Origin of the sequence: Ferrimonas sediminicola, from assembly GCF_005116715.1 — a bacterium.
In the GTDB taxonomy this organism is placed as follows: Bacteria; Pseudomonadota; Gammaproteobacteria; order Enterobacterales; family Shewanellaceae; genus Ferrimonas; species Ferrimonas sediminicola.
On record NZ_SWCI01000001.1, the window covers coordinates 225811 to 283481 of the forward strand.

Here is a 57671-nt window from a genome sequence, read left to right on the forward strand (position 1 = left end):
AAAACACCAAGAGCAAGACGGTCCGTTGCGTTCGACCGGCCCGACTCCAACTAGCCGGGGGTTACTCTAAAGTCGTGGGCGTCGGTGCTGGGTGAGGACAGTCACACTTCCTCGGGGCGAGAAAGGTTTTTCTTGAGCCGCCTAGGGAAACTTTTTTCACTTTTAGAGCAGTCAGTTAAGCTCGAGGTGGTCACAGTCGGTCCGCGGCGGGTGTGTCCTGGCTCCCGTATTGGGCATTTTACTGGCTGCTTGTCATCAGAGTGTGCGCCTGGCAATGGAGAGCCCGGAAGAGGTCAAGTATCATGCGTATTTGGTCTATCTATTTGGTTTAAAACAGGTTTGTGACCATCATTCACCGGTTTGACCGTTCAACAACATTCCCTACCTCGTAGTGGTACCCGGCTCGATGCCGGGGTAGCAGGTAAATCATGATGAAGCTGGAACTGAAACTCTTGCCGGCGCTGCTGTGCGCCGCTCTCCCCATGCTGGCCCAGGCCTCTGACACCCAGCCCTATGCTCCCTCCTACCTCACCGTGACCGGTGATAACTCCCCGCAACTGAAGGACTGGAGCGATCCCAAACGCTGCAAGGGGTGCCATCCCCGGCAGTGGCAGGGATGGCAGGGATCCATGCACTCCATCGCCTTCATTGACCCGGTGTTCCAGGCCGAATGGGCCCTGGGTGACCGGGAAACCGACGGTGCCACCAAGAACCTGTGCGGCGGCTGCCATACCCCGGTGGGCACTGTAACCCAGACAGTGGAGTTTCATCCCGAGACCGGCAAATATGGCGCCTTCACTACCCAGAAGATGGCCACCACCGGCGTCTCCTGCGATGTGTGCCACAGTGTTGAACAGACCAACCTGCGCCACACCTCCATGGGCGAACATGGCAACGCCTCCCTGGCCCTGGCCAATGACGGCGTGAAACGTGGTCCGCTGAAAGACGCCAAGCCCCGGGGCCACAAGGCCAAGTTCAACCAGCTGCATACCAGATCGGAGTTTTGCGCCAACTGCCACAACGTGTTCAATCCGGACCACGATTTTGCCCTGGAGCACACCTACCAGGAGTGGAAGGCGTCGCCCTACGCCGCCAACGGCGTTCAGTGTCAGGATTGCCACATGGTGCCGGTGGAGGCCGCCATCCGCGTGGCCGATGAGATGAAGCCGGTGGCCGAACTGGTGGACCACGGCCTGGGAGGCCAGGCGGCCCGTGGCGGCAAGGCGCGCGCCCTGGTGCATGACCATGGCTTTGTCGGCGGCAACGCGGTGCTGGCACCGCTGCTGGGAGTGAAAAACGGCGAGGAGCATGCCGCCGAGGCCAAGAAGCGCCTGAGGAGTGCCGCTTCGCTGGAGGCCAGGGTGGCGCAGCACGGCGACAGGGCCACCCTGCAGCTGACGGTGCACAACCGCCGCGCGGGTCACGCCCTGCCCACCAGCCTCACCTTCATCCGCCAGATCTGGCTGGAGGTGGTGGTGCACGACGACGCTGGCCACGAGCTGCTGCGCTCCGGCACCCTGACCGATGACAACCTGCTGCCGGAGGGGACCGTGGTGTTCCAGGATGTCTCGGTGGATGAGAAGGGCAACCCGGCGCACAAACCCTGGAGGGTGGCCCGTTTCGCCCAGGAGAACACCATTCCCGCCAAGGGTCACAAGACGGTGGAGTACGGCTTCGATCTGCCCAAGGGCGGCTACAGCGTCGAGGCCAAGCTGCACTACCGCTCCTTCGACCAGAGTGTGGCCGACTACCTGCTGAGCGACAAGGTGGTGGTGCCCTCGGTGGAGATGACCAGCTTGAGCCAGCACTTTCTCGCCGAGTAGGCGTTAACCGCCCCATCAATAACCAAACCGGCCCACTGGCCGGGTTGGTTGTCTCTGCTCGGTTTGGGGCTTACAGCAGTGGCAGCCCCCGCGCCTGGGAGAACTGGTGCCACGCCTCAGAATAGAACTTGTCAGTGAGCACCTGCTTACTTCCTGGTTCAGTCTCTATGGTCAGTTCACGGGCGAACAGCAGATGGTGGGGAGTCCCCAGCGCCGCCTCATCGGCGTCGGTCACCGCATCGGCCAGCCGCTTCAGGTAGTAGCTGCCGCCGCCGGAGTAGATCTTGTCGCCGACAATGGGGTGGCCCAGGTGGGCCAGGTGGGCGCGGATCTGGTGCTTGCGGCCGGTGACCAGTTGGCACTCCACCAGGGCGCAGTCGTCGCCCCGGGCCAGCACCCGGAATTGGGTGCGGCTCTGTTTGCCCTTGTCATCGTCTCCGCACACGTGCATCTGGCAGCGGATGGGGCTGTCGGCGCGGGTGCCCAGGCGGCACTCAAACTCCCGCTCATCCCAGCTGGGCAGGCCCCACAGCACCGCGTGATACACCTTGCGCACCATCAGCTGCTTCAGCCTGGGCTGCCAGCGGCTGGCGGCGGCCTTGTCCTTGCCCAGCAGCACGATGCCGCCGGTCTCCAGATCCAGCCGGTGCAGCAGGTGGGCCTCGGGCCAGTCGCTGTCGCGGCGAACCAGCGCCGCCAGGGTGTTGATGATGTTGCGGGTGGTACGGCTGACCGGCAGGCCGTGGGGCTTGTGCACCGCGATGATCTCCTCCCCCTGCCACAGCAGTTTCCAGCCGGTGTCCACCTGGCCCTCGAAGTAATCACCGATGCGATAGCTGAGCACCTGGCCCGGCTCCAGCTGCGGGTCGCCCTCGGCACGAACACCATCGATGGCCACCTCACCCTGGTCGACGAACGCCTGCCAGGTCTGCTCATTCAGATAGGGGAAGCGGGCGCGCAGGAACTGATACAGGTGCTGGCCGGCGTCACTGGGGCTGACGGTGTCGTTAAATTGGGTGGTCAAGGGGGCCTCCTGGATTTCGGGCAGTGTAGCGCAAAGGGCGGTGACCCAAAACAGCGGCCGGCGGCCAAGACGGCTTTGGCTGTGTCGGCTCGGGTGCCCGGAGCCCGGGGAGTGCCGCAGCAGTCACCCTGGGTGGCCTTGAGAGCGCGGCCCCCCAGGGGGGAGGTGGGGATCTGCTCAGGAGATCTTGAATTGACCTATCTGGCTGTCTAACTGCTGAGAGAGCAGCCCAACTTGGTTGCAGGCCACAGCCGAGGCCTCGGCATTGGTGGCGGTCGATTTGGCCTCGTCACTGATGTTGACGATGTTGCGGTTGATGTCTTCCGCCACCGAGCTCTGCTGCTCCACGGCGGTGGCGATCTGGGTCGCCATGCTGGAGATGGTGGCCACCGACCGGGTGATCTGGGCCAGGGCCTCGCCCGCCTGGGCCGCTTGCTTGGTGCTGCACAGAGCCTGATCGCGACTCATCTGCATGGCGGAGGCGGCGTCTTTGGCGCCATTTTGCAGCTGACTGATCATCTGCTGGATCTGGTCTGTGGATTCCTGGGTGCGTTTGGCCAGGGTACGGACCTCATCGGCGACCACGGCAAAGCCACGCCCCTGCTCTCCGGCCCGGGCCGCTTCGATGGCCGCGTTCAGGGCCAGCAAGTTGGTTTGGTCGGCGATGCCGCGAATCACATCCAAGATGGTGCCGATCTCCTCGACATTGCCCTCGAGCTTCCGCAGTGTCTCGGCCGCGTGTTCAACGCCGTTGGCCAGGTGGTTGATCGATTCCGTGGTCTGGTTGACTATGCTGTCGCCCTCGATGGCATGATCGTTGGAGTCCTGTGCCGCCTGAGCCGCCAGTTCGGCGTTATTCGCCACCTCCACCACGGTCGCCTGCATCTCGCTCATGGCGGCCGCCACCTGATCCGTTTCTGCCTGCAGCTGCTGCATTCCGGTGAGGGTCTGGTGGCTGGCATCCGTCAACTGAATGCGCGCCGATGCCAGTTCCAGGGTGCTCTGGTTGAACCCCTCGAACAGCGTGCGGATATTCCCGACAAACTGGTTGAAGCTGCGGCTGACCCTGGCGATCTCATCGTTTCCGGTGGCATCCAGGGTGACGGTCAGGTCTTTGGCGCCGGAGGCGATGTTCTGCATCGATTCCTGCAGCGTCGCCAGGGGAGTCAGTGTCCGTCGGTAGAGCAGGGCCATGACCCCAACAATGAATAGGCCGATGAGCAGGCTGCCCCACAGCAGTGTTTGTTCGGCACGGTGGGTCGCGGTCAGTGTGGCGGCCATTGCCGCCTCAACTTGCTCGTCCAGTGAGTGGGACAGCTGGTCGAGGTAGTCTGCCAGGGTCGCCGATGCGTTGTCGAAGCCCCCCGCCCCCTTCATCAGCCGATTTCCGGCTTCGGTCCCCTGGTTCACGTAGGCATCGGCCATCGTCATGCCGGTGTGGTGCAGGGCAGTAACCTGCTGCTGAAGGGCCTTGGCATCCGGCCCCAGCTCGGGGGCGATCTTCGCCAGCCGGTCCAGGCTTGCGATGGCGTCCTGTAAGCTCGCCTCGGCTTCGGTCTTGGCCTCGTTACTGCGAGTGGCACCGACGTCGGTGAGAAACTGCTGGATCTGAACCACGGAAAAACGGCTGTCCTTGAGGGCGAACACCGCATGGACCAGGCGCTCCTCATTGGAGATGCTTTTCCTGGCCTGAGCGAGTTGGTTCTGAGCGCTCCAAAACAGCACGATCAGCGCCACCAGGGTCAGGGCTATCGTCAGCTGGAGCATGTCTTTAATTGAGATGCGAATGTTCATAAATGTCCATATCTAATTGGCGGGCTGAACAAGTTACCGACTACAGCGAAAGGGCAGATTTTAATCAAGCTATTTGCCTGTGACTGTTCATTAATGTGAACAGAGTCATCATCTATGGAGTGCAGTCCAATATGTTTGGTTAGGACTCATCTGGCGAAAACAATAGAATCAGAGTAGCTATCGGCGTTGAACATGGTTAGTGATGGCTGTGTTTTCTGGTAGCTGGTCAATTACTCTTCCTGCTGCCTTCCTGTCTAATGCCCGTCAATGTGTGACGAACAAAAAAGGGCTCTATGCAACCATAGAGCCCAAACGGACAATAATGAGTGTGTCACTGTGTCAGGAGTCGGTGAGCACTCTGAAAAACAAATTACATCTCTTCAAACCAGGTCCGGTGACACTCAGAACACACGGGTTTCTTGGCCTGATGTTCTGCATGGCAAGCGAGACAACTGGCACCCTGGTTGTAGTGCACGCTCTTATGCGGATTGGCTTCGGGCATCTTTAACTGGGTCACATCAATTTCAATGTCGTTGATGCTGCCGTGGCACTCCTGGCAAGCGCTGTCATCAACAAACTTTTTGGCAGAGCCGGTGTGACAGGATTTACAGCCATCTTCGTAAAGGGCTTCATGGTTGGTCCGTCCCTTCATTCCCTTACTCATTTTGGTCAGGTCGCCTGCGGTGGCGGTTCCAGCCATCACCAAGGCAGCGGTGAGGATCAAAGCAATTTTCTTCATTGGGTTTTTCCTCTTATGCGTTATCGGCTTGAACGGCTTTGGGAATGATGAAGCCCATGGCCAAGCCCTCAAGGCAGGCACAAGAGCTTAGGCGGGCGTAACCATGAACACCGCCGGTAACCTCGCCAGCGGCGTAGAGCTTCTTCATGGGGGCCAGGGATTGGGAGTTAATGACACGCCCGTCCAGGTCGGTCTTGAGACCGCCCATGCAGTAGTGCACTTTGGGCCAAACACGGGATACCACGAAGGGGGGCTTCAACTCGACCGCAGTGTCCATCTTGCGGTTGAAGTCGGGGTCTTCCCTCTTGGCTACGTACTGGTTCCACTGCGTTACCGTGGCCTTAAGATCCTTGAGAGGCACGTTGAACTTTTTGGCCATCTCCTCGAGAGAGTCCACCTCCCAGGCCATTTCATCGCGCACTGCACGAGTCACGCGGCCATCTCCGAGGTGATCATTCTTGTTAAAGAATACCAGGGGGTAGGCTGGGGAGTTGTCCGAATGGCGGCAAGCCATGATGGCCTTGGAGCAGGTCAGGCGGTCGGCTCGTTCGTCCATGATACGCTTACCGGTGGTCGGGTTGACTGCGATCCCCTTATGCCAGCCGATGGAGAGTAGGGCATTGGACCAGCCAAAACCGCCTTCGTCCGGTGAGCCCCAGTGGCCAGTTTGGATCATGTTCATATGCACCGGCAGTGCGCCGTGAGCCATGGCGGCCAGAGTCGCCTCGCCGGTGGCGCCGAGGTGGTTGGTGCAATCCAAGGTGGGATCCAGAGAAGGATCAACAATGGCTCGCAGCTTCATATTACGGGTAAAGCCGCCGGAAGCCAGGACCACCCCTTTGCGAGCGCGGATATTGACCAGGTGACCGGTAGATTCGTCAGGGAAGCGATACCCTTTGCGCACTACCACGCCCAGGATCTCGTCGCCATCCATGATGAAATCCTCCACCTTGTGCTGCAGGCGGTAATCTACGCCTTCTCGCTTTCCGGCTTCGCACAGTTTGGTGACGATGCCACCGCCAGTGCCTGCTTCTACGCGAACGGCTCGGGCCTTGTTGTGACCGCCAACCTGGATGTTGAAATCTTTCTTGAATTGCACTCCAGCATCGATACACATGTTGTAGGCGGGGAGAGCGTGCTCGGCCAGCCGAGTCAGCATGGCTTCGTTGCCCATGCCCCGGGCCGCGATCATTTGATCTTTAACCAGTTCCGCCGGACTGTCGTCGTGGATTCCCTGGGCTAACTGCACTGGGTTCTTGGGGACGGCAAACCAGCCACCGTTGATGGCAGAGTTGCCACCGATGACCTGCATCTTTTCCAGCACGGTGACGTTGATGCCAGCGCGTGTGGCGTTAAGCGCCACGGACTGGCCAGCAAAGCCAGAGCCAATAACCAGCAAGTCCACCTGTTCATCCCATTTGATGGGCTTGGTTTCGCTGGCCTGGACAGGCAACCCAACGGCCAGTCCACCCGCCGCCAGGCTGGCGGTCATTTTTAGAAAGGAACGTCTATCAGACATGATGTGTCTCCCTTGAGGGTAATTAGAACTTGAAGATGGCACCGACGGCAAAGTTGTCGTCGCTGTTGGCGAAGCGGTTGCCGGAGAAGTTGGCGTAGTCAGCGGTATCTTCGGTGTACTCGGCGGCTTCAACGTAGAAGGTCAACTGCTCGCCGTAGTGATATTTCAGGCTGGCAATGACCAGCCCCAGATCGTCAAGATCGGTCTCAAAGGTTTTGTGCTGGTAGCTCACGCCGAAATCAACCTCGTTCATGGAGTACACCACAGCACCAGCGTAGGTGTTCTCTGCACCGTTGAAGCTGTTATCGGTGATCTCTACGGTGGCGGCGAGGGTGAGGTTTTCGATGGTGTAGTCTGCACCGGCAGCAAAGCGGTTGTACGCTTTTTCAGTCCCTTCCGGGCCGGCATTTTCATCGAAGCGAAGGTAGTTCAGTACCGCGTTGAAGCCGCCTTTCGAGTAGAGCAGTCGGCCCATAAGGGCGTCGTCACTGGCTTCGTTAACCTCGTTGTAGGTCACAATGGCGGCTTTCATCTGCCAGGTGCCGCTCTCCGTGGCCCACTTTGGGGAGACATAGCAAAATGTGTTATCGGTATACATGCCTTGTTCATACAGCATGCGGTTTTTTCCGGAAGGATCATTATTGTTGTTAGCGTGGATGTCGGTCCGAGCGTACACATTGGCATAGCTGCCGGATGCCCCTTTCCCAACGTAGAATCCACCGTACTTCGTGCTGAAGTACAGACTGGCATTGCGTACCTCGATGTCATCGAAGTTATCGCTGTATTGTGCCGATAGGGTGTAGTAAGTGGTGATATCCTTGACCGCGTACTTGCCTTTACCGCCCAGGTTTACGCTTTTGGCCTCAGCGTTAAAGGTGCTGCCTGCACCCGATTGCCAAATCCCTTGGCCCTGAATGTCGCCGAACAGGTTAAATGTAGGTGCTTCGCCGGCCATCGCAGCTGGTGATAAAGCGATTGACAGACATGCTGCCAATGTTGAACATCGAAACATTAAACGCTCCTAACTCTCTAGCGCATTAAGAAATTCATATTTACAATCCAGAAGTCATAGGGGTTGTTCTGGCTGATGAAATATTTGATATCTAAAAACAAGGTCGCGAGCTTCTGATGGAAAATATAAAGTTTCCCGCCCGACTTTACCTTGGTGTCAGCTTTTTCTGTCGCCAGGTAAAATTTAGTTCTTTTGGTTTTTTATAACCTTGATGAACGGAGAGAAAATTTTTATTTTCGCGTGGTTGATTTCATGTGAATGGCGGCAAAAAGGTGAGAGACATTTCCGGTCGTGAGACAAATGTGTGACGGTGATTCTCCTTTTGGTCTGTTATGTGTTGCATGCATTGTGATCGATATCTAGAAAACATTTGCATAATTGATTGGGGTTATTGCTCGATATAAACAATAATTTAAAGTTTTCGCCCTGTATCACACATTTAAAGATAATCGTTACTGAACGTGCATCATTCAAAGTAGAGTAAATGTACTTTGAGTGATGTATGGAAACATAAATTATGCAATGCCCGCACAACGCGAATCAGCTGGCGCGCAGCAACTCGATACTGGATGCGACCGAAAGACTCATGGAGTTGCAGGGGGTGGTCTCTTTTAAGTTGTCTGATGTGATAAAAGAATCTGGCTGTGCCAACGCCAGTTTCTATAAGCTGTTCGAAAGTAAGGAAGACTTGATTGTTTGCAGCTTTCTCCGCAATGCGACCTCCAATCATTTTCAGGATTTTCTCGATGAGAATCCAGAGCTCTCCTGCTTAGACAAGGTCCTTTTACCGATCATCTTTACTTTTGAGACTCTCTATTTCTCACCCACATTTCACGTGGTGAGACAGGTGGCTGTGAATCGAATGGTGTGGTCACTGGCCAGTTCAGAGAAAGGAAAGTTGCTCGAAGACAGGATCAACCTCTATTGGTACTGGATTCACACCTTCCTCAGTGAGGCGGTCAAGGAAGGAGAACTGAATGCTGACAAGGCCGAGCTCTTGGAGTTGACCCAGGGGATCACCTTCTACCTAAGTGGTTCTTTGAATGCGTTCCAATGCGAACTCGTTGACAACGAGTACCTGAAAGAAACTCGCCTGACTCTGTTTCGCCATCTGCAGATTCTTTTTGATCGCTACAGTTGGGCTACACCGCTCAAGCTCAGTCAATTTGAACGCATGGGCATGAAAGTGCATCTATTTTTTAGGTCAATGGAGCAGGGAAACAGCTGCTGTCAGCGCTGTTTGGCACAACAAAGGGTTGGATAGACGGGCGAAGGTGCCTGCTCATGAATCGATAGCGGCTCTCCTGCAGGCGTGAACCGTTCGGGCGCAGTGGCGACTGCTAACCGAGAAATCAACCCACCGCCCTTGAGAGTTCTGGAATTCGACCGCCACCTTCCAGAGGGAGCCGTGTTGCAAACTGGTGTGCGTTGAGATTGTTAGAAGTCCAGCCAAAGAGGAAACACAAGGGTTATAGTTACTTTTATGTTTGCTTAGCCACGTTAGGGGGCACCCATGTTCAAACCGAGATGGTCGTGTTCGGCACTACTCCTCTATGCCATGACGGTCTCAATTAGTGCCAATGATAAAGGTGGTATGGGCGTAGATACCCTGCCCGGTCCCCGAGAGAGTGCCTCGGTGCAGTATCTCGCTTGCACCGAAGAGATAGGCAGGCTGCTGGAGCAGATCAACGCTATCAGGGCCGAAGGGGCCAACTGTGTCGGCAGCTATATGGAGCCGGTATCGTCTCTGCGCCCCAACCCGTTGCTGGAACACGCCGCCTTCGAACATGCCTACAGCATGGCGACCCACAACTTCCTCAGCCATACCGGTCGCGATGGTCGCGACGTGGGCCAGCGGGTGAGTTCCTACGGCTACCATTGGCGACTGGTGGGGGAGAACATCGCCGCAGGCCAGCCCAGCGTCGACAAGGCGGTGGAGGAGTGGCTAGAGAGTGCCGAACACTGCCGGAACCTGATGTCGGCGGAGTACCGGGAGACCGGCTTTGCCTGCGTGGCCAACCCCAGGGCGGAATACAGGTACTACTGGGTGCAGGTGTTTGCCACCTCGATGGAATAGAGAGCTATGCCTTGCGGATTCGCTTCTTTCCCGGCTTGGCCGGGGCGACCGCATTCGGCAGCATCAGCCCGCGGTGACGACGCAGGTACTCGGCCGCGACGACGCCCGGAATCAACCCGGCTGCGGCCCACCAGGCTACCAGGTTCAATTCAAGCCGATCGGCAAAGATGCAGTACACGCTACCCAGTAGCGCGCACAGCAGGGCTGGCGCGACGGCCACTTCCAACCACAGCAGCAGAGAGAGCAGGCGCTCGACGGGGGTCATCCATTGTCCTTTTGGTCGAGGGGATGGGTGAGATGAACCAATTCTAGTTGGTGGGCCTTGGCGGTGGATATACCTCTAAAGTCCAAAACTGAGGGTGGTGTGGGCGGGATCTCACTTTGAAGTGATTAGGTTTCAGCGAAATTTATAGGCTTTTTCTGTATGAGAACCTAGTGAATTGAGAGTCACGATACGGATTTTTATTCGAGCTACATCTATTTCCATATAGGGTCTAATCATTACTTAAGTTTTAAATTAAAGTTGCAAAGTGATAAATGTTGATGCCTGGATTATTTATATAGGCCAGGGCAACTTTTCTAGAGCAAGGTTGGCCAATGGTTAAGTGATTGAGTTTTGGTGTTTTATGTGTTTGTCGCAATATTTCACTCTGTGAGCCCTCTGTTTGTTGTGTGAAGTTTTGTGAGTTAAGGATTTTTTGTTGTCATCTTGACTAAAATTGACTGGTCGTTCTTTTGAGAGTATGGGTTGGTCAAGGAAGATGTCTTTATTTAGAAAGAAGGCTGTGGATGCTCAGGGTTATAGGTTGAAAGGAGGCGTTTCTCTACTTCAGCCAGATTATATCCATATTCTAACTTTTCTGTTTTTCATAATGATTGTCCTTGTGGGGCTATTCATTGTTACAGCTACCTACGCTCGGAAAGAGACGGTAAAAGGTTATCTAAGACCCGATAAAGGGATGATAAGCGTCTACTCTGAAAGTACTGGCTCGATCAGACAACTTCATGTTTCCGAGGGGGATGTAGTCCGTAAGGGTGAAGCGCTTGTTACCATTGCACAAGTTCGTTCTTTAGCTTCAGGAGTAGAGTTGGAGGAGTCACTATTGAAAGAGATATCCTATCAATTGGAGTTAATCCATAAAGAAGCTGAAAAGAGAGAGCGCATGTTCGAGATTGAAACTGCAAACTTGGAACAGGAGCTTTCCTCTTTAGATATCTATGTTCATAATCTCATGCAACAAAGAGAAACATTAAGGCAAAGGCTTGTCCTGAAACTGAAGCTGTTTGAGCGTACAGAGTCTATTTTTGTTAATCAGTTTATTTCCCCTGCGGATTATCAAAGCCAGAGAGAGCAATTACTCTTAGTCCGATATGCTGCTGAACAGGCTGAGGCTGATGTCGTGAGTGCTGAACTAAGAAGGAAGCAAACGCAGATAAAGTTAGGTGATCTTCCTGAGCGCAGGCAACTGGAAGTGATGGATTTGGAGAGGCGTCGAGCTTCGTTGTTGCGTCAACAAAAAGAGATAGAGGGTCGCTTTAGCCATGTTATCCGCTCAACCTCTTCAGGACAAGTTACTGCAGTTAGGGTCTCCAGTGGGGAGTTTCTGGTCCCTGGAAAATCACTTTTGACAATATTGCCCGAGGGCGCGGAGCTTATAGCAGAACTTCTCTTGCCTAGTAGATCGATTGGATTTGTAAAACCTGGCAATGCAACCCGACTGAGATTTGATGCGTTTCCTTATCAGAGGTTTGGCTTCGTTGAATCCAATGTAAGCCAAGTCGACAAGGCGATATTGACGCCCAGAGATATACGCTTGCCAATAGCCGCTAAGGAACCTTTTTATCGTGTTCGAGTTGAACTTCCTAAGCAGAGCGTTCAGGCTTATGGTCAATCCATTCCTCTTCGAAGTGGCATGCAACTGGAAGCTGACATCATTCTGGAGCGTCGCACACTTCTCCAGTGGCTGCTTGATCCCATCTATAGCCTTAAGGGGAGAATTGGATAATGCAATTTTCGGGAGACAAAAACCAAGGCGTTCTGGACTTTTCTGGTATTCGTCGAGTCCCAGTAATTCTCCAAGCTGAGATTGCTGAGTGTGGGTTAGCCTGCTTGGCTATGATAGTCGGTTACTTTGGTCGGCAGGTCGACCTAGCGACAATGCGCAAAAAGTTTTCCGCAAATCTGAAAGGTATGAATCTTCAAGAAATGGCAGAGGTTGCGGATACGCTCGGGGTGGCCACTCGAGCTTTGAAGTGTTCGCTGGAAGAGGTGCATAAGCTAAAGCTCCCCTGCATAGTTCATTGGAATATGAATCATTTTGTTGTTCTCACCAAGGTGTCGAAGGAGAACTTGATCGTCATTGACCCCGCTAATGGTCGAAAGCAATACAGCAAAAGAGAATTTTCGAGTCACTTTACAGGCATCGCCCTTGAGTTTACCCCAACTTCGGCTTTTAAGCGGAAAGATGAACGTAAGAAAATGAAACTAAGCCAGCTTTGGAGCAAGTCAGTGGGCTTTAAACGTAGCTTGGTTTCCCTCTTTGCTTTGTCATTTATGATTCAAATACTCTCTCTGGTTTCACCTTACTACATACAGTGGGTTGTGGATGAGGTACTTCTCAGCAAGGATTTAGCCCTACTTAAAGTTCTGGCTATGGGGTTCGCCTTGGTTGTGCTCATTAACACTGTTGTATCTGCTGTCCGTAGTTGGCTGGTGGTCAGGCTTTCCTCTCAGTTCAATTTTCATCTAGGGATCAACCTGCTCAGGCATTTGCTGAAGTTGCCCATGAGTTTCTTTGAGGCAAGACATGTTGGAGATCTGATCTCAAGGTTTGGCTCTCTAGCACAGATACGAGAGCGATTGACGACTGGACTAGTGGAGACGGCAGTTGATGGAGTCATGAGTCTGACGGTGCTGGTGGTGATGCTCATCTATGATGTACGCCTGACAGCCATCGTTCTGGCTGCAATCTCTCTGTATGCAGCTTTAAGGTTGGGGCTATACCGTGCTTTACATCGGGCTACTGAAGACTCTATTCAGGCTTCTGCCCGAGAACAAAGTACCTTTATAGAAAGCATCAGAGTTATTCAAACCATCAAGCTGTTTAATCGGGAATCGCAACGACAAAGCCTCTGGCTAAACCAATATACCGAAGTGATCAATGCAGATATAAGGCTAGGAAAACTCAATATTAGCTTTGAGTCCGCCAATAGACTACTGTTTGGAATGGAGAATGTTGTTGTGGTTTATATTTCTTCACTGTTAGTTATGGGAGGGGCGCTGACAGTTGGAATGGTTCTTGCCTTTCTAGCCTACAAAGCACAGTTGATGCAAAGAGCATCCAGTTTTTTGGAGCAACTCATAATCTTTCGGATGTTGAGGTTGCACCTGGATCGTCTCGCCGACATTGCCTTGGAGAAGGAGGAGGAATTTCAAGAGAGTACAGCCAGATTGGAGTCGGTGGCAGGCTGTTTAAGCCTCTCTGGATTGAGCTTCTCCTACACTTCATCGAAATTTATGTTGTTCGATAACTTAAGTCTGAATATTAAAGCTGGCGAGCATATAGCCATTGTCGGCCCTTCAGGAAGCGGTAAGAGTACCCTGATGAAGCTGATGCTGGGTTTGATGCGTCCAACTTCAGGTAAGATATTGATAGACGGGGTTGATATTACTGCCCTCGGGAGCAAGTGTTATCGCTCCCATATTGCTGCGGTAATGCAGGAAGACACATTACTGAGTGGTACCGTTGCAGACAACATTACCTTGTTTGATCCTGAGCCCAATCTACTTTGGATGCAGAAGTGTGCTCAGATTGCCTCGATAGATAATGAAGTACAGCAACTGTCCATGGGATACAACAGCCTAGTAGGAGATATGGGGAACCAGTTCTCTGGGGGCCAAGTTCAGAGGCTTCTACTCGCTAGAGCACTTTACAAGAAGCCTAAGGTGCTATTTCTTGACGAAGCGACAAGCCACCTAGATTTAGCGAATGAAGCCAGAATATGCGGGCAGCTTGGAAAGCTGACCATCACGAGAATCGTGATTGCGCATCGGCCTGAAACAGTGAAGAGCGCTGAGCGTGTATTCAAGCTCGAGTCAGGTAGGATTACTGAAGTCAGTATTGATCAGATACAGGATGAACAGCAACAGATTTAGGCTCAGCTACTGGGCTTAAAGCAGAGGCAACCGGCCTCTGAACTGGCGCTTGAGCAGCAACCGAACTAGGCTGGCTGTCAAGCTTATCAAAACATGGATGTAGATAAGGAGCATATAATGCAATCATTGACATCTAAGGAAATGCAGCAAGTAACAGGTGGGGAGTTTAGTGATTGGGTTGCTGCGGCAGCTGTAGCGGTAGTTAGTACATTTTCTGGAGGAGCTTCAGTTGTGGCTGGCTTGGCGGTAAAGGAAGTTCTGTCTGATACAGAAGCTACTGGCAGAATTTTGTACAACAACCCATGTACACCAAAATTCTAAAAGACTACTTGGCCCATTAGTGTCACTGATGGGCCTTTAAAGGAGGGCAATTATGATCGAAGCGATTATATTCCTCATACCCTTGGTATTCCTCTATCCCATCGTTTTAAAGAATGACCGTGGGGTTTTTTTTTGGTGTGGGTTTCTGTTGGCATCATTGATTCTGGGTGAGTTTGGAGATTGGCTTATCGATCATGAGCCTATGGCGAGTTATTTTGGCTCTTTCATCATGGGGATCAGCCTCAGCTGTTCTGTAGGGTTGGGGATGTCAATATACAGGTGGCAAAGTCGTCAGTATTGATGAGGTCATGTCAAATGAGGACGAGGAACATTTTAATCACCGTTATATAGTGGTATTTCAAGGGGGCTTTAGTCTGGGCTTTTGGAAGGTGTAGAGGTGGGCCCCAGAGTGTTACTTACATGACCAACTGGTTCCTCTTCAACCCTCGATACACATTCCGGCACAGCTTCGCCAAGCGGGAGATCTCCCCCAGCTTGGGCGTTTCGCCGTGCTCCAGCCGCGCTTCCCAGTCGCACAGTTCGGTGTCCACCAGCTCCAGCAGCTTCTTGGGGCAGCCGATGCACTTGCCGCCGCACAGCTCAGCCTCGGGTACGCCGAAGGGGAAGGCGTCCCGTACCTGTTCAATCAGCTGGGCCATGGCGGTGCGGCAGTCGGGTTTCACTGGGGCGGTGATGCTCTGCAACGGAAAAGGCCCAGTCTGGTGGACTGGGCCTTTATCGTCAATGCGTGGTTGGCGCTCAAGCCAGCTTGGGCAGCATCGGCTTGAGGAAGCGGGCGGTGTGGGACGCTTGGTGAACCGCCACCTGCTCCGGGGTGCCGTGCACCAGAATCTCGCCGCCACCGGAGCCGCCTTCTGGCCCCAGATCCACAATCCAGTCGGCAGTCTTGATCACGTCCAGGTTGTGCTCAATCACCACCACGGTGTTGCCGTGGTCCCGCAGCCGGTGCAGGACGTCCAGCAGCAGCTGGATGTCCTGGAAGTGCAGGCCGGTGGTGGGCTCATCCAGGATGTACAGGGTCTTGCCGGTGTCGCGCTTGGACAGCTCCCGCGCCAGCTTCACCCGCTGCGCCTCGCCGCCGGAGAGGGTGGTGGCGGACTGGCCCAGGCGAATGTAGGAGAGGCCCACGTCCATCAGGGTCTGCAGCTTGCGGGCGATGGCGGGCACCGGGTCGAAGAACTCGCGGGCCTCCTCCACGGTCATCTCCAGCACCTGGTGGATATTCTTGCCCTTGTAGTGCACCTCCAGGGTCTCGCGGTTGTAGCGCTTGCCCTTGCACTGGTCACAGGGGACGTACACGTCCGGCAGGAAGTGCATCTCCACCTTGATCACCCCGTCCCCCTGGCACGCCTCGCAGCGGCCGCCGCGCACGTTGAAGGAGAAGCGTCCCGGCTTGTAGCCACGGGCGCGGGCCTCGTGGGTGCCGGAGAACAGCTCGCGGATGGGGGTGAAGATGCCGGTGTAGGTGGCCGGGTTGGAGCGTGGGGTGCGGCCGATGGGGCTCTGGTCGATGTCCACCACCTTGTCGCAGTGGTCCAGCCCTTTGATGGCGGTGTAGAGGGCGGGCTCCTCGACGCTGGCGCCGTTCAGCTCCCGGTGGGCAATCTTGTAGAAGGTGTCGTTGATCAGGGTTGACTTGCCGGAGCCGGAGACGCCGGTGACGCAGGTCATCAGGCCGCAGGGGATGGTCAGGTCCACGCTCTTGAGGTTGTTGCCGCGGGCCCCGCTCAGCTCGATCACCTTCTTGGGGTCGTAGGGGGTGCGTTCTTCGGGCACGGCGATCTGTTTCTTGCCTGACAGGTACTGGCCGGTGAGTGAGTGTTCACTGGCGCAGATCGCCTGGTAGTCGCCCTGGGCCACCACCTGGCCACCGTGGACCCCGGCCCCCGGGCCGATATCGACGATGTGATCGGCGGTGCGGATGGCGTCCTCGTCGTGCTCTACCACGATCACCGTGTTGCCCAGGTCCCGCAGGTGGGTGAGGGTGGCCAGCAGCCGCTCGTTGTCTCGCTGGTGCAGGCCGATGGAGGGCTCGTCCAACACGTACATCACCCCCACCAGGCCGGCGCCAATCTGGCTGGCCAGGCGGATGCGCTGGGCCTCGCCTCCGGAGAGGGTCTCGGCGGAGCGGGACAGGGTCAGGTAGTTGAGGCCCACGTTCACCAGGAAGCCCAGGCGGTCGTTGATCTCCTTCAGCACCTTCTCGGCAATCTGCGCCCGCTGCCCCTGTAGCTCGATGCCGGCGAACCACTCCAGCGCCTGGCCGATGGACCACTCCGACAGGATCGGCAGATTGATGTCCTCGATGAACACGTTGCGCGCCTCCTCCCTCAGGCGGGAGCCGTCACAGCTGCGGCACTTGGTGGTGCTGATGTACTTGGTCAGCTCCTCGCGCACCGCGTTGGACTCGGTCTCCTTGTAGCGCCGGTTCATGTTGTTGAGGATCCCCTCGAAAGGGTGGTTGCGGGTCACCACGTCACCACGGTCGTTGACGTACTTGAAGGCGATGCTGGTGCGGCCGGAGCCATTAAGAATGACATCCCGCGCCTTCTTGGGCAGGTCCTCGAACGGTTCGTCAAGGTCGAACTTATAGTGCTCCGCCAGGGACTTGAGCATCTGGTAGTAGTAGAAGTTGCGCTTGTCCCAGCCACGAATGGCGCCTTCGGCCAGAGAGGCGGTGGGGTTAGTGACCACTCGCTGCTCGTCGAAGAACTGCTGCACCCCCAGGCCGTCGCAGCTGGTGCAGGCCCCGGCGGGGTTGTTGAAGGAGAAGATCCTCGGTTCCAGCTCGGCCATGGCGTAGCCGCAGATGGGGCAGGCGAAGTTGGCGGAGAACACCAGCGGCTCGGCGTCGGCCTCCTCCATGGAGGCCACCTTGACCACCCCGCCGGACAGCTCCAGGGCGGTCTCGAACGATTCCGCCAGGCGCTGGGCCAGGTCCGGGCGCACCTTGAAGCGGTCGATCACCACCTCGATGTCGTGCTTGACGTGCAGCTCCAGCGGCGGCGGATCGGACAGGTCGCACACCTCGCCATCGATGCGGGCGCGGATGTAGCCCTGGGCCGCCAGTCCCTCCAGCAGCTTGGTGTGCTCCCCCTTACGCCCCTGCACCACGGGGGCCAGCAGCATCTGCTTGCTGCCCTCGGGCAGGCTCAGCACCTTGTCCACCATCTGGCTGACGGTCTGGGCCGCCAGGGGCTGACCGTGGGTGGGGCAGCGCGGCTCGCCGACGCGGGCGAACAGCAGACGCAGGTAGTCGTAGACCTCGGTGATGGTGCCCACGGTGGAGCGCGGGTTGTGGGAGGTGGATTTCTGCTCGATGGAGATCGCCGGCGACAGCCCCTCGATGTGGTCCACGTCCGGCTTCTCCATCAGCGACAGGAACTGACGGGCATAGGCTGACAGCGATTCCACGTAGCGCCGCTGGCCCTCGGCGTAGAGGGTGTCGAACGCCAGAGACGACTTGCCGGACCCGGACAGGCCGGTGATCACAATCAGCTGGTCTCGGGGTAGGGTCAGGGAGATGTTTTTCAGGTTGTGAGTGCGGGCGCCGCGAACGTCAATCTGATCCATGATGCTGCCGGTTGGAAAAAAGAATTTGAGCAGTATCTCATATTCTGTATCGCCGCGGCACTTCAAGGAAATCGATGGTCTTAATCTGCATTGTAAAGGTGTGTTTTACGGAAGCGAGCGACAATCTGTGCCGAATCGACTCTGTGAAGGTGGCGAACCTCTGGTAAACTGTCGCCCCTCGAGCGCCCCCAACCAGTTGAGGAAGTAGACAGTGAGTAATGGGTTAAACCCAACGGAACGCAGAGCGGCCTTCACCCTGGCCAGTGTGTATGGGCTGCGGATGTTTGGTCTGTTCCTGATCATGCCGGTACTGGCGATCTACGGCCAACACCTGGAAGGCTTCTCCCCCATGTGGGTGGGGCTGGCCATCGGTGGCTACGGTCTGACCCAGGCGTTGTTGCAGATCCCGGCCGGGATGCTGTCTGACAAGATCGGCCGTAAGCCGGTGATCACCGTCGGTCTGATCCTGTTTATCTTCGGCAGCCTGGTGGCCGCCATGGCTGAGTCGATTCAGATGGTGACCCTGGGCCGTGCCCTGCAGGGGATGGGCGCGGTGGCCTCGGCGGTGCTGGCGCTGGCTTCGGATCTGACCCGGGAGGAGCAGCGCCCCAAGGTGATGGCGGTGATCGGCTCCTTCATCGGTCTCTCCTTCGCGGTGAGCCTGGTGGCGGGCCCGGCCCTGGCCGACTCCATGGGACTCTCCGGTCTGTTCTACCTGACCGCGGTGCTGGCCTCCGCCGCCCTGCTGGTGGTGCATGGGCTGGTGCCCAACGCGGTGCGCCAGGCGCCTACCGGTGACGTGGTGGCGGTGCCCAAACGCTTCATCAAGATGCTGAAGAACGGCCAACTGCTGCGGCTGGACATCAGCATCTTCGCCCTGCACTTCATCATGTGCGCTCTGTTCGTGGCCCTGCCCATCGTCGTGGTGGACAGCGGTCTGGAGGCCACCTCCCACTGGATGCTCTACCTGCCTGCGCTGCTGCTCTCCTTCGTGCTGATGGCGCCGATGATCATCTACTCGGTGCGCAAGCAGGACAGCCGCCGGCCGTTCCTGATGGCGATGCTGCTGCTGGCCGGCGCCATGCTGATCATGGCCGCCGCCCACCACAACCTGTGGATCCTGGGGGCGGCCACCCTGGTGTTCTTCACCGGTTTCAACTACCTGGAGGCATCCCTGCCGACCCTGATTTCCCGCCTGAGCCCGGCAGGTGACAAGGGGTCTGCCATGGGAGTCTACTCCACCAGCCAGTTTATGGGCGCCTTCTTCGGCGGTTCCATCGGCGGCGGCATGTACACCATCTTCGGCGCGGAGGGCGTGTTCCTGGTGTGTGCCGGCTTGACCCTGTTGTGGTTCATCCCGATGCTCGGCCTGAAAAATCCCAAGTCCGTCAAGAGCATCACCATGGATGCTCAGATCGACAACGACGCCCATGCCCAGGCGCTGGCCAGCCAGTTGCTGACGCTGGCCGGGGTGGCCGAAGTGACCCTGATCCTGGATCAGCAGGCGGCCTACCTGAAGGTGGAGCCCGAGTTCGATATCGAGCAGGCGCGCCAGGTGCTGGCGGGCTGAACCCGTGAATCCGGAGAAGAATATGGTCAGAGGTTTGCTCCTGGCACTGCTGTGCTGGACGAGCACAGTGGCGGCGGCGCCGAAGGTGGATCACCTGAGCGTAAACCGGGTGCACTCCGGCCCGGGTGAGCCACTGGCACTGACCATGAATGTCGTCGGGGATCCATTCGTGGTTGAGCAGTTGCGCTTCTTCCTGGTGCAGCAGGGGCGGCAGCTGCCCCTGGCGCGGCAGATGGAGGGGGACTTCCTGATCCATCTGCGCTCCGAGGTGCCCGCGCGGGAGGCGCGCATCCAGCTGGCGGTTACCAGGCTGTTCCAGGACCAGCCGGACAAGCAGATCCACTTCAATATCGACCTGAAGCCCGGGAGAGGCAGTAAGCCTCAGGCATCGCGACAAGCGGCCACCGCCGCCGAGGTGAATCCCCAGCCGGCCCAACTCAGCCCGTCGCCGCCGAAACTGTGCCCCCTGAACGGCCGCACCTTGTGGAGCATGGCCCGGGAGACGGCGCCGTCTCTGGGGGTGGGGCACTACGGGGCGTTGGTGGCGCTGGTGCAGGCGAATCCCAAGTGTTTTCCCGGTGGCGATCCCAACCGACTGATCTGCAAAGAGCTCCGCTGTCCCGGCTCGCAAGCGCTGCGGCAGTGGCAGGATGAATCCTCGGCCAAAGTGCGCTTTAAGGCGCTGATGAAAGCCGCTGCGAATTGATGATCCCGGCACGGGCCTGTGTTACCCTTTGCCGATTAGAGAAAGTTCAACATTGGAGACAACGATGGCCAGCCGTGGCGTCAATAAAGTGATTCTCGTTGGTAACCTGGGACAGGATCCCGAGGTTCGTTACATGCCAAACGGTAATGCCGTGGCTAACATCACCGTAGCAACCAGTGAAACCTGGAAAGACCAGCAGGGTCAGCAGCAGGAGCGCACTGAGTGGCACCGGGTGGTGATGTTCCGTCGTTTGGCCGAAATCGCCGGTGAATACCTGCGTAAAGGCTCCAAGGTTTACCTGGAAGGCAAACTGCAGACCCGCAAGTGGCAGGACAACAACGGTCAGGACCGCTACACCACCGAAGTGGTTGCGGACGAGATGCAGATGCTGGATTCCCGTGGCGGCCAGCAGGGCGGCGGTTTCCAGGGCGGCCAGCAAGGCGGCGGCTTCCAGGGCGGCCAGCAAGGCGGTGGTTTCCAGGGTGGCCAGCAAGGTGGCGGTTTCCAGGGCAGCCAGCAGAGCGGCGGCTTCCAGGGTGGCCAGCAGGGCGGTGGTTTCCAGGGTGGTCAGCAGCAGTCTGCTCCCCGTCAGGCGGCGCCTCAGCAGAAGCCGGCGGCCCCTCAGCAGAAGCCTGCCGCACCTCAGCAGCAGTCTCAGCAGCAGAGCTACACCCCGGATCTGGACGACGGTTGGGACGACGATATCCCGTTTTAGACAGTACGTTTCAGAGCTTTTGTTACTTAAAATTCCAAGGCCCCGTTTTACGGGGCTTTTTTTTGGCTTTCTCTTGACTTGGGTGTTGAGTAAGCTAGGCTAGTTTGTGTACGTTATGTAAAAGTTGATTTAGTGGGCGATGGATAGCTTTGAACAAGATTACACACGTAGTTTTTTCTGATGGTGAGCGTTACCCCATGCTCGTAGATGAGTGCGGGATGCCAGATTTTTGGATGACTTTATTTGTCACGGCCAATTTGCGCACCGTGCTTACCGCGTCCGCGATCGAAAACACGATGAGGGACATCTTGCATCTTCGGCTTTGGGAAGAGGTTGAAGGGCGCGATTTGGTCGCAGAGTTCACTTCCGGCAAGCTTCTAACAAGTGAAGACATTCATTCAATTCGAGACCACTGCTTGTTAAGCGCAAGAAGTGTGAAGAAGTTTATGAAAAATAAGACGGCCAAGAATGTAGTGAACATGGCCCGGAGTTACCCTGAGGCCAAAAGAATGTTTGAAACCGTCTCTAAACCTCATTACTTCAATCGATTATCCCACATCACGGCATACCTAGATTTCATCGCGAGAACTGTCCTGGTCAGCAGAGCCGATTACGCAGAAATGCATTCGAAAGTTGATGATATGCATCAGTTGCTGAAGGCTCAGAGGAAAAAAGCTCCTAAAAGTAAAGGGCGAATTACGGCTCCTGAGTTGAAAGCCCCTCCCCCTGAAACGTTTGAAAGGTTTATGAGCGTCATTGCCGAAGACCATTGTGATAATCCTTTTAAAAACGCGATGAACCGAAAGCGCAATATGCTGATGTTTCAGGTGATGTATGAAACAGGTTTTCGAGCGGGAGAAGTGCTTGCCTTGCAGATAGGCGATATCGACTTTCATGCAGGAACCTTAACGGTTGAACGACGACACGATGTTCCCTATGACCCTCGCAGTAGACAGCCAGTGCAAAAGACACTCGGGCGAACAGTTGCTGTTAAGACCTCGTTGATAGAAGGGCTCCGAGACTACATTTTTAACGTGAGGGCACACATACCTGGTGCTAACCAGCACCCATTTCTCTTCGTAACTCACAAAAAAGGTGAGCACCAAGGAAAGCCAATCTCTGATTCAAGTTTTCGTAATCGCATACTCAAACCAGCTACAGAGCGTTTTCCGGAGCTTTTTGGAGAAATCAACCGACATGGCTTTAGACACAACTTTAACTACAGACTGTCAAAAAGGATCGATGCCCACAACGCATGGGTTAGAGCGAACCCAGAGTTAGCCGAACGTGAAAATAAGAAATTGATCTCCGAGAAGCACGAAATACAGATACGCATGCATCTCAACGGGTGGTCGTCGGAGGGAACAGCACAGACATACAACTTGCGCCACATAAAGGAAACTGCGGACAAGCTTATGCGTGAAGATCAGGAAGGCCAGGCTAAATGGCTTAAGAAGGGGAGTGTCACATGAACGGCCATCTCAACTACAAATCCACCCAACAGTCATTGGCACCCGATTGGCGTAAATCGAAGATGGGCTATGAGTTTGATGTTAACTCGGACATCTGGCAATTAGATGGCTCTGTCTCTTTGAATTTAGGTCGCATGAGAAACCTAGATGATGACACAAGATTGGGGTTAAGACTTGCGTTGTGTCGATATGCTGAAGAACTGGCTGCTAATACTACAGATTCTGTGTTTACTCATTTCAACAGATATTGTGATTCAACAGGAGAGCCTAACATTAATGTTGTTGGGCTCACCAATTGGCGTGCGACATTGACGGGAGACAAAGAGAGCGTATTAGGGTCGTTGAAATCTTTCCTGCTTGCTTGGTACGACTGGGAATTTCCCGGGATGGATACAGACTCAGTCGACTATCTTGAGTCGCTCACGTTGAAAGGGGCGGTGAAAGGAAAGGCGGTAAAGGGGGCGTGTCCCTATTCCGGTCCATTGAGTCCACAAGAGCAGGGGGCTCTGCTGGACTGGGCAGTAAATGCATTTACTCAGCAGATTCTAACTCTATGGCAGTATTCGCTACTCCTCTCCCTCTCTTTCACTGGCCGCAGAATGGTTCAAATTCGTTACCTGCGAGCCTGTGACCTGGTCGCCAGAGAAGATAATGGCGGCCGGGAGTATGCGTTGAAGGTTCCCCGTGTTAAACAGAAGGGGATGGACTTTCGTGAGGACTTTCGCACCATAGGCATAGTGCCTGATCTTTACCATGTACTAAAAAACCAGAGTCTCGCGTCACAAGAGTATGTTGAAAGGTGCATCGGTACGAGCCTCCCTGAAGCAATTAAGCAGCAGATCCCGCTGTTTATCGAAATGGAGCGAGTCGACAACCTGACATCTCTCGAACAACTCATTGATGAGCTTGAAAGCCGGCCTGATTTTCTCCACATGAGTAAACGTACAGCAGGTGATGAACTTGCTAAGGTGGCCAAGTGTTGCAGTGCTAGATCAGAACGAACCGGCGACTTCATCCATGTCACATCGCGTCGATTCCGTTACACCAAGGGAACCAATCTGGCACGACGTGGCATAAAAGGGGTGGAGCTGGCTTATGCTCTGGACCACAGCGATACGCAGCATGTCACCGTATACGCAGAAAATACCCCTGAAACGGCCGAAATTATTGATGAGGTGATGGCGCCAGTCTTGGCACCGTTAGCGCAAGCTTTTGCCGGCAAGTTGATTGACTCAGAGCGAGATGCGCTACGAGCGAATGATCCGCATAGCCGAATAAAAAACCAAAAACATCACAGCGTAGGGAGTTGTGGCACTCATTCATTTTGCCTTTCAGGATACCGGGCGTGCTACACCTGTGTGAACTTCCAACCATGGCGCGATGCTCCACATGAAGAAGTTCGTGACGAGATCATAGAAGAACGCCGGAACCAGCAAGCGATAGGTATATCTCCAAGTGTAATTCAATCGACAGACCGATTACTGTTGGCTGTTGAGCAGGTTATCCGATTGTGCAAATTGGAAAAAGAAAATGTGGTCAAGGAAGAGGAAGTAAAAAATGGATGATACGATCTTCTTCAAGCCTAGGTCGAAAAGTGACACTAAAAAGAACCTGCAAGACTTCATTGAACATGGCCGAAATGTACTGAAACTGTATCAAGAACAGGGTGGGTTTGCAGTTAACGAGTGGAGTTACAACTGCGGCCGTAAGAATCATGCGATGGTGTTTTCGAAGTACAGTGAGATTAAGAATTCGTATAGCTATGAGCCCCTGGATGAGCCGTTTCTGTCCTTTGCGAAAGCGTATGTACGCCAAAGGCAAAGCGAGATGCAGGTCACGAGCGTTGGCGACAAATTGGTTGTCTTGAGAACTTTGTATGACGCATTGCTAGAAATCCATGGAGAGGCCAACGTATTGAAGACTAATGGCATCGTTCAGGATGAAGTGGTGAATTTGCTTAATGACAGATACCCGAGATCGCCGAAATTGTCCAAGTATGGTGGGCAACTCATTAACCTGTACACATTTCTAAGAGAAAAAATCATCACGCCAGCATTACCGAAATGGCAGAATCCGTGGAAGCGACACAAATCTAAAGCAGAAGGAACTGACGAGGCATCACGAGCATGGCAAGAGGAGCGATGCCCATCCCAGCATCAGATGCTGGCGTTGGCGGATTGCTTTGCCAGATCTGAAGCCAAGCAAGACATATATTGGTCCAGCGCCTTGGTGCTCCTGATGTTTGCCCCAGGAAGGGGGACGGAGCTGACGCATCTGACAACTGACAGTTTGCATGAGGATGAAGGGCGGCTTGGTGTTCGGTGGTATGCACAGAAAGGCTATGACTACACGATAAAGTGGGTGCCAAAAGATCTTGAGGAAGTGGTTAGAGAGGCGTTCTCACGTTTGATCGAAATTAGTCAACCTGCCCGTGACGCTGCCAAGTTTGCATACGAAAACCCAGGCAAGTTTTTGCGTCATAAGGACTGCATCACCCCACCGGACTTCCCGGAGAATAAACCCCTTAACGCTCTGCAATTCGCCCAAGCCATGGGCTTCACTCCAAACACCATTAATCGCTTGAAAGCGAAGACAAAGAATTATGACAGTTTCACTGCTTGGCGCGTTGTAGGGGCAAATTATGTCAACTGGGTTGATGCGTTGCTCGCAAATGGGGTTCCCACTTATCAGCATTTAGCGCAATACACACTGGATAAGTACCGCACGAACGACTGGCCAAATTTACCGAAAGTAGGACGCCCCATTTGGAAGGCTTTGCTGCTCATTCGTGAGAATGAGTTCCACGCTAAACACATGCCAAAAGGGTTTAGCTGGGTCATGCCTGATATCAATCAGCTCAACGATCAGTTGAAAGCACGCAAGATGAAAAATCCCATACCAACCATATTTCAGCGTTTTGAGCTCAAAGATGAAGATGGCGGTGAGATCGAATTAACTTCGCATCAACTGCGGGTGTGGTTGTCCACCAATGCTGAGAGGGGAGGAATGGATGCCTGGAGGTTGGCTCAGTGGGCCGGTAGAACGCGTGTTGAGGACAATCGACACTACGACCTGAGGACTCAGGAAGAGCGAGAAGAGATGGCTAATGCACTGCTTGAACTTGATGCGCGCCCAACGGCTCTGGCGGCTTTCAAAATGAACCTACCTGTGGCCTATGCCGACTTGGGGGTTAATAGAGTTGGAATTGCGGACGTTACTGAATGGGGGTTTTGTGTGCATGATTACGCAATGTCTCCATGCACAAAAGGTGGTGAATGCTTGATATGTAAAGAGCATGTGTGTTTGAAGGGGATGCCAAAGACCCTAGATCGCATCAAGATCGTTGAAGGAAAGCTGGAGTCGCAATATTTAAAGGCCAAGAAAGATTCGCAGCAAAAGGTTTTTGGTGCGGACCGGTGGGAGTCACACTTGGGCTGGAAGTTGGCCCATGTCCGCACACAGCGCTTAAGAATGGAGTCAGATGATATTCCTGATGGCACCGCGCTATGGATTCCTGTTGAACACGATCCAAGTCCAGTTGAACGCTCCCTAAAGCAGAGGGGGTATCCTACTGAAATCCCCCAGGGTGAGCTCGTTGATGCATCGGTCATGGCTGGTTTACTCGGAGTAGATGATGCCTAAGAAGGTCGTTACAAAAGACACCATGCCAGTTATTTTGCATCAGTTGGATAAATGGACTGGTGACTTAGATTGGGAATCATTTGCCCAACAAGTCTCGAAGGTGCTGGGTCAGACGATTAAGTGGCGAGGCTTGCACCGCTATCCTCAAATCGTCGAGGCTTTTAATGAGAAAAAGAAACAGCTCAAAGAAAAAGCACAGGAAAGCGCCAGCACCAATGACGTCACACTTGAATTGGCGTTAAAAGAGATAGAAATGCTGAAAGCCAAAAACCATCGCCTTGAACTGCAAGTTAAGCGGTTTCAAGAGCAGTATGTTCGTTGGCTAGAGAATATACGCAAGATGCCTGGAGTAGACATGGCACGACTTGATACTCAACTCGACAAGCCACTACCAGAGGTTAAGCGCGATTAATGAAAGGGAAAAGCGGGCAGCAGCTAGCTGGAGAAAACGTCGCAAAAGTGAAGGCTTGGATTGACGACAGAAACCGGCACAGAGACTGGCATGAGTATGCCTTCAATAACCGCATCAATCGATGTGCATTGGCCGAAGAGTTAGACTTCAGTACGTCGGTGTGTACTCAAAACAAGGCGGTTAGAGCACTCCTGGAAGCTGCTGATGAGCTTTGGTTCACAAACGAGGAGATGGATAAGGCATCTCATGATGCGGCTCATGAGCGGGCTTTGAAGCGTACCGGCCAGATATCATCAACAAACAATGCACTTACCCGCCGAGTTGCGGAATTAGAGGCGGAGAACCGCAGCCTTCGGCGACAATTGGATGCCTACAAGGAGTTAGAAGCGCTTATCTCCGCTGGCAGCCCGGGGTTTCGACCGTGAGCAGCGTTGTCCATTTGAACCAGATTGTACAAGTGAAGAAACGTCGCAAGTGGGGATATGCGACGGTGGATTTAATCAACAAAGATGGATCGGTGCGAAAGCGAGACAAAACTCTCGTTGTCCGCTTCCCTGAGGGAGCGAGAGAGGCTTCCGCCGTCGGCTCATTATGGCAGTTGTCAGGGAAAGAGTACCTGAACAGCTTTCAGGTGAACGACCTGACTATCACTGAGTACACGATTGACGCGTACGAGATTAAGTATCTGAGGCCTTCCGGCCGAATACTTGCGAGATGGATAAGCAGCAATATCCGTGGAATTGGAAGTGTAATCGCCAATAGGCTCGTGAGGCTTAAAAACCTCAGTGCCTTGGTCCAAAATAGGGACAGAGAAGCGTTGCTCGCTGTCTCGGGTATGTCCAATGAACGAGTAGAGCGTCTGTTTAACAATTGGCCTGACGACACTTTACACGAGACCATGGAATGGCTTGAGGCTCTAGACCTGCCCATGAGCCTTGGGGCCAAATTAGTCAGCATCTTTGGCGAACGCGCCATAGCCGAAGTGGAAGCCCACCCCTTCCTGCTTATGGCAATGGGGGCGTCTTTTGAGAAGACAATGCAAATTACCACTTCGTTGGGGCTGAGCCTCGACGATGAGTGTGTTCTGGCCGGGGTTGCTCAGCATGTTGCCGTTTCCCATACCTCCCGCACGAAATCAACCGTCATTGACCAAGCGCTCCTGGTCAGGGAGTGCAGTAGACTTCTGAAGTCCGATGTACGTGCGACTGTTGGTGAAATAGCTGTTACCAATCGTTTACTCGTTAGCGTGAGTGGGGGATATCAAGTATGGGGAACGGCTTTAATGGAGACGGCAGTAGCCAAATTCCTGCAGGAGGCCCATTCTCGACAGCCAGGCGCTTATGCCTTAGTGGCCGCCTGGGAGAAACAACTGACACGCGAGGCAGTGACAGAGGCTTTGCTCTCCTATCAATCAACTCTTAACTTTGAGCTGACCTTCGAGCAATCAAGGGCGATAGTAGGCGCAGTCATGTCTCCCGTGGCATGTATTTCTGGAGGCGCGGGTACTGGCAAAACAACCATTCTTAACGCGATTCTCGGGGTTTACGAAACAGTTGGGTCAGGAGTTCCATGTTATCAGGTAGCGTTATCCGGTCGCGCGGCACAGCGTATGGCTGAGAGCACAGGCAGGCCAGCGCAAACAATTGCCAAATTGATTTCAGACCATCTAGGTGACGAAAAGCCCAGTCTGCCACCTCACCTTTTGTTGGTGATAGACGAAGCATCAATGGTTGACCTGCTGTCAATGTACCGGCTTGTTGGCATGTTACCGAGGGCAACTCGAATTTTGTTTGTTGGTGATACTGCTCAGCTCCCACCTGTGGGGTCAGGGCTTGTTTTCCACGCACTCTTTGATACCCCCATCCCCTTTCTAAATCTTACCCAGGTCAAACGTCAAAGCGATGAAAGCCCTATTCACCACTTTGCTATGTCGGTTAGGAATGGTCGTTTATGCTTGCCGCCGAAAACACAAACAACGCTTGCTGACAGCGCGGCATGCTCTATCGATGGCACTCCCTGTATTGATCGAATCATTGAGTATTGGTCTGAATCCGGAGGTATAGAAAACTGCATTATTCTTTCCCCGCTACGTAGGGGGGAGTTCGGTGTCGAGAACTTAAACCGGCGGCTTCAGGAGCACTGTGGCCTGGGTCGATCAGCAGTTCATTATCCTGATCCGCAGAGAGGGTGGATACCTTGGATTACTGCTGGAGGTACCAAACTGTTTGAAGGTGATGCGGTTTTGGTTACTGAAAACAATTACTCCGAAAGTGCAGATGTACGTAACGGGGATCTCGGAGTCATTACTGAAGTGATGTCAGAAGTTGGCATCGATGGCGTTCTAGGAACAATGAGAGTTAACGGTAACGATATCAGCATAACTTCAGACCTCCTCGAAAAACTGTCCCTTGGGTTCGCGATTACTATACATAAGAGCCAAGGTTCACAATGGCCTACTTGCTTGGTTACGCTGCCGCAGGAAGCAGCCAATATGCTAGACCAAACCGTGCTGTATACAGCCTGTACTAGGCCTATAGATAGATTGGTGCTCCTGGGTGGTATAAATGTGATAGCAGCGGCTATGGCTAGAGGTTCGTTAGCACTGAGCCGACAAACGTTCCTTCGTGAAAGGTTGATGTTGGCAGCCTCTGTCTAAAATACACGCTTTTTTGCTACAACCTGCTCGTTGGTCACGTCAGCTATGGTGCCAATCGGTCATTGTGTACTCATGAAAACGTCAGTCGGCGCGAATTCTCAATCTCACCTCGAGAACAGCGAAAACGCCAACTCAAACCATTGATTGAAAGAGGTTCGCTTGCTAACGTGTTGTCATTTTTATCCTGTTATGCGGAATTTACATCAACACTTTGTTGAATTACTGTGGAGGCATCATGCCAGACTGGTTTGATAAGTTAATAGCCTTTATCAAGTTGCCATTGAAATATTTGTGGGTGGCAGCTCTTTTTTCTGGATTGACCTTGTTTCTACCTATTGAAATGGTTAAGGAACTTGGGCTGAATATTCTTCTTGATAAGTATCGTCCTTGGCTTGGAGCACTTTTCATATTTTCTAGCGCTCTAGCGACTATCGACACAGTTCAAATGGTATGGTGCAAAATTAAAAGCAACAGGTTGGAGGCTGAGTTTAACAGCAAATTGATCGAGCAAATTAATGATTTGGACCCTCATGAAAAATCTGTTCTCAGAGAATTCTATCTCCAAAATCGTAAAACTCTACAACTGCCTTTCGATAACGCTACAGTGTCTGGGATGCTTAATCATGGAATTCTAGAGTTTGCGGGTAATGCAGGGGAAAGATCATTGGCTGGTATGCTGATGCCAATCAAGATAAATCAAACTGTTAGAAATAAACTTACTACAAAAATGCTAGGTTTACCTGAGTCTTCCAATTTTTCGAAATCGGATGAGGACTGGCTTAAAAATAACCGTCCAGTCTTTATGAATGAAATAGCACGTCACAATGAGGTGTTTCATAGGCGTTGGTAACTTGAATTTAACAAGGGGATCCAAGTCATGCCTGTGTGGCGGCTAATTTAGGTTTGTATAGCTTAAGGAAATTTTGTGAGTAATTCAGTCCCCAAATATAAAGGTCAGCCAACAGCGTACTTAGATCACAATATTTTGGATTTGCTTATTAAAAGCTCTTCGATTGAGTTTCAATCTGAAGTCAAAGCCAGCTATCAAATTATATATTCAGATGAGAGCTTGAAGGAAATAAAACGGACAGGTGAAAGAGGTGAATTATTTCTAAATAAACTAGAAGAGCTTAATGCGATGTACTTGAGGTTAGTTACAAACAATAAGTTTGAGTTGACTGGAGATGCCACATTGCATGAAGTGAGTCCAATTGATGCATTTAAATACTATTGTAATAGTGTAGAGCCTATTTATCAACAAATAGAAAAATCAAACTCTCAATCACTTTTGAAATTCTTTGGTGGGAGAAGGGGGAATAGCTTTGATGATATTAATGCCGAGCAAATTGCCTCATTTAATGGGTTGATGGAGCATCTTGAAGAATTATCGGACGCTTGCAAATATGATGGGGTCGAAGGTTTACATCTCGGTGATACCATTTTTAACCTTACGAAAACCATGAGATCTCAATATAAACAGTTGTTAGAATATTCCACGAACGAGTTGCGCAAGCATATAGATGATGAAGAGTTTTTTTCTGGAGTAAATGACTATAGAAGCCGCACTGGAGTAGGGCCAGTCCAATTAAATAATATTGATGAACCTGATGTTGTGAAAAAGATTTGGACTGTATTTAGCGAGATTGATGCCTATGAAAATTACAACATGTCACTAGAAAAGTTCTTTGGTATTGATGTAAGTCCCATATATGATCGTCAACAATTTTTATTTGAAAAAGTAAGGTCTATATACAATGTTTTAAATATTGTAGGGTATCAGCCTGACTCTAAAATGGCCAAGGAAAAAAGATTTGTTGCCGCAATGAGCGATGCTGGTCATGCTTCCATGGGAAGTTTTGCTGATTATGTTTTTTCCAGAGATCAAGCTTTTATAAAAAAGGCTAGGGCAGCATATGAGTATTTAAATGCTAAGACTCGAGTGATAGAAGTTCGACTATTCGATGAGAAATAAAATGCATAAATGGATTTCTACCTGCTCAACAGACAGCTTCTCTAAGATCTGATCGTGGAAAGTTTTGACGCTTTTAAGGTCGAATATGGTCATTTGTCGCGGAGTGCCTTAATTGCAGCGTGATGACGAGACACCACTTTTCTCGCAACCTCTCTGATCCTGGTATCTCCAAGTTTGCCAGCAGAGGTCACCTCTCACTGATGGGCTATCCATGATTGATACGGATTATAACTTAGATGACTTATATATTTAACTCATTGTTTTAATTCGGTATTATGTTTCTGGTTCCGTTTTCCCTTATATCAGGGACATCCCGGGGCCTTGAGATCTGTATTCCCCCATATCAGGTGCAGTTTCAGTGCCCTGAGATCCGTTTTCCCCTATATCAGGGGCTGTTCGAGTGCCCTGAGATCCGTTTTCCCCTATATCAGGCGAAGTTCCAGTGCCTTGAGATCCGTTTTCCCCTATATCAGGGGCTGTTTGAGTGCCCTGAGATCCGTTTTCCCCTATATCAGGGGCAGTTCCAGTGCCTTGAGATCCGTTTTCCCCTATATCAGGGGCTGTTCGAGTGCCCTGAGATCCGTTTTCCCTTATATCAGGGGCAGTTCCAGTGCCTTGAGACCCGTTTTCCCCTATATCAGGGGCAGTTCCAGTGTCTTGAGATCTGTTTTCCCCTACACCAGGTGCAGTTCCAGTGCCTGGAGAGCCGTTTTCCCCTATATCAGGGGGCAGTTCCAGTGCCTTGAGACCCGTTTTCCCCTATATCTGAGGCTGTTCCAGAGCCTTGAGATCCGTTCTCCCCTACATCAAGGGCAGTTCCAGTGCCTTGAGATCCGTTTTTCCCTATATCAGGGGCAGTTCCAGTGCCTGGAGAGCCGTTTTCCCCTCTATCAGGGGCAGTTCCAGTGCCTTGAGATCCGTTATCCCCATATTAGGGTCAGTTCCAGTGCCCTGAGATCCGTTTTCCCCTATATCAAGGAGCGCCCCGGGGGTTTCAGATCTGTTTTCCCCTATATCAGGGGCAGTTCCGGTGCCCTGAGATCCGTTTTCCCCTACATCAGGTGGCGCCCCGCGGGCCTGAGACCTGTTTTCCCTTACATCTAGTTGGCCCCGTAATCGTATTATGTAGCAAGCATTGGCGGATATGTTGGCTATAAAGGCATCTGTGCCACTTTGTAATGACCCAGAGAAGAGCTGCACAGGGTATAGTACTATTCAGATCAGGAGTCAGTCATGCAGAGCCCGATCTCAGTCTTCAGGTCAGGGATCTTGCGAGACAAAGTGTCATACTCGCCTGTGCACCTTCTCCCACCGAGCCCCTATTCTGAGGATTAATGAGTTAAACTGTGGCTTGTCGATCAATGACCACAACGGCGCCCAATATGGTCGTTGAAACTGATTGATAGGTCTTGTGTCATGATCAGTCAGGTTCAACGGCAACATCGCGGCGGCAGGCATCGCCCCTATGACCCTGCTCGCATGTTGCTCAGCATGTTTGACCTCAACTCTGAGTTTGTCACGTACAGACGGTCAGCAGAACCAATGGAACTCTGAGAGTGCAAGGTCCAAGTGCGCGCATTTTGCCGCTTGCCTACACACCAGCCATCCTTTGCAGTACAAAGGTTTGAGATGGGAGTCAGGCAGCTACTGGTTCTTTCTACTGGTTACCTTGATTCTTGATGACTCTGATATCATCTAGGACTAACATTCAACAAGAAAGCCGACATGCTTCCGTAAATGACATGATTCAGGATCAAGTGGTGAAGCACATGACTGAAAGCATCACAGCATTAGAATCAGCCATAGAGCAGTTTCCCTTTATCTGTGAAATCCGGACTCCGGAGGAGCACAATAAGGCACTGCTCCTGATGGATCAGTTGATAGATGACTATGACGTCAACGTGGCGATTATTGACGTCCTATGGCCAACCATTGAGCGCTATGAAAAAAGTGCCCCAGAATTGACTGAGTTCAATGACGAACTAGCGAAGCTGAACATAGGCTAGTCACCTTCGTGAATGATTGATGTTGGCAGTTTTGTCTAAATCCTCTGCTTCTTGTGGTAAAGACACCTAATTGGTTACGTTAGCTTTGCCACAACGAGTGGTCACATAGCAGTGCCTGAGTGCTAACCCGATGACTCTAGGACCTTCTCCTTCGACTTCTTTGACCTATATGGTTGACATGTACTTGATTTAGTTGGACATTGTTTGGGATGACACAATGTTAACCGAATACGCGGAGATACCATGTCGGAAATCACACATAATGCATCAGATGTCTTTGGCATCTCCAGGGATTTGCCTCTGAACTATGTTACTCGACCAACTGCCGACGACTTCCTTATTGAAAATTTAACAAGAGATAAGCATCTAGTAATTTACGGCAGCTCAAAACAAGGCAAGACAAGTCTGAGAAAGCACTGCCTTAACAGCGATGACTATATCGTTGTTCATTGCTCTAATAAGTGGTCGATTTCAGATTTGAATAGTGCGATTTTGAAAAAGGCTGGGTTTGAAGTCACGCAGTCAACGGCCAAGACTGTTTCTGGAAAATCAAAGATATTAGCTAAAATAAAAGCCAGTGTTTTTGGCGTGGGAGCCGAGGCTGGAACAGAGCAAGAAAGGCAAACTTCTGAGTCGACAACCACTCATCCTCTTGAGCTAGATCCTGAAGACGTCAACGATATTATAAATTGTCTAAATCAAATCACTTTTAACAAATACATAGTTCTAGAGGACTTTCATTACTTATCTACTGAAGCACAGAAAGATTTTTCAGTTGCACTAAAAGCATTTCACGAAGAGTCTCCTTATTGCTTCATAATTATTGGTGTATGGCTTGAAGAAAATAGACTGACTGTATACAACGGAGACCTTACAGGTAGGGTGGTTTCTATCGACGCAGATCTTTGGAAAGAGCATGAGCTTCAACAGGTAATATCAGATGGAGAAGCAATGTTGAATGTCAGCTTTACTGACGATTTCAAAGATCATTTGATACAAAACTGCTTTGGTAGTGTGTATATAGTTCAGGAGTCTTGTTACCAATGCTGTCAACGGTATGGCGTAAATCGTACTCATAGTGGTGATGTACTTTCTATTGGTTCAGAGGAGGATGCATCAGAGATCGTTGAAGGTGTAGTGAACCTACAAACAGGGCGATTCAATTCTTTTATTACTCAGTTTTCTGATGGGTTTCAGACAACTGAGTTGCAGATGCATCGTTGGCTTTTACACCCGGTATTAACAAGCAACATAGAAAATTTAAAAACTGGCATTCGATACAGTGACATCAGAAAAGATCTGATGGGCCATCACCCAGCAGGCAAAGAACTGAATCCTGGTAATATTACACAGGCGCTTCAATCTACGGCTTCTCTACAAGCTAAGAAGGAAATCAAGCCAATCATTCTTGATTATGATCAAACAAATCTTCGATTAAATGTTGTTGATACTGGTTTCTTAATTTGGCTGAATAAACAAGATAGGGATGAATTGTTAGCTTTGGCCGGAGTAGATGAAGAGACTAACAATTAGGCCCAATAATGACGCTTACCGTTGAGCACAACATTAATATCAAGCATGTAAAATGCTTATTTATGGCGTGCTCAACCTGTCAGGCAGATGGTGCCCAAGCCTATGGAGCATGATTCTTCGATTGCTTGCTTCGGGCGCCAGACTTAGTTCGTAACGTCTAACTTGGGTTAATTCAGATTGTACCTGACAGTTACATCAAAAAAATCCTGTCCCTGTTCCTTTTCATTTTATTCATTCCAGAGCTGAATGCTTGCTCCAGAGTGCACAGGTAGATGCTAGAAGGGGTTTCTGAAGCCTAAGCACATTAAAAATAGGGTTTTATTGTAAGGTTTATGCAGATTTCTCAACAAGATCACGAGAAATCTGCGTACCTAAGGCGGTTCAGGATTTCGCGCAACGCCTTTCGACCTACGATGGTTTCCAACAACTTGGCCGGAGGTCGACCACTAAGGGCTGGCAGTTTAGAATGAAGCCACTCATTCAGAGCATTGTCGTCATGCATGAAAACATCATTCAGTTCTGACCAAGTGGCTGTTAAATCACTGATGCGTTCACTCTGAACTCTAGAAAGACGCTTGCGGTAATACAGTTTGCTCAGATTGGAAGTGTTAATGCCGATGGCTCCAGCTACGATCTGGCGGGGAAGCCGTTTCGCTACGAGTTTCAGTGCCCGACCTGTAAGGCGCTGCTCCTGAAGTATGGCTTCATGCAGTGCCGTTGTTGATTCTGGCTTTATTCCGGGTTCTAGTCTCGAGATCACGATCTCATCCAATGAGAGTGCTGTTGTAGTCATGTACACCTCCTTCTTACCTGAGTACTACAATAGCCCATGAATAGTCGTCACTTGGATACACATCTGCTCATGTGCCGCTGAACTCTTAGCATCTGACGATGAGAACCATCTTAGGGTCAAATTTTGTTAATTAAAGAGGTTTTTGAGTAGGAGAACTGAGCTTTGGTTAACATTGATTCTTATTGTGTTAACCAAGAAAAATAAAGGACGTGCTATTACATGCCATATATGAGGAAAAACATGGCTCACTCACTCACTCATGTTCTGCAAAACGTACTCTTTTCCGTTCTGAGACCGGTCCGGTACCCTAGCGAATATAAGAAAGCCCCGTCGATGACGGGGCTTTTCTGTTTCTGGGGGGAACTCAGTCCCACAGCTTGCTGATCCCCCAGGCCGCCACCGACAGCAGGGCTACCGGGGCGGCGGCGGTCAGTACCGCGCCGGTGGCCATGCCGCCGCCCACCACAGCTCCTGCGGTGGCCATCCCCGAGGAGATGGCGGCGGCGCCGGAGGTGCCCGCCGCGCCCAGGGTCGAGGCGACCGCTGCCCCGGTGGTGCCTGCGGTGGCCGACATGATGGTGGCGGCGGAGCCGCCGGCGACGGCGGAGGCGGTGGAAAGGGCGGTGCCTGTGGTGGCCACCGCGCCGGTGGTTCCCACCAGCTTGGAGGTGTTGTTGGTGTCAGACATGGTCGAGCTCCTGTGGGTTGCGGGGTTGCGGGGTTGGGGGTCAGCAGGGGGAAGCTTCCATCCTGCGCAGCTGGCTGCGCAGGTTGAGGTAGGCGCGGCGATCGCTGGGGGTGGCGGGGATCACCGCCGCCCTGCCCCAGGGGGCGATCAACTTGCCGTGCTTGCGTCCCTTCTGGAACTGCCAGCCTTTGCCAATGAACTGCTTCACCAGGGCGGAGATGCCGGGCTCTTTGCTGTACTTCATGTGACTTCCCTCGACTGCTGAACCTGATGGAAACAGATTAAAATTGAACCGGTTACCTGTTAAGGTACAATTCAGGAGTACCTAAAAAGCCATTGACAAATGCCAAGAATCAAAAAGAGCGCCGAGTGGATCCACCAGGCCCTGGATCTGCTGGTGGCCGGCCAGATCCGCCTGTGCCCGCAGCGCAATCCCGGTCGCTATGGGTGGCTGATGACCCTGGTGGAGCGGGTGCAGGCCAAGGTGCAGGCATCGGGAGCACCGCCGGAGCAGCGCCCCTATCTCACTCACTACCTGTTGTGCCTGCTGCAGGTGGAGGCCTCGGAGCTTCACCCCCAGGCCAGCCAGTGGCAGCGCTGGGTAGCCGAGAGTGCCAGGCTGGAGGGGGGAGTGACCCGGGAGCAGATCGACCAGCTCAGTGAGTACAACAGGGACTTTCGCCGCGCCCTGGTGCACAAGCTGCTGGCGTCGCTGATGGCCCGCCTCGGCCTGAGTTTCGAGCCGGTGGCGGAGATGGCCGACGAACTGATGGCGGATCCCGAGCTGGACCTCTCCGGAGTTGCCCCCGATCACCTGCTGGACCTGGTGCTCCACGCCTACCTGGTGGAGGACCTGCTGGCCCCGCTGAAGCTGCTGTGCTTTGCCTCGGACCGGGGATTGATCGACACTGCCGCCGTTCGTCCTCGCCAGCCGCCGCCCCTCTCTTACGCCGAACCGATACTGCGGCTCCACCTCTATCGCGAGTTCCAGATGATTGCCCACTTTGTCTGGGAGAGTGAGTTTCGCCGGGGGATCAAGGAGAGCAGGCGCGATTTCCCGGCGGAGCTGGTGGTGGCGGGCAAGCGCACCCCCCTGACCGCTCACACCAGGAAGCTGGAGATCGACCTGGCGCTGACCGAGACCTCGGCGGGCCAGCGGTTGATTCGCTCGCTGTTTGACCGGCAGGGGCAGAGGGACTTTGCTGCCGCCGTCAGCCCAGTCACCGTCGCCGGGATGGCGGAGGAGCGGGTGATGACCCTGCTGGAGTACGCCGTCACCGACTACCGCAAGCAGCTGTTTGTGGACGAGCAGGGCAGGGGGTATCGTTTCGGCCGGATGCTGTCGACCACCTGTGGCGTGCACCTGCACTACTTCCTGTTTGCCAGACAATCCCGGCTGGGACTGCCGATCTTCGTCGGCGGGGACGACCAGGCCGACTCCATGTCGTCACGGCTGGCGCGGCGGTTGCGCGACAAGCTTGGCATCAGCATCGCTGCCCGCACCCTCTACCAGGCCCACCGGCGGGATGACCAGGGCCTCTATCCGTCGGTGCAGCGACGCTGGCGGCAGTTTGCGCTGATCCACGCGCCCAACATCGGCAACTGGCATGAAAACCAGTGCTATTGTGCCTGCATCGGCGAGCGGCTGGCGCAGCTGTCTACGGAGCGGGACTCGGCTGCGCCTGCTTCGGAAAGTGAGGGTGCCGACAGCGAGGGGAATCCCGCCTAAGCTTGGGGATGCGGCCCCGCCAGCCCCAGCGGTGGCGGGGCCCGATCATTCACCCAAGATGGGAGGTCCCTGCGATGGATGTACTCTACAAAGCCGACGTTACCAGCACCGGCGGGCGCGATGGCCATGCGCGCTCCAGCGACGGCATACTGGATCTGGACCTGGCGATCCCCAAGGCCCTGGGGGGGGCCGGCGGCGCCGCCACCAATCCCGAACAGCTGTTTGCCGCGGGCTACTCCGCCTGTTTTATCGGGGCACTGAAGTTTGTCGGGGACCAGGAGGGGATCGCCATCCCTCAGCAGGTTGCCATCCGTGCCGAGGTGGGAATCGGCCAGATACCCGGGGGCTTCGGCCTGGACATCGACCTGCACATCAGCCTTCCCGGCCTGGATCGCGCCGCCGCCGACGCCCTGGTGGCCAAGGCCCACCAGGTGTGCCCCTACTCCAACGCCACCCGGGGCAATGTCGACGTCCGGCTGCATGTGACGGTATAGGTCCCGGACGGAACGGCGCCCTCAGCGGGACGCCTGAATGCGATGGAACAGCTGCTCGACCTCCTGGCGGCGACCGCGTCAGCCAGGCGGCGATCCGCCGCAGTGGCTGAGCCTTGCGGCGATTCAACTGTTGCCCCAGGTTGGACGCTTTTGCACACATATCTGTAGGGTTTCGGCCTGCGTTGCGGTAACTTAGGCATACTCTTGGCGAACTGTACGTCAGGGGTGAGCAACAGCTGATTTTCGATGACTAAGCCCGGCGAATGAGAACCGGGCGTGACAGGGGTGTCAATGACAACGACTAGGGAACAGACCCAGAGACTGCTCTCTTTTTGGGTGGCTTCGCTGAGCATTGTGGTGTTCGCGCTGATGATCAGCGCCTGGACCGCGGCGTTCTCCCATGCCAACCGCAACCAGCAGCAGAATGTGGAGGCGCTGGCGGCCACCATGGAGCGTCAGTTTTTTCGCAACGCCGACCTGTCTGCCCTGGACCGCTGGCTGCCCGACCTGTTGCTCAGTTACGAGTTTTCCCGGCTTCGGCTGGAGAGCGATGGCAATGATCTCTATCAGTGGCAGGCACCCTACCCACTGCAGCGTCATCAGAGTCATTTCGAAGTGCGACTCTCCAACGACGTCACCATGAATGTGGTGATGCCTGCGCCTCAGATCCTGATGGGATTTTCCGCCCGCGAGTGGGTGGTGATTGGCGCCGGGTTGCTGTCATCCCTGGCGATGGTGCTGATCGGCTACTTCTGGCTGACCCGGGAGATGAACGGGGTGGAACTGTTGGCCGCCCGCAGCCGGCGGATCCTGGATGGGGAGTGGAGTGCCGCCCGCGAGCGCAGCAGGTCTGAACGGCCCATCAGCACCGCCAAGGCGCTGGGCCTGCTGCACAAGGTGTGGCAGGAGGAGAAGGCCGCCAAGCGCAAGCTGGATCACTTCATCCGGACCAACACCTTCCTCGACGCCGAACTTGGGATTGGTAACCGCTCCTTCTTCGATCACCGGCTGCAGGCCCAGGCCGAGGGCGGTGTCATTACCCAGCAGGGGATGGTGGCCCTGTTCCAATTCACCGGCCTCGAGGGGCTGCCGGTGCAGGAGCGCAAACCGGTCAAGCGACAGTTCATCGAACTGGCCCGTCCCATCATTGCCGAACACTTTGACACAGTGTTTGCCAACCTCAACTCCCTGGAACTGGCGCTGTTGGTGCCCCAGGTGCCGCTGAAGGAGTGTGAGGGGCTGGTGTCCAAGCTGATGAAGTGCGTCGAGATGATCACCCTGCCCAAGTGCGTGTACCGCGATGAGCTGCTCTACATCGGTGTCGCCTACTACAACCGGGGGGATACCCCGGATCAGGTGTTGTCCGAAGCGGAGATGGCCCTCAAGGCGGCCCTGCTCCAGGGAGAGAGCGGCTGGTTCATGTACGACAAGGGCGCCGTCGACCGGGAGCTGGCCCAGGGGTCGGTGCGCTGGCGCAGCATGATCGAGAACGCTCTGGCCCGGGACGGGCTGGTGCTGTTTATGGCGCCGGTGTTGACCCAGAGCGGTGAACTGGCCCACCTGGAGGTGTTCAGCCGTCTGCGGTCGCCCCAGGGCGAGCTGTTGCGCGCCACTCTGTACCGGACCATGGCCTGGCGCTGCGGGCTGATTCCGCAGATTGAGCTGAGGCTGGTGGAGATCGCCCTGCGCAAGCTGCGGGATCATGACTGGCCGGTCAGGGTATCGGTCAACATCTCCGCCGAGTCTCTGCTCCATGAGCGTTTCATCAAGCGGCTGAAGATGCTGCTGGCCAGTTACAGCAGCCGTCGTCAACAGCTGATTCTGGAGATCAATGAACGGGAGCTGGTGGCTCAGTCGGATAAACTGGAGCAGCCCCTGAGCCAGCTGAAATCCGTGGACTGCCTGCTGGCGGTGGATGGAGTGGGTCAGTCGGTGGAGGAGCTCGACTATGTGGAGCGCTTCGGTGTCGACCTCATCAAACTGCACAACAGCCTGGCGCAAAAGGTTCACCTTCGCCCAGAAAATCAGTTATATATCGGTAGTGTTGTCAAGAGCCTGGCTCAATCCAACGTCATCATCCTGGCCGAGGGGGTCGAGTTTGAGGAGGAGCGGCAGCGGCTCGCCGAGCTGGATGTCGTCGGTTACCAGGGCGCCCTGGCGGGCAAAGCCAGCGATGATCTGGAGGCGTTGAAACGGGTGTTCTGATTTTTGACGCCGACGGATTTCTGACGAGGGGCATGGTTGACAGAGGGGAATGTGATACCATTGCCGCACATGTATTTAGTGCGCAAAATATTGTTAATTAACTAATTTAAAATAAATTTAAGCGGCGGTTTTATGGGGATATTTTCCAATCGGTCTTTGGTGCCGATTCATATTGGTGGATATTTGTCTGGCAATCTGTGCCATCTGGCCGCGAAGGATGTGCGCCTTGCCCCCGTGCCCGCACGGAGCGTCGAAGGGTGGCGTTCCGTATTGAATCAACTGCCTAAAGGGCCGAAAACCCTCCGTTTATTGCTCAGCTCTGAGTGCTATGAGGTGATCACCGTCGATCGTCCCAATGTGGAGGAGCAGGAGCTGGTGGCGGCGCTCACCTGGTCGGTGAAGGATCTCTCCGCCATCCCCCTGGAACATCAGCAGATCGACTACTTCGAACTGAAGGTTCAGCCCGCCGGCCCCAAGAAGTTGCAGGTGGTGGTCGCCGACCGCCGCAAGATTCAGCCCCTGGTGGCCCTGCTGCACGGCCTCAAGGTCCAGGTTGAGCTGATCACCATCGAGGAGATCGCCCTCACCAACCTGATGCCAAAGGATGAGCGGCCCCACCTGATGCTGTGCCAGCTGCAAGAGAACCGCCTGAGCCTGCTGGTCTCCGTCGCCGGTGAGTTCGTGCTGCAGCGCCCCATCAATGGGGTGGTGTTCGCCGAAGGGCAGGATGAGCTGACCCGGCAGACGCAGTTCGACGCCATGACCCTGGAGCTGCAGCGCTCCCTCGATTACCTGGATCGCCAGTTGCGGATGCCCATGCCCGTCAGCATGTCGCTGCTGCTGCCAGTGGAGCTGCAACAGTGGCTCGAGCCGCGCATACAATCGCTGTTTGACCTGCCGGTCGAGTCCATCGCCTCCGCCGACCGGGACGTGGTGAACTGCATCGTCGCCTCGGTATTGACCGAGCAACCGGAGGTGCAGCATGAAGCATAGAGTCAACCTTTACCGCAGCGACCTGTTGCCGGTCAGCGTCAGGCTGAACTTTAACCGGCTGCTGGCGGTGACCCTGGGGGTGATCCTGGCCCTGTCGGCCCTGTGTGGCTGGCTGAGCGTTGAAACCGGCCGGGCCCAGGCCCGGCTGGCCGCCCTGCAGAACCAGCAGTCTCAGGCCCAGGAGCAGATTCAGTCCCTCAGTGAACAGCTGGCGGCGCGCCAGTTGGATCAGGGCTTGGCGCAGCAGGTGACGATCCTCGAGCGCCAGCTGGCGGCCATGGACCTGCTGGCCACAGAGCTGGATCGCCGCAGCGTGATGGCCAACCCCGGGTTTTCCAACCTGATGCGGGATCTGGCCCAGAGCAGTGATCAGCAGGTGTGGCTGCAGCGCTTCGGCGTCTCCGACAGCGGCATCCTGCTGCAGGGGCTGGCCCAATCCCCGGCGGCCGTCCCTCAGTGGCTGGGCAGGCTAGGCCTGAAGCCGTCGCTGCGCGGGCGCTCGCTGAGTCAGTTCCGCCTCAGCGGCAACGACACCGGGCCGGTGACCTTTACCGTCGGTCACGAGATGGATTCCGGGGAGGGGGCGCCATGAAGCAGATGCAGCTGTTGAGAACACAGTTTGAAGCCTTGAGCGGCCGCGAACGGGGGATGATGTTCGCCGCCCTGCAGGTGGTGATTTTGGCGCTGGGTTTGGTGATGGTGGCCGAGCCCATGTGGATGAAGCTTAAGCAGTTGCAGGGATCGGCAGCCCAGATAGAGCGTCAGTTGCCCCAGTTTCAGGCGCAGTTGCTGGATCTGAACGACCGCCTGACCCTGGATGTGAATGAATCCAACCGGCTGAAGCTGGAGAGGCTGGCGGAGGAGATCGCCCAGGAGCAGGCTGAGCTGGGTGAGCGGGTGGTAGGGCTGATCCTGCCGGAGCAGATGCCGTCGGTGCTGGCGCAGATGCTCGGCAGCGTGTCGGGGGTGGAGCTGGTCTCCCTGGTCTCCAACCCGTCGGAGCCGCTGGCCACCGGCAGCGCCCTCTATCAGCATGGGCTGACCCTGAGGCTGAAGGGGGAGTTTTTCGGCCTGATGAAGGTGTTGGCCAAGATGGAGTCCCTGCCTCAGCAGTTTTACTGGCAAAAAGTGGATTACCAGGTGGAGTCCTACCCCATAGCGGTGATGACTCTGGATATTTATACCCTCGGAACTGAGAAGGAGTTGATTCGTGTTGGTACGCGTGCTCGCACTGACTTTGAGCTTTTCTCTGGCCGCTGAGATTCAGGCGGAGTCCCTGAGGGACCCCACCAAGCCCCCCAGCTGGGTGGCGCAGGCCCCGACGAAATCGGCGCCGGTGGCCCCGGTCGGGCAGTTGCAGTCGATTCTGGTGTCCAGGGAGAAGCGTGTCGCCATCGTTGGCGGCCGCGCCTTTGAACAGGGTGACGCGCTGATGGGGTCGACAATCAAAAGAATTGAACGAGATGCAGTCTGGTTGGCGGATGGCCGCAAGCTGGTACTGTTTCCCAAGCTAGGTATCCAATTATGAGAAAGATCTGGGAATCGATGACCCTATTTCTGTGCCTGTCTCTGACGGCCCTGCTGCTGTCCGGGTGCCAGTCTCTGCCCAAGGAGCGCCAGGATCCCAGCGAGACCAAGCAGGCACTGACCCGGGCCATGGAGGAGCAGCAGGCACGGACCACCCAGGTGGCTCCGCCGATGGCCCTGCCGAAGGAGGTGGCCCAGGAGCTGTCCGTGCCCCGACTCCCGGACAACCGGCGCGCCCAGCCCCTGGTGGATGTGGCCGCCAAGGATGTCGATGCCCAGGTGTTTTTCGCCAGCCTGGTGGAGGGCAGCCGCTACAGTGCGGCCGTGCACCCCGGTGTCCAGGGGACCATCTCCCTGAACCTCAAGCAGGTCACCCTCGATGAGGTGCTGCAGACCGTTGAAGATCTCTACGGTTACGATGTGCGTCGCAGCGGCCGGGTGCTGCAGATCTACCCGGCGGGCATGCGCACCGAAACCTTCGCGGTGGACTATCTGTCGATGAAGCGGGCAGGACTGTCGGTCACCAGCGTCAACTCCGGCCGGCTGACCGATGACAACGACAACAGCGGCAACCGCAACGCCAACAACGGCTCCAACTCGTCGAAGAACAACAGCAACAAGGGAAACAACAGCGACAACAGCCAGCAGAACAGCAACGGCACCTACATCCAGACCCTGAACGAGAGTGACTTCTGGAGCGAGCTGAAACAGAGCCTGACCACCCTGGTGGGGAACGGATCCGGTCGCTCGGTGGTGATCCTGCCGCAGGCCGGCCTGGTGACGGTGCGTGCCAACCCCGAGGAGCTGCGTCTGGTGGGCGAGTTCCTGGGGCAGGCCCAGGAGCATATGCAGCGCCAGGTGATCCTGGAGGCGCGTATCCTGGAGGTTCGACTGAACGACGGTTTCCAGCAGGGGATCCAGTGGACCATCCTGGAAAACGAAGGGCGTACACCTCTGCCTGGCCAGCCCCAGTTGACCCCCTGGCGTGGCGGCACCTCCGAGGGAAGCTTCGGCAACCAGGTTACCGAAGCGATCGGCAACCTCACCAGTCTGACCTTCACCAACTCCGATTTCAGCGCGGTGATCAACCTGCTGGACACCCAGGGGGATGTGGATACCCTCTCCAGCCCCAGGGTGACCGCCACCAACAACCAGAAGGCGGTGATCAAGGTGGGCACCGACGAGTTCTTCGTCACAGAGGTGTCCAGTACCACCACGGTGGCGGGCAACACCGCCATCAACAACCCGGAGATTGAGCTGACCCCATTCTTCTCCGGTATCGCCCTGGACGTGACTCCGCAGATCTCCAAGAACGGCGAGGTGCTACTGCACGTTCACCCCTCGGTGTCCGACATCTCCGAGAAGGTGAAGAGCATCAATGTGCTGGGTGACCAGGTGGAGCTGCCCCTGGCCCAGAGCGACATCCGAGAATCCGATACCCTGATCCGAGCCAGCAGCGGCGACGTGGTGGTGATCGGCGGCTTGATGAAGACCCTGAAAGAGGACGTGAAATCCAAGGTGCCGCTGCTGGGTGACATTCCCGGTCTGGGCGCCCTGTTCACCAACACCTCTCAGCGCGAGGCCAAGACCGAGCTGGTGATCCTGCTTAAGCCGACGGTGATCGAGAGGGGCAGCTGGAAACAGCAGCTGGAGCAGTCCCGGTCGCTGATCAACACCTGGTATCCGAACAACTGAGCCTATGTATCTGTATCACTTTGGTTTGCGTGAGCTTCCCTTCTCGCTGACCCCGAATACTCAGTTTTTTATGCAGATAGCGCCTCATGTTGAGGCGCTGCAGGTTCTGCATACCGCCCTGGCGGCGGGTGAGGGGTTCATCAAGGTGACCGGTGAGGTGGGCACCGGCAAGACGCTGCTGTGCCGAAAGATGCTCAATGAGCTGGGTGACCACTACCAGGTGGCCTACCTGCCCAACCCCTACCTCAAGGCCGATGAGCTGCGGCAGGCGGTGGCGGCCGAACTGGGGATCGCCCCCAAGGGGGACCAACACCACCTGACCGAGGCGATCAGCCGCCGGCTGCTGGCATTGGCCGGTCAGGGTAAACGAGTGGTGCTGCTGCTGGACGAGGCCCAGGCCCTGCCCGATGACAGCCTGGAGGCGCTGCGGCTGTTCACCAACCTGGAAACCGAGTACGCCAAGCTGCTGCAGGTGGTACTGTTTGGCCAGCCAGAGCTGGAGCAGCGCCTGGCCCAGAGCCAGTTTCGTCAGCTGCGTCAGCGGATCACTTTCAGCTACCGGCTTCGGCGCCTGACCCTGGAGGAGAGCTGTGGCTATGTGGAACATCGTCTGGCGGTGGCGGGCTACCAGGGCAAGCCGCTGTTCAGCTGGCAGCAGATGAACTGGCTGCACCGGGCGTCTGGCGGGGTGCCGCGGCTGCTGAACGTGCTCTGTCACAAGACCTTGATGCTGGCCTACGGCGCCGGGGTGAGGGAGCGGGTGAGTAACGAGATGCTCCGCGCGGCGGTAGTCGATACCGAGTCGGCTCAGTCGTTGCCGCCCTGGTGGCGGGAGAACCTGCTGATGGTGTTGTCGCTGGGGATGCTCTCCCTGGCCGCTACTGGCCTGGCCCTGACTATCTACCTGGAGAGGTTCCTATGAGTGTCATCAACAAGATGCTTAAGGACCTGGATCAGCAGCAGCGTCAGCGAATCCTGCAGCCCAATCTGGCGTCGGCCGCACCGCTGCAGAAGCCGCAGGCGACACACAACTGGTGGTGGCCGATCCTGACGGCCAGCCTGGCACTGACCCTGTTTATCTGGGCCGGTCTCTGGCCCAGGCTGCAGGGATCGCTGAACGCCAAACTGGCCGGCACTGAGATTGGGGCAGTGCCGGCAGCGGGCCAGGCAGAGGCCACTGGCCCGACGGGAGTCGTGGCTCTGCCCTCGGTGCCGTCGGAGACGGCGGCTGAGGAGCGTCGGGAGGCGCAGCCTGAGGAGGTGACCACCGCCGAGACGCCACAGGCCGAGCCGGCTGAACCTGCGCCGCCGAGGATGGTGGTGGCCCCGGCCAAGTTGACGCCCCGGCAGCAGGCGCAGGCCCTCTACCTGCAGGCCAAGGAGGAGGGCGGCCTGGATGGGCTGCGCCAGGCCCTGGCCCTGGACGAGTCCCTCCACCCGGCCCGGCTGCTGCTGGCGCAGCGGCTGGCGGAGGCGGACCCGGGTCAGTCCCTGGTGTTGCTGGCCCAAGCCAGCCGCCGCTGGCCTGGGGAGGTGGACTACCCGCTGACGGCGGCAGAGGTGGCCCTGGCCTCAGGCGCCCGGGAGCAGGCCAGCCTGTGGCTTGGGCAACTGAATCAGAGGGCGCTGCCACTGTCCGGCCTGGCCCGGCGGGCCGAGCTGGCCAGGGAGCTGTCGATGCTGACCCTGGCGGCCAACGACTATCGGGCCCTGGCCAGGGCCGAGGCCGACCAGGGCCGATGGTGGCTGGGGCTGGCCCACAGCCTGGATCGCCTGGGTCACTACGGTGAGGCGGTCAACGCCTACCGCCGGGCGCTGGCCACCGGCACCCTGTCGATCAGTGCCAGAGACTACATTGAGCAGCGGCTGCTGCAGCTTGGAGATGCAGGATGAAACCTCAGTTAAAACAGCGATTGGGTGACTTGCTGGTCAGCCAGGAGATCCTCTCCGAGGAGCAGCTGACCCAGGCATTGACGGCGCAGCGCAGCGGTGGCCGCAAGCTGGGGCGGACCCTGATCGATCTCGGCTTCATCGCCGAGGAGCAGCTGCTCTCCTTCCTGTCGCGCCAGCTGAACGTGCCCTTCGTGGACATCAGCGCCCGGCGACTCGATCCCAATGCGGTCAAGCTGTTGCCGGAGATGCACGCCCGCCGCTTCCGGGCGCTGGTGATCGACGCCGATGACAGCCAGGCCACGGTGGCCATGAGCGACCCGGCGGATCTGGCGGCCTATGACGCCATCGTACCCATGCTGGCCCCCCGGCGCCTGGAGCTGGCACTGGTGACCGAGAGCCAGCTGTTCGAGGGGATCGACAGCCTCTACCGCCAGACCGATCGTATCGCCTCCATCGCCGGTGAGTTGCAGCAGGAGCACCAGCAGGAGCAGGCGTTCGATCTGGCCAGCATCACCGCCAAGGACGCCGATAACGACGCCACCGTGGTGCGGCTGCTCAACTCCATCTTCGAGGATGCCATCCGCATCCGCGCCTCGGATATCCACATCGAGCCCGGCGACAAGGAACTGAGGATTCGCCAGCGGGTGGATGGCCAGCTGCAGGAGACGGTGCTGACCGAGTACGGCATCGCCAGCGCCCTGGTGCTGCGGATCAAGCTGATGGCCAGCCTGGACATCTCCGAGAAACGGATTCCCCAGGATGGCCGCTTCCACTTCGAGGTGGGCAAGCACCAGCTGGATGTGCGGGTGTCCACCATGCCGGTGCAGTTCGGCGAGTCGGTGGTGATGCGTCTGCTGGACCAGTCCGCCGGCCTGCTGGAGCTGGAACAGACCGGCATGCCGAAAGAGATCATCGCCCGCCTGAGGCACCAGATCAACCGGCCCCACGGGATGATCCTGGTGACCGGGCCCACGGGCTCGGGCAAGACCACCACCCTGTATGCGGCGCTGAATGAGCTGAACAAGCCCAACACCAAGATCATCACCGTGGAGGATCCGGTGGAATACCGGCTGCGCCGCATCAATCAGGTGCAGGTGAACCCCAAGATCGGCCTGGGCTTCTCCGAGGTGCTGCGCACCACGTTGCGCCAGGATCCGGACATCATCATGGTGGGGGAGATGCGCGACCGGGAGACGGCGGAGATCGGCCTTCGTGGCGCCATCACCGGTCACCTGGTGCTGTCGACCCTGCACACCAACGACGCCATCACCTCGACGCTGCGTTTGATCGACATGGGGGCCGCGCCCTACCTGGTGGCCAGCGCCCTGCGGGCGATCCTCGCCCAGCGGCTGGTGCGCCGCATCTGCCCCCGCTGTGGCGAGGCCCACAAGCCAACCCCGTCGCAGCTGGCCTGGCTGCGCTATATCCAGCCGCAGCTGGCCCATGAGAGCCTGGCGTACCGCCAGGGCCGGGGTTGCCAGTACTGCAACCATACCGGCTACCGTGGCCGTATCGGGGTGTTCGAGATGCTGGAGCTGGATGAGCCCATGGTGGAGGCGCTGCGCCGGGGCTGCCCGGATGAGTTTGCCAAGGCGGTGCGCCGCAGCGGCCAGTTCCGTCCCCTGGTGGACAGTGCCCTGGAATATGCCGTCCAGGGGATCACCAGTATCGAGGATGCCATGCGCCTGGCGGAGGACGTCAGTGAACTGGCGTCTCCGCTGATCGACCGTGCCCGGGAGATGAGAGACTGATATGGCTCAGTTTCACTATCAGGGACGCGACGGCAGCGGGGCTCAGGTGGAGGGGGTGCTGGAGGCGGTCAACGAGAGTGCCGCCGCCGATCAGTTGATGCGCCGCGCCATCGTGCCCCTGAGCATCGAGCCCAGGCGGGAAACCCGCAGTATCGATCTCAAGCTGCTGTTCCGGCGCAAGGTGAAGATGGCGGACCTGCAGATGTTCACCCGCCAGATGCTCTCCCTGACCCGCTCCGGCATCCCACTGCTGCGGGCCATTACCGGCCTGGCGGAGTCGAGTCACTGCCCGGTGCTGGCGGAAGCCCTCAGGGAAGTGGCAACCCAACTGACCTCGGGCTACTCGCTGTCGTCGGCCATGAACCAGCATCCCCATGCCTTCAGTGAGCTGTACGTGGCCATGGTGCACGTGGGGGAGAACACCGGCCAGCTGGATCAGGCGTTTGAGCGCCTGTCCCAGCACCTGGAGATGGAGCAGGACACCAAGCGCCGGATCAACACCGCCCTGCGCTACCCCACCATGGTGCTGGCCTCCATCGTCCTGGCCCTGGTGGTGCTGAACATCTTTGTCATCCCCGAGTTTGCCAAGATGTTTGCCAAATTCGGGGCAGAGCTGCCGCTACCGACCCGGATCCTCATTGGAACCTCGGAGTTCTTCCTGAGCTACTGGCCGCTGATGCTGGTGGGCCTGGTGGGGTCACTGGTCGGCTGGCGGATGTGGCTCAACACCGACAGGGGACGACTAAGCTTCGATCGCTTCAAGCTGAGGATGCCCATAGCCGGCACCATCCTGGACCGGGCGACCCTGGCCCGCTTCGCCCGCAGCCTGTCGATGATGCTGCGGGGCGGGGTGCCGGTGAACCAGTCTCTCTCCCTGGTGGCGGATGCGGTGGATAACCGCTTCATGCATGACCGCATCGTGGAGATGCGTCGCGGCATCGAGGGGGGCGAGACCATTACCCGCACCGCGACCCAGTCCCAACTGTTCACTCCGCTGGTGCTGCAGATGCTGGCGGTGGGGGAGGAGACCGGACGCATCGACGAACTGCTGGACGATGCCGCCGAATACTACGAGCGGGAGGTGGATTACGACCTCAAGACCCTCACCGCCAAGATCGAGCCGATTCTGCTGGCGATTGTCGCCGCCATGGTGATGGTGCTGGCGCTGGGGGTGTATCTGCCCATGTGGGACATGTTCAGTGCCTACCAGGGCGGACGCTAGTGAATCTGCAACAGTGGGTGGAGTTGCGCCTAAAGCGTGATTTTTCCCAGTTGCTGACCCTGGCGGTAATGTTGGGGGTGGTGCTCCTGCTGCTGCGCCTGTGGAACCGGCAGGCGTCGGAGCTGGACCGGAGTGTGGCCCGCATCGTTCAGGGCCGGGTGGTGACCAGCGTCAACCTGGCCCGGGTCAGCTGGATGCAACAGGGCAGGCCACAACGGATTTCCTGGTCCGTGCCGGGGGCGGGTCCAGATGGGGCGTCCCGGCGGGTGATGCTGAGGGTCAATGATCGCGGCTGGCCGGAACCGGGCAACGACTGCAGTCGCTGGTGGACGTTGATGATGGGTCGGGAGCTGTCTGACGGTGACTTTTCTGTCAACGGAGATCGCAATAGTTGCCGGGTCAGTTTCCAGTCACAGCCGTTTCTAAGGTATGATTCGGCCACAGGAAGCGTCATTTTGTTGTCGGGTGGCGGATAATTGCCACTCTTGATGCATAAGATTTTGTTTTTTAAGCCCAAAGGGTAAAATTTTTTTGGGTTCATACTGCTGTAGTCTGAGCGATGGAAGGAGGCGTGACATGAAGAGACAAGCCGGTTTCTCTCTGATTGAGTTGGTGATTGTGGTCGTGGTGTTGGGTCTGTTGGCCGCCGTGGCGCTTCCCCGCTTTATCGATATTACCGAGCAGGCCGAGGACGCCGCCTCCGAAGGGGTCGCCGGAGGCTTGGCCTCCGCGGTGGGCATTACCCGTGCCCAGTGGGAGGTGGAGGGGCGCCCTGACAACAGGGTGATTCTGGATGGAAAGAGGGTCTCTGTGAATGAGTTTGGTTACCCCGCCGGCACCAACGGCCGCAAGCCAAACGCCATGGTCGCCGATGATTGCCTGAGCCTCTTCAACGACGTTCTGCAAAGCCCGCCGCCGGCGGCGCTGTCCAGCGCCAACCTGTCTGATGTGCGTTACGCGGTAGACGTCCTCAAGGGTAACGGCGGAGCGGTAATCGGCACCAATGGTAGCAACCTCTATGACAACACCGACCTGTGTATCTACACCCAGGTGGGAACCCTGCAACTCGAGGGCAATGGCACCACTAACCAGACCCTGCGTACCGATGTGGGTAAAGGGTTTACCTATGAGCCTGGTAGCGGCCAGGTGGTCACCTTCTCCAACTAAAAATTTGTCGTAACCAGTACGGAATTAAGATTATGAAAGCACAACGTGGTTTTACCCTGATTGAACTGGTGATCGTGATCATCGTTCTGGGCATCCTGGCGGTGACCGCCGCCCCCAAGTTTATCGATCTGCAGACCGATGCCCGCACCGCCACCCTCAATGGCGCCAAGGGCTCCCTTCAGGGCGCTAACGCCCTAGTGTACGCCAAGGCGGCGGTGAACGGTGTTGAGGGTGATGATTGCACCGGTGTAACTACCGGTGGCTGTAATGCCGTGAACGAAGATATCTCTGTGCTGCCTATCTATGGTGCGGTTCCTGCTACCGAGACTGCGGTTAAGGCTGTGGCCGAGCTGGATGGTGCCGAGTGGACCTTCACCGAAGGTGCTGACGCGAATGCAGGTAAGCTGTACGTCACCCCTAAGAACGTGACGGCCAAGCCGACCGCTACCGATGCCGATGATGACGCCTGCCAGTTGATCTACACCCAAGCGTCTCAAGACGCTACAACCAAGGTGGTCACCCCAGCTAGCTACATCGTCGTAAAAGGCGGCTGCTAAGCCAAACAATAAATAATTGGGGTGCCTCAGGCTCCCCGGCAAGACTCTTTAAGGGACACAACTATGCAAAGACAATCCGGCTTTACACTGATTGAACTGGTGGTGGTGATTATTGTGCTGGGTATCCTGGCCGTGACCGCCGCGCCGAAGTTTATCAACCTGCAGAACGATGCCCGCAAGGCCACCCTGGACGGGATGAAGGCCTCGGTACAGGGGGCCAACTCCCTGATCTACGCCAAGGCGGCTATCGCAGGTGAAGAGGGTAAGCCTATTGGCACGGTGAAGATTAACGGTACCGATGTCAACCTGGTGTATGGCTACCCCAAGGCCACTAAGGCCGATCTGGAAGCCGTGCTGGATATCGATACAGACAAAGAGTGGGCCATCGATGTCACCAAGAAGCCAGAGGGCGTTGATGCCATTATCCGCCCCTTTGATTTTGACCCTGGCACCACAGGCGATAAAGAGTGCTATGTCACCTATAAGGAAGCTGCCAGTGGTGGTACTCCCACGGTTGAAGTTAAAGGGGACGATTGTTAAATCGTCTTCTAACGGTAACTAAATGGCGGGGCGACAAGAGCGCGGTTTTACCCTGATTGAGCTGGTGACCACCATCCTGCTGGTCACCACCCTGTCGGTTGTCGCCCTGTCCCGGTTTCTGGGGGCCGACCAGTTTGCGGTCCGAGCCACCCGGGACCAGCTCCTCGCCGAACTCTCCTACCTGCAACAGCTCTCCCTGGCCCGGCAGAACTGCTCCCTGAACGTGGCCTCCCATGGCTTCTGGCTTGATGCCGGCTGCGGCACCCCCGCCCGTCTGGCGCGCCAGGAGAGCTGCGATTCCGGCGACAGGGTGACCAATGGCGTCTGTCTGAATGACGGCGTCGGCCTGACCTTCAACGGCAATCGCAGTTTCTCGATCACCCTGGATAACCGCGGACGCTGGCCAACCTGTTTGGCCGCCGGCGCCCCGTGCCGCCTGACCCTGACCGGCTCGGAGACCCTGGCGGTGTGCATCGAACCCGAGGGGTATATCCATGGCTGCTGATGATCGCGGGTTCACCCTTCTGGAGCTGGTGGTGGGGATGGTGGTGCTGGCCATCGCCCTGGTGATGCTGGCGACCCTGGTGTTTCCCCAGGCGGAGCGGGCTGCCCACAGCCTCTACCAGGTGCGGGCCGCCCAGTTGGGGCAGGCGGTGATGGGGGAGCTGATGGGGCGGCGCTTCGATCAGGCCACCCCCAGCGGCGGTGGCGCGGTAACGTCCCTGAACTGCAGCAAGGTGACCGCGGGCGACGAACCCACCCGCTGGTCCTTCGTCGAGGACTACAACGGCTACCGCGGCAACGCCGCCGCCCTGTTGGGCAGCAGCGCCTACGACCGTTTCCAACTGGAGGTGGATGTGAGCTGCACCGCCGCCGTGGGCAGCACCGACTGGCCCGGCGGGGCCAAAATCATCACCATTACCGCGGTGGCGCCGGACGGCAGCCGCTACCCGTTCCAGCTGGTCCGGGGGAACTACTGATGGGCAGCCGCGGCTTTACCCTGGTGGAACTGCTGGTCACCCTGCTGCTGCTGAGCATCGTGGCTATCGGCGTTTCCAGCTTCGTGACCTACGCCACCCGCATCTATGTGGACAGCCAGGGGTGGTCGGCGTCGATCAGCCAGTACCGTTTCGGAGTGCAGCGACTCTCCCGCGAGCTGCGTGATGCCCTGCCGGGCAGCGTAGTGGTCGGCGCCAGCGGTGGCGGCCAGTGCGTCAGCTTCCGTCCCATCCTCAGCAGCGGCCACTTTATCGAGGCGCCGCTGCACAATGATTCCTCCAAGGTCTCGGTGTTTATGCCCGAGAGCTGCAGCGACGCCCCCTGCCTGGAGGGGTCGGAGTTTGTGATTCTCGACGGTTACAAGGTGCCGACGACCATCCCCAGGGTCAAAAGTGGCGGCTCCAGCTGTGATGCCGGCGTCTGCGAACTGACCCTGGACCGGACTTTGCGGCCCGGTGACTTTTCCGTGGGCAAGCGCTTCTTCGTCCCCGGAGGCCAGATTCGCTACTGCCTGACCGCTGACGGCAACCTCAGCCGCAGCGCCAACGGCCGGACCAGCCTGATGGGGGAGGGGTTTCAGAACAATCTCGCCGGCTGCGTTCCCGGTAACCGCGACAACCAGCAGTGCCCCTTTCTCCTGGAGCCGCCGAGCCTGGCGCGCAACAGCGTGGTGAAGCTGCAGTTCTGGCTGGCGGAGGCGGGCCAGACTCAGCGTTTTGCTCAGGAGGTGCAAGTTGAGAATGTCCCCTGACCAACAACGGGGCGCCAGTCTGATCATCGCCCTGTTTATTCTGGTGGTGATGCTGCTGCTGGGGACGGCACTGGTGCGCATCCTCGACAGCCAGGATGACCAGATGGTGCTGGAGGTCAACGGCACCCGAGCCTGGGCCGCCGGCCAGGCGGGGCTGGAGTGGGGCCTGGCCCGGGTATTGAACCGGGGCGGCGTCACCGCTGCCGCCGCCTGCGGCGCTGCGGCCACCACCCTCAGTGGCGGAGCGGGTCTGCCCGCCGGAGCGGGACTGGGCGGCTGCCGGGTGCAGCTGAGCTGCGCCCACACCGCCTTTACCCTGGAGGAACTGGTGCACAACCGCTTTATCATTCGCGCCGACGCCAGCTGTGGTTCCGGAGGGCTGGTGGTCAGCCGATCCTTCGAGTCCCAGGCATTCGATTAGGATGGCCGTGGTTATGGGGAGCAAATTTATGGCTCGACTGACAACGGTGGCATCGACCTGGGGGTTGCTGCTGGCCCTGCTGGGTATCGCACTGCAGGTGCAGGCGGCCTCTCAGAGTTACATCGATATGGATGCCCATCCCACGGAGAGCCTCAAGGTGATGATCAACGAGATCAATATCGATGAGGGTTATATTGAGGTGTTTTTCCGGGAGACCATCACCGATTCCAGCGGTTGGCAGATTCAGTGGGCCAGCAATGGCATCCAGGGGCCACCGGTAGTGCTTGATTGCCGCAACAACAGCTGTCAGGCCAATGCCTTCAGGGTATTTCATGGATTCACGCTCCATCCGAACCATATCGAGGTGATGGTGACGGCACCGCCGAGCCCGGAAGGCTCAAATAATAGCGTGGTGCACTACGTGCGCTCCTCCAATAACGTCAACAGCATCAAGAACAAGCAGATCTGGATTGTCGATGACAGCGTTGCCACCGACGTGTTTAAGAACGGTAGCCTGGAGAATATTTGCGCCAAGCCTGATGGCAGTGCCCTGGATTCCGACTGGGAGCGATGTGAGCCCACCGAAGGATCCTCGAATGACGGTGGGGAGACTCCGGAGCCCCCATACATTCACTTTGGCAGGGTGAATCTGAGTGGCGGCACGGCAACCATCCAGTTTCCGGGCTACACCGGCACCAGGGTGCCGCTGCTGTTCCTGATGCCTCCCATCGACCGCGAGAATCTCCCTGGTCAACCGCCCGCATCGGTGCGGATCGCCTCCATCAACAATCGCAGTGCCACCATCACCAGTTGGGGCCCAGATGGCGGCAGCAGCCACGGCATCGACAGCGTCGATTTTCTGGTGGTGACCGAGGGAGTACAGTCGTTTCAGGACCTGAACGGCACCACCAGAGTTGTCCTTGAAGCCGGCACCATTGAAACCTGCGATTACAAGGGCAGGAACTCCAGCGACACCTGGTTCAGCCCCTGCTACCAAGACCAGTCTGATTGGGTTGAGTTTCGCAATGGCTTCGGTGTCGATCTGGCCGTCCTCGCCGAGTTGCAGAGCTATAGAAACCTGGGCTTCACCGCCCCCTTCTACACCGCCCGCAGCGAACTGGCCTATACCTCGGGGGTCCATCTGGGCCTGGAAGGCAGCGAGGTGATCAATCTGTTTGAGCAAGATGAAACCCTGGCCTGGCTGGCCATCGAGGGATCGGCAGAGGTGCTGATCAACGGTGAGCTGTTACGAGTCGAGGCGGGTAATCACCTTACCAATCATATCTTTAATAGTGTCACCGCCCCCATTGCGCGGCCCCTTTCATTCCAATGCGGGAACAACGCCAACTACAGCTTCAGTGCCACCTTCCCGGCGCCTCCCTACTTCTTCTCCAACAAGCGAACCCGGGAGGGGGCCGATGGTGGCTGGGCGCGGGCCTGCTTCGTGAGTGACACCAAGTTCAACGTGGCGGTCGATGAGGATTGGCAGTTTGACGCTGACCGGGAGCACATGGGGGAGTACTTCAGTTATCTCGCCATCGAGGCCCCGACCATGGCCAGCCTACCGAGAGTTCGTCTACGCCATCCGGATAGCGCCATCAGTTGCGTCGGTGCCGAGGTGGTGGTGGATATCTGTACCAACAGCAACTGCACCGCCTTCGATACCGACAACACCTATGTAGTGACCCTGACCGCCGACCAGCCGGTGACTTGGGAAAACCTGCGCACAGGTGAATCAGGCTCCACCCTGCAGGTACTGCATGGCGATCGTGTGTTGCTGAGACAATCCGGCGCCCAAGACAGCACTGGTATCACCGTTGGTGTGAGCTCCCACGACAGCTTCTGTCTCAGCAGCGGTGGAGATACCGACTGCCTGATCTCTTTCAATCCCAGCGGCCTGCTGCTGAGCACCGATTCCAACTTCCTGACCTCCTGCAAGACTGGTGATCGTCTCGTGGTCACTATGGTCGATACCAGCTCCAACGACCCGCGTCAATGCCTGCCGGTGGCCGGTGGCGACGAAGTGATCAGCTTCAGCTTTGCCTATAAGGCGCCAGAGTTTCCCCAGGTGGCTCAGCCGCTGAGCCTCGACGGTCAGCCTCTGGCTGCCGGCACGACTCTGAGCCGGCAGATGAACTTCGAGATCGATGGTACTGACAGTCTGCCGATCCGTTACGACGAGGCAGGCAAGCTGAGGGTGAGGGCCTCCATCAATGGTGGTCCCGGAGAGGGGCAGGCGACCCTGTTCGGCGAGGCGGATATCGATTGGCTGCCGGCGGGACTGCACATCAGCGCCGGTGACGCCCTGTGCACCGCCGGTGATGCCAGCTGTGCTCCCTTTATGAAGGCCGGCAGCTCGGTGGAGGTGGATGTGACCGCCCACTGTTGGGTGGCCAACGACGATGGCAACTATGGTAATAACCCCAGGACCCGCAACTTCCGCCACCCCGGTATCGATCTTGAGCCTGAGCTGGTGGCGCCCAGTGGCGGCCACAACAGTGCAGACCTGCCCGACGATGTCAGCGGCAGTGCGGTGATCGGCAGCAATGGCGCCGGCAGCGTGGCGCGGGTGCTGGACGAGGTCGGGGTGTTCCGGTTTGTGCCCAAGAATGACATCGACTACTTGGGGCACCAGCTGCCTAGGAGCCAGGTCAGCAGCGCCAACATCGGTCGGGTGACCCCCGCCTACCTGTCGGCACAGACCTCGGACACCAGGTTGGAAGCCTACTGCAACGACTTCAGCTACCTGGGGCAGCCGGTGGCCTATTCGAGCCCGCCGGTGGTGACCGTCGCCGGCCACGCCATCGACGGCAGGGTTACGCATAACTTCGACAGTGAATTCTGGAATCTGCCCAACCCCATGGCATCCAGGCGCTATGGCACCCAGAGTGCGGCGGTCTCGGTGGAGGAGCCCGGCGGCATTGCGGTTACCGTGGCGGACGACGGGGATCTCGACGGCAGCCGCCGCTTCGGCGTCAGCAAGGATTGGATCCGCTTCAGCAGGCCGGCTTCGGCGGTAGCGCCCCTTGGAACCGTCATCGGCGGCAGCCAAACGACCCTGATCCTGCCCGCCAGCGCCTTCAGCGTCGCCGCTGATCAGCTCTGTCTGGGGCAGTGGGGCAGTTGTGAGCAGACCCAGTTCGGCACCCTCATCGGCGGCAGCTCCCTGGGGTACATTCAGGGACCGCAGCTGCGCTATGGCCGGGCGGTCCTGGCCAGTGCCTACGGCAGCGAAAGCCAGGCGGTGTCGATGCCGCTGACCCTGGAGTACTACAACGGCCGGCAGTTTGCCACTAACCTGCTGGACACCGCCTTCTTTGGCGACGGCCGGGTTCTTAATGCCGGATCCCCCGCCACTTCCGGTCGGGTGACCCTGACGGGCTCCCTGAATCCGCTGCCAACCACCTCCGGTCAGGCCTACTCCCAGCAAGGGGTGTTTGACCGCCTGGCCATCAATGGCACCGGTGCGGTGACCACATCGCCACTGACCCTGGAGTATCATC

At 56.3% G+C, this 57671-nt stretch carries 52 protein-coding genes (1 of these 52 running past the window's edge); 40 read left to right on the forward strand and 12 right to left on the reverse strand.

The features are described 5' to 3' along the window. The first annotated feature begins 428 nt into the window (after positions 1-428). Complete coding sequence (locus FCL40_RS01025; RefSeq protein ID WP_229360245.1) at positions 429-1823, forward strand: multiheme c-type cytochrome; 1395 nt, start codon at positions 429-431, stop codon at positions 1821-1823. A 70-nt stretch (positions 1824-1893) separates the two neighbouring features. Here the strand turns inward: FCL40_RS01025 and FCL40_RS01030 are convergent, their stop codons facing one another. The 5 genes from FCL40_RS01030 to FCL40_RS01050 form a co-directional block, all read right to left on the reverse strand. Further along, the gene (locus FCL40_RS01030) at positions 1894-2847 is read right to left on the reverse strand and encodes an RluA family pseudouridine synthase (protein ID WP_169306958.1); all 954 of its coding nucleotides are present in this window, start codon (positions 2845-2847) and stop codon (positions 1894-1896) included. A gap of 177 nt (positions 2848-3024) precedes the next feature. Beyond that, a complete protein-coding gene (locus FCL40_RS01035) occupies positions 3025-4641 on the reverse strand; it encodes a methyl-accepting chemotaxis protein (RefSeq protein WP_136850477.1) in 1617 nt (538 codons plus the stop codon). Between the two features lie 370 nt (positions 4642-5011). Next, positions 5012-5380 (reverse strand): cytochrome c3 family protein, encoded by a 369-nt coding sequence (locus tag FCL40_RS01040; RefSeq protein WP_136850479.1) that lies wholly within the window; start codon positions 5378-5380, stop codon positions 5012-5014. 13 nt (positions 5381-5393) lie between these two features. Then, on the reverse strand, positions 5394-6899 hold the full coding sequence (locus FCL40_RS01045; protein ID WP_136850481.1) for a flavocytochrome c: 1506 nt from the start codon (positions 6897-6899) through the stop codon (positions 5394-5396). A 22-nt stretch (positions 6900-6921) separates the two neighbouring features. Beyond that, positions 6922-7911: a porin gene (locus FCL40_RS01050; RefSeq protein WP_136850483.1), complete on the reverse strand. Its 990-nt coding sequence runs from the start codon at positions 7909-7911 to the stop codon at positions 6922-6924. A 517-nt stretch (positions 7912-8428) separates the two neighbouring features. Between FCL40_RS01050 and FCL40_RS01055 the strand changes: the two genes are divergently transcribed. Both FCL40_RS01055 and FCL40_RS01060 read left to right on the forward strand, forming a co-directional pair. Beyond that, positions 8429-9175: a TetR/AcrR family transcriptional regulator gene (locus tag FCL40_RS01055; protein ID WP_136850485.1), complete on the forward strand. Its 747-nt coding sequence runs from the start codon at positions 8429-8431 to the stop codon at positions 9173-9175. 330 nt (positions 9176-9505) lie between these two features. Beyond that, positions 9506-9988, forward strand: a complete 483-nt coding sequence (locus tag FCL40_RS01060; RefSeq protein ID WP_169306959.1) for a CAP domain-containing protein — start codon at positions 9506-9508, stop codon at positions 9986-9988. A 4-nt stretch (positions 9989-9992) separates the two neighbouring features. On the opposite strand, the gene FCL40_RS01065 is transcribed toward FCL40_RS01060, so the two are convergent. Then, positions 9993-10253, reverse strand: a complete 261-nt coding sequence (locus FCL40_RS01065; protein WP_136850489.1) for a hypothetical protein — start codon at positions 10251-10253, stop codon at positions 9993-9995. Positions 10254-10749: 496 nt separating this feature from the next. On the opposite strand from FCL40_RS01065, the gene FCL40_RS01070 reads away from it, so the two are divergent. The 4 genes from FCL40_RS01070 (at position 10750) to FCL40_RS01085 (ending at position 14766) form a co-directional block, all read left to right on the forward strand. After that, positions 10750-11994 carry an HlyD family secretion protein gene (locus tag FCL40_RS01070; RefSeq protein WP_169306960.1) on the forward strand — a complete coding sequence of 415 codons (1245 nt, stop codon included), beginning with the start codon at positions 10750-10752 and terminating at the stop codon, positions 11992-11994. Next, a complete protein-coding gene (locus FCL40_RS01075; RefSeq protein ID WP_136850493.1) occupies positions 11994-14144 on the forward strand; it encodes a peptidase domain-containing ABC transporter in 2151 nt (716 codons plus the stop codon). Before FCL40_RS01070 ends, FCL40_RS01075 begins: the two co-directional genes overlap by 1 nt. 117 nt (positions 14145-14261) lie before the next feature. Then, positions 14262-14465 carry a hypothetical protein gene (locus tag FCL40_RS01080; protein ID WP_136850495.1) on the forward strand — a complete coding sequence of 68 codons (204 nt, stop codon included), beginning with the start codon at positions 14262-14264 and terminating at the stop codon, positions 14463-14465. A gap of 52 nt (positions 14466-14517) precedes the next feature. Then, entirely contained in the window at positions 14518-14766 is a 249-nt protein-coding gene (locus tag FCL40_RS01085) for a hypothetical protein (protein WP_136850496.1), read from the forward strand. Between the two features lie 115 nt (positions 14767-14881). Here FCL40_RS01085 and FCL40_RS01090 read toward each other — a convergent pair whose 3' ends face one another. Both FCL40_RS01090 and uvrA read right to left on the reverse strand, forming a co-directional pair. Then, entirely contained in the window at positions 14882-15169 is a 288-nt protein-coding gene (locus FCL40_RS01090) for a hypothetical protein (protein WP_324614054.1), read from the reverse strand. 55 nt (positions 15170-15224) lie between these two features. Further along, positions 15225-18059, reverse strand: a complete 2835-nt coding sequence (gene uvrA, locus FCL40_RS01095; protein WP_136850497.1) for an excinuclease ABC subunit UvrA — start codon at positions 18057-18059, stop codon at positions 15225-15227. Positions 18060-18270: 211 nt separating this feature from the next. Here uvrA and FCL40_RS01100 point away from each other — a divergent pair, with 211 nt between their 5' ends. From FCL40_RS01100 to FCL40_RS01160, 13 genes are all read left to right on the forward strand, one after another. Next, on the forward strand, positions 18271-19629 hold the full coding sequence (locus FCL40_RS01100) for an MFS transporter (protein WP_136850499.1): 1359 nt from the start codon (positions 18271-18273) through the stop codon (positions 19627-19629). 22 nt (positions 19630-19651) lie between these two features. Next, positions 19652-20335 (forward strand): type IV pilus assembly protein FimV, encoded by a 684-nt coding sequence (locus FCL40_RS01105; protein WP_136850501.1) that lies wholly within the window; start codon positions 19652-19654, stop codon positions 20333-20335. A 64-nt stretch (positions 20336-20399) separates the two neighbouring features. Next, entirely contained in the window at positions 20400-21050 is a 651-nt protein-coding gene (gene ssb, locus FCL40_RS01110) for a single-stranded DNA-binding protein (protein ID WP_136850503.1), read from the forward strand. A 149-nt stretch (positions 21051-21199) separates the two neighbouring features. After that, the gene (locus tag FCL40_RS01115; protein ID WP_136850505.1) at positions 21200-22522 is read left to right on the forward strand and encodes a site-specific integrase; all 1323 of its coding nucleotides are present in this window, start codon (positions 21200-21202) and stop codon (positions 22520-22522) included. Continuing rightward, the gene (locus tag FCL40_RS01120) at positions 22519-24087 is read left to right on the forward strand and encodes a site-specific integrase (protein WP_136850507.1); all 1569 of its coding nucleotides are present in this window, start codon (positions 22519-22521) and stop codon (positions 24085-24087) included. Before FCL40_RS01115 ends, FCL40_RS01120 begins: the two co-directional genes overlap by 4 nt. Next, a complete protein-coding gene (locus FCL40_RS01125) occupies positions 24080-26164 on the forward strand; it encodes a hypothetical protein (RefSeq protein WP_136850509.1) in 2085 nt (694 codons plus the stop codon). Before FCL40_RS01120 ends, FCL40_RS01125 begins: the two co-directional genes overlap by 8 nt. Further along, entirely contained in the window at positions 26157-26576 is a 420-nt protein-coding gene (locus FCL40_RS01130; protein WP_136850511.1) for a hypothetical protein, read from the forward strand. The genes FCL40_RS01125 and FCL40_RS01130 overlap by 8 nt, the downstream gene beginning before the upstream one ends. Next, positions 26576-27001, forward strand: coding sequence for a hypothetical protein (locus tag FCL40_RS01135; RefSeq protein ID WP_136850513.1), 426 nt, complete (start codon positions 26576-26578; stop codon positions 26999-27001). The genes FCL40_RS01130 and FCL40_RS01135 overlap by 1 nt, the downstream gene beginning before the upstream one ends. Then, positions 26998-29232, forward strand: coding sequence for an AAA family ATPase (locus tag FCL40_RS01140; RefSeq protein WP_136850514.1), 2235 nt, complete (start codon positions 26998-27000; stop codon positions 29230-29232). Before FCL40_RS01135 ends, FCL40_RS01140 begins: the two co-directional genes overlap by 4 nt. A 235-nt stretch (positions 29233-29467) precedes the next feature. After that, complete coding sequence (locus tag FCL40_RS01145) at positions 29468-30082, forward strand: super-infection exclusion protein B (protein ID WP_136850516.1); 615 nt, start codon at positions 29468-29470, stop codon at positions 30080-30082. Between the two features lie 75 nt (positions 30083-30157). Beyond that, entirely contained in the window at positions 30158-31204 is a 1047-nt protein-coding gene (locus FCL40_RS01150; RefSeq protein ID WP_136850517.1) for a hypothetical protein, read from the forward strand. A 1760-nt stretch (positions 31205-32964) separates the two neighbouring features. Next, positions 32965-33210: a hypothetical protein gene (locus tag FCL40_RS01155; RefSeq protein ID WP_136850519.1), complete on the forward strand. Its 246-nt coding sequence runs from the start codon at positions 32965-32967 to the stop codon at positions 33208-33210. Positions 33211-33453: 243 nt separating this feature from the next. Then, positions 33454-34743 (forward strand): hypothetical protein, encoded by a 1290-nt coding sequence (locus tag FCL40_RS01160; RefSeq protein ID WP_136850521.1) that lies wholly within the window; start codon positions 33454-33456, stop codon positions 34741-34743. A gap of 352 nt (positions 34744-35095) precedes the next feature. Here FCL40_RS01160 and FCL40_RS01165 read toward each other — a convergent pair whose 3' ends face one another. From FCL40_RS01165 to FCL40_RS01175, 3 genes are all read right to left on the reverse strand, one after another. Beyond that, positions 35096-35536 (reverse strand): antitoxin Xre/MbcA/ParS toxin-binding domain-containing protein, encoded by a 441-nt coding sequence (locus FCL40_RS01165; protein ID WP_136850523.1) that lies wholly within the window; start codon positions 35534-35536, stop codon positions 35096-35098. A gap of 364 nt (positions 35537-35900) precedes the next feature. Further along, positions 35901-36224, reverse strand: a complete 324-nt coding sequence (locus FCL40_RS01170; protein ID WP_136850525.1) for a hypothetical protein — start codon at positions 36222-36224, stop codon at positions 35901-35903. Between the two features lie 40 nt (positions 36225-36264). Continuing rightward, positions 36265-36468 carry a hypothetical protein gene (locus tag FCL40_RS01175; protein WP_136850527.1) on the reverse strand — a complete coding sequence of 68 codons (204 nt, stop codon included), beginning with the start codon at positions 36466-36468 and terminating at the stop codon, positions 36265-36267. Positions 36469-36567: 99 nt separating this feature from the next. Between FCL40_RS01175 and FCL40_RS01180 the strand changes: the two genes are divergently transcribed. The 6 genes from FCL40_RS01180 (at position 36568) to FCL40_RS01205 (ending at position 42905) form a co-directional block, all read left to right on the forward strand. Next, positions 36568-37953, forward strand: a complete 1386-nt coding sequence (locus FCL40_RS01180) for a hypothetical protein (RefSeq protein ID WP_136850529.1) — start codon at positions 36568-36570, stop codon at positions 37951-37953. A 74-nt stretch (positions 37954-38027) separates the two neighbouring features. Then, positions 38028-38447 carry an organic hydroperoxide resistance protein gene (locus FCL40_RS01185; RefSeq protein ID WP_136850531.1) on the forward strand — a complete coding sequence of 140 codons (420 nt, stop codon included), beginning with the start codon at positions 38028-38030 and terminating at the stop codon, positions 38445-38447. A gap of 291 nt (positions 38448-38738) precedes the next feature. Then, complete coding sequence (locus FCL40_RS01190) at positions 38739-40652, forward strand: EAL domain-containing protein (protein WP_136850533.1); 1914 nt, start codon at positions 38739-38741, stop codon at positions 40650-40652. 333 nt (positions 40653-40985) lie between these two features. Beyond that, a complete protein-coding gene (locus tag FCL40_RS01195; protein WP_169306961.1) occupies positions 40986-41645 on the forward strand; it encodes a type IV pilus biogenesis protein PilM in 660 nt (219 codons plus the stop codon). Continuing rightward, a complete protein-coding gene (locus FCL40_RS01200) occupies positions 41635-42237 on the forward strand; it encodes a PilN domain-containing protein (protein WP_136850537.1) in 603 nt (200 codons plus the stop codon). Before FCL40_RS01195 ends, FCL40_RS01200 begins: the two co-directional genes overlap by 11 nt. Further along, positions 42234-42905 carry a hypothetical protein gene (locus FCL40_RS01205; protein ID WP_136850539.1) on the forward strand — a complete coding sequence of 224 codons (672 nt, stop codon included), beginning with the start codon at positions 42234-42236 and terminating at the stop codon, positions 42903-42905. Before FCL40_RS01200 ends, FCL40_RS01205 begins: the two co-directional genes overlap by 4 nt. 3 nt (positions 42906-42908) lie before the next feature. Here FCL40_RS01205 and FCL40_RS18800 read toward each other — a convergent pair whose 3' ends face one another. Next, positions 42909-43040 carry a hypothetical protein gene (locus FCL40_RS18800; protein WP_267873488.1) on the reverse strand — a complete coding sequence of 44 codons (132 nt, stop codon included), beginning with the start codon at positions 43038-43040 and terminating at the stop codon, positions 42909-42911. A gap of 129 nt (positions 43041-43169) precedes the next feature. Here FCL40_RS18800 and mshL point away from each other — a divergent pair, with 129 nt between their 5' ends. The 14 genes from mshL to FCL40_RS01275 form a co-directional block, all read left to right on the forward strand. Beyond that, a complete protein-coding gene (gene mshL / locus FCL40_RS01210) occupies positions 43170-44867 on the forward strand; it encodes a pilus (MSHA type) biogenesis protein MshL (protein WP_229360246.1) in 1698 nt (565 codons plus the stop codon). A 4-nt stretch (positions 44868-44871) separates the two neighbouring features. Further along, positions 44872-45789 (forward strand): ExeA family protein, encoded by a 918-nt coding sequence (locus FCL40_RS01215; protein ID WP_136850541.1) that lies wholly within the window; start codon positions 44872-44874, stop codon positions 45787-45789. Next, on the forward strand, positions 45786-46760 hold the full coding sequence (locus FCL40_RS01220; RefSeq protein WP_136850543.1) for a tetratricopeptide repeat protein: 975 nt from the start codon (positions 45786-45788) through the stop codon (positions 46758-46760). Before FCL40_RS01215 ends, FCL40_RS01220 begins: the two co-directional genes overlap by 4 nt. Further along, positions 46757-48511, forward strand: coding sequence for a GspE/PulE family protein (locus tag FCL40_RS01225; RefSeq protein WP_136850545.1), 1755 nt, complete (start codon positions 46757-46759; stop codon positions 48509-48511). The genes FCL40_RS01220 and FCL40_RS01225 overlap by 4 nt, the downstream gene beginning before the upstream one ends. 1 nt (position 48512) lies before the next feature. Further along, complete coding sequence (locus FCL40_RS01230) at positions 48513-49733, forward strand: type II secretion system F family protein (protein ID WP_136850547.1); 1221 nt, start codon at positions 48513-48515, stop codon at positions 49731-49733. Then, the gene (locus FCL40_RS01235) at positions 49733-50209 is read left to right on the forward strand and encodes a hypothetical protein (protein WP_136850549.1); all 477 of its coding nucleotides are present in this window, start codon (positions 49733-49735) and stop codon (positions 50207-50209) included. Before FCL40_RS01230 ends, FCL40_RS01235 begins: the two co-directional genes overlap by 1 nt. Before the next feature lie 100 nt (positions 50210-50309). Continuing rightward, positions 50310-50900, forward strand: coding sequence for a prepilin-type N-terminal cleavage/methylation domain-containing protein (locus tag FCL40_RS01240; protein WP_136850551.1), 591 nt, complete (start codon positions 50310-50312; stop codon positions 50898-50900). A 32-nt stretch (positions 50901-50932) separates the two neighbouring features. Next, positions 50933-51457 carry a type II secretion system protein gene (locus FCL40_RS18850; RefSeq protein ID WP_136850553.1) on the forward strand — a complete coding sequence of 175 codons (525 nt, stop codon included), beginning with the start codon at positions 50933-50935 and terminating at the stop codon, positions 51455-51457. Positions 51458-51520: 63 nt separating this feature from the next. After that, positions 51521-51997 (forward strand): type II secretion system protein, encoded by a 477-nt coding sequence (locus FCL40_RS18855; RefSeq protein WP_136850555.1) that lies wholly within the window; start codon positions 51521-51523, stop codon positions 51995-51997. 22 nt (positions 51998-52019) lie between these two features. Further along, positions 52020-52502 (forward strand): pilus assembly FimT family protein, encoded by a 483-nt coding sequence (locus FCL40_RS01255; protein ID WP_136850557.1) that lies wholly within the window; start codon positions 52020-52022, stop codon positions 52500-52502. After that, complete coding sequence (locus tag FCL40_RS01260; RefSeq protein WP_136850559.1) at positions 52492-52977, forward strand: type II secretion system protein; 486 nt, start codon at positions 52492-52494, stop codon at positions 52975-52977. Before FCL40_RS01255 ends, FCL40_RS01260 begins: the two co-directional genes overlap by 11 nt. Next, positions 52977-53747 (forward strand): prepilin-type N-terminal cleavage/methylation domain-containing protein, encoded by a 771-nt coding sequence (locus tag FCL40_RS01265; RefSeq protein ID WP_136850561.1) that lies wholly within the window; start codon positions 52977-52979, stop codon positions 53745-53747. The genes FCL40_RS01260 and FCL40_RS01265 overlap by 1 nt, the downstream gene beginning before the upstream one ends. Next, positions 53737-54168 carry a pilus assembly PilX family protein gene (locus FCL40_RS01270; RefSeq protein ID WP_136850563.1) on the forward strand — a complete coding sequence of 144 codons (432 nt, stop codon included), beginning with the start codon at positions 53737-53739 and terminating at the stop codon, positions 54166-54168. The genes FCL40_RS01265 and FCL40_RS01270 overlap by 11 nt, the downstream gene beginning before the upstream one ends. 28 nt (positions 54169-54196) lie before the next feature. Further along, positions 54197-57671, forward strand: partial view of a DUF6701 domain-containing protein gene (locus FCL40_RS01275; protein ID WP_136850565.1) — the 5' portion only. It continues 185 nt past the right edge of the window; 3475 of the gene's 3660 nt are visible here — the first part of the coding sequence; the start codon lies at positions 54197-54199; its stop codon lies off the right edge, out of view.

Bases quoted from the DNA above. Each gene is read 5' to 3' on its own strand.
- FCL40_RS01025 (WP_229360245.1), top strand. From the start codon at position 429: ATGATGAAGCTGGAACTGAAACTCTTGCCGGCGCTGCTGTGCGCCGCT.
- FCL40_RS01035 (WP_136850477.1), bottom strand. From the start codon at position 4,641: ATGAACATTCGCATCTCAATTAAAGACATGCTCCAGCTGACGATAGCC.
- FCL40_RS01040 (WP_136850479.1), bottom strand. From the start codon at position 5,380: ATGAAGAAAATTGCTTTGATCCTCACCGCTGCCTTGGTGATGGCTGGA.
- FCL40_RS01045 (WP_136850481.1), bottom strand. From the start codon at position 6,899: ATGTCTGATAGACGTTCCTTTCTAAAAATGACCGCCAGCCTGGCGGCG.
- FCL40_RS01050 (WP_136850483.1), bottom strand. From the start codon at position 7,911: ATGTTTCGATGTTCAACATTGGCAGCATGTCTGTCAATCGCTTTATCA.
- FCL40_RS01055 (WP_136850485.1), top strand. From the start codon at position 8,429: ATGCAATGCCCGCACAACGCGAATCAGCTGGCGCGCAGCAACTCGATA.
- FCL40_RS01060 (WP_169306959.1), top strand. From the start codon at position 9,506: ATGGGCGTAGATACCCTGCCCGGTCCCCGAGAGAGTGCCTCGGTGCAG.
- FCL40_RS01065 (WP_136850489.1), bottom strand. From the start codon at position 10,253: ATGACCCCCGTCGAGCGCCTGCTCTCTCTGCTGCTGTGGTTGGAAGTG.
- FCL40_RS01070 (WP_169306960.1), top strand. From the start codon at position 10,750: ATGTCTTTATTTAGAAAGAAGGCTGTGGATGCTCAGGGTTATAGGTTG.
- FCL40_RS01075 (WP_136850493.1), top strand. From the start codon at position 11,994: ATGCAATTTTCGGGAGACAAAAACCAAGGCGTTCTGGACTTTTCTGGT.
- FCL40_RS01080 (WP_136850495.1), top strand. From the start codon at position 14,262: ATGCAATCATTGACATCTAAGGAAATGCAGCAAGTAACAGGTGGGGAG.
- FCL40_RS01085 (WP_136850496.1), top strand. From the start codon at position 14,518: ATGATCGAAGCGATTATATTCCTCATACCCTTGGTATTCCTCTATCCC.
- uvrA (WP_136850497.1), bottom strand. From the start codon at position 18,059: ATGGATCAGATTGACGTTCGCGGCGCCCGCACTCACAACCTGAAAAAC.
- FCL40_RS01105 (WP_136850501.1), top strand. From the start codon at position 19,652: ATGGTCAGAGGTTTGCTCCTGGCACTGCTGTGCTGGACGAGCACAGTG.
- ssb (WP_136850503.1), top strand. From the start codon at position 20,400: ATGGCCAGCCGTGGCGTCAATAAAGTGATTCTCGTTGGTAACCTGGGA.
- FCL40_RS01120 (WP_136850507.1), top strand. From the start codon at position 22,519: ATGAACGGCCATCTCAACTACAAATCCACCCAACAGTCATTGGCACCC.
- FCL40_RS01125 (WP_136850509.1), top strand. From the start codon at position 24,080: ATGGATGATACGATCTTCTTCAAGCCTAGGTCGAAAAGTGACACTAAA.
- FCL40_RS01130 (WP_136850511.1), top strand. From the start codon at position 26,157: ATGCCTAAGAAGGTCGTTACAAAAGACACCATGCCAGTTATTTTGCAT.
- FCL40_RS01135 (WP_136850513.1), top strand. From the start codon at position 26,576: ATGAAAGGGAAAAGCGGGCAGCAGCTAGCTGGAGAAAACGTCGCAAAA.
- FCL40_RS01145 (WP_136850516.1), top strand. From the start codon at position 29,468: ATGCCAGACTGGTTTGATAAGTTAATAGCCTTTATCAAGTTGCCATTG.
- FCL40_RS01160 (WP_136850521.1), top strand. From the start codon at position 33,454: ATGTCGGAAATCACACATAATGCATCAGATGTCTTTGGCATCTCCAGG.
- FCL40_RS01165 (WP_136850523.1), bottom strand. From the start codon at position 35,536: ATGACTACAACAGCACTCTCATTGGATGAGATCGTGATCTCGAGACTA.
- FCL40_RS01170 (WP_136850525.1), bottom strand. From the start codon at position 36,224: ATGTCTGACACCAACAACACCTCCAAGCTGGTGGGAACCACCGGCGCG.
- FCL40_RS01175 (WP_136850527.1), bottom strand. From the start codon at position 36,468: ATGAAGTACAGCAAAGAGCCCGGCATCTCCGCCCTGGTGAAGCAGTTC.
- FCL40_RS01180 (WP_136850529.1), top strand. From the start codon at position 36,568: ATGCCAAGAATCAAAAAGAGCGCCGAGTGGATCCACCAGGCCCTGGAT.
- FCL40_RS01185 (WP_136850531.1), top strand. From the start codon at position 38,028: ATGGATGTACTCTACAAAGCCGACGTTACCAGCACCGGCGGGCGCGAT.
- FCL40_RS01190 (WP_136850533.1), top strand. From the start codon at position 38,739: ATGACAACGACTAGGGAACAGACCCAGAGACTGCTCTCTTTTTGGGTG.
- FCL40_RS01200 (WP_136850537.1), top strand. From the start codon at position 41,635: ATGAAGCATAGAGTCAACCTTTACCGCAGCGACCTGTTGCCGGTCAGC.
- FCL40_RS01205 (WP_136850539.1), top strand. From the start codon at position 42,234: ATGAAGCAGATGCAGCTGTTGAGAACACAGTTTGAAGCCTTGAGCGGC.
- FCL40_RS18800 (WP_267873488.1), bottom strand. From the start codon at position 43,040: ATGGCGACACGCTTCTCCCTGGACACCAGAATCGACTGCAACTGCCCG.
- mshL (WP_229360246.1), top strand. From the start codon at position 43,170: ATGAGAAAGATCTGGGAATCGATGACCCTATTTCTGTGCCTGTCTCTG.
- FCL40_RS01215 (WP_136850541.1), top strand. From the start codon at position 44,872: ATGTATCTGTATCACTTTGGTTTGCGTGAGCTTCCCTTCTCGCTGACC.
- FCL40_RS01220 (WP_136850543.1), top strand. From the start codon at position 45,786: ATGAGTGTCATCAACAAGATGCTTAAGGACCTGGATCAGCAGCAGCGT.
- FCL40_RS01225 (WP_136850545.1), top strand. From the start codon at position 46,757: ATGAAACCTCAGTTAAAACAGCGATTGGGTGACTTGCTGGTCAGCCAG.
- FCL40_RS01230 (WP_136850547.1), top strand. From the start codon at position 48,513: ATGGCTCAGTTTCACTATCAGGGACGCGACGGCAGCGGGGCTCAGGTG.
- FCL40_RS01240 (WP_136850551.1), top strand. From the start codon at position 50,310: ATGAAGAGACAAGCCGGTTTCTCTCTGATTGAGTTGGTGATTGTGGTC.
- FCL40_RS18850 (WP_136850553.1), top strand. From the start codon at position 50,933: ATGAAAGCACAACGTGGTTTTACCCTGATTGAACTGGTGATCGTGATC.
- FCL40_RS18855 (WP_136850555.1), top strand. From the start codon at position 51,521: ATGCAAAGACAATCCGGCTTTACACTGATTGAACTGGTGGTGGTGATT.
- FCL40_RS01255 (WP_136850557.1), top strand. From the start codon at position 52,020: ATGGCGGGGCGACAAGAGCGCGGTTTTACCCTGATTGAGCTGGTGACC.
- FCL40_RS01260 (WP_136850559.1), top strand. From the start codon at position 52,492: ATGGCTGCTGATGATCGCGGGTTCACCCTTCTGGAGCTGGTGGTGGGG.
- FCL40_RS01265 (WP_136850561.1), top strand. From the start codon at position 52,977: ATGGGCAGCCGCGGCTTTACCCTGGTGGAACTGCTGGTCACCCTGCTG.
- FCL40_RS01270 (WP_136850563.1), top strand. From the start codon at position 53,737: ATGTCCCCTGACCAACAACGGGGCGCCAGTCTGATCATCGCCCTGTTT.